Origin of the sequence: Moraxella catarrhalis (genome assembly GCF_001656295.1) — a bacterium.
Taxonomy (GTDB): Bacteria; Pseudomonadota; Gammaproteobacteria; order Pseudomonadales; family Moraxellaceae; genus Moraxella; species Moraxella veridica.
The window spans coordinates 173014-230684 of the sequence record NZ_LXHE01000002.1 but is presented as its reverse complement, the minus strand read 5'-3'; the positions used below and the strand labels follow the sequence as shown (position 1 = coordinate 230684).

Sequence of the window (57671 nt, the reverse complement as noted above, 5' to 3'; positions counted from 1 at the left end):
GCAGTTGAGCAAAGTTTATTATACGCCATCCCCAAAACTGTCATCCGTGCGCTCATCGAAGAAAATGGCGAATTTGGCGCTTACTTTTTTGCCAATATCGCCGATAAGCTCAAAGATCAATCCGGTAATCGCCGCGAAAATGAGTTGGCAGGGCTATTCACCGCCAAAGTGCGTGACGCTTATCGCTCGTATGATGAGCTGTATGATGGCTCGATCAGCTTGATCGACGCTGCCAAAACCATGCAAGCAAACAAATCCAAATCCCTACTCATCCATCATGATGGCAAAATCGGCTTAGTGACCGAGTCGGTATTTCGTGATGCCTTCATTCACTCATCAGACACGTTCAATCCCAATGATGCCACGCATCTGTGGGCGCGCTTTGATTTGATCTGTGCTGATGCCGATGATTTTATGTTCAGTGCACTACTAAAAATGATGAATCATCGCATTCAGCGCGTGGTCGTCACCACTAACGGCGATCCCATTGGCGTGCTTGAACAAATTGATATTTTAGCATTTTTATCCAATCACAGCCATTTGATTGCCGAAAAATTAGAAGTTGCAACCAGTCTAGATGATCTGACCCAAGTGGCATCACAAATGAACCACACCATCTCGGCACTCTACGCCAATGGTATGCAAGCCAAACAATTAGCCCAACTTATGCAAGTGCTCAATAGCCGCCTGTTTGAAAAAGCGTGGCGAATGATTGCGCCTGCGGAGCTTGTGGCAAACTCTTGTTTGGTTGTGATGGGTTCTGAAGGGCGAGGTGAACAAGTTTTAAAGACCGATCAAGACAATGCCCTGATCGTCCGTGATGGCATTGATATGCAGATGGTGCGACCTTATGCCGAGCGCTTTTCTGACATTTTGGCTGCATTTGGATATCCGCCCTGCCCAGGCAAAATTATGGTCAATAACCCATCATGGTGTCAGCCAGTGAGTGAATTTAAGCAGACGGTGGGCAGCTGGTGTAAAAATCCGACGCCTGACCATATGATGAATTTGGCGATTTTTATGGATGCCAAATGTGTCAGTGGTGATGAAACACTGCTTGATGAAGTACGCGCACACCTAAATGTGTATCTAGACAGTGATGTAGGGATGCTAATGAGTTTTGCGCAGGCAGTGAATCAGTTTGACGAAGATGGGCGCGGATTTTTTGCGCAGATTTTGGGTCAAAAAAAGCACAAAATGGACATCAAAAAAATGGGGACATTTCCTGTGGTGCATGGCGCGCGTGCGTTGGCACTCAAGGCAAAAATCAGCGAAACCAACACCTTTGAGCGCATTGCTCGGCTATCACAGATGGGCTTGATCGAAAAACAGCTTAGCCAAGATGTCTCAGAGGCATTGGCATATCTGATGAACACACGCCTAAAAAATGGGCTATCAGCGCTCAAGCATAACCAAGAGCTCACCCCAAACCACATTGATACTGAAAATTTATCCACACTTGAGCGAGATTTATTAAAAGATGCTTTGCAGGTCGTGAAGCGGTTTAAGCACCATGTCAGCAGTCAGTTCAATCTGCAATATTCATAGGGTATTTTATGTTTGACAAGTTAATACATCAATATTATCGCCGTCAGCTCAAGGATAAGCGCTATGAATTTTTGTACGACACGCATCCTGATGAATTGGTCAGCTTTGATTGTGAGACGACCAGTCTCAATGTCTCCGAAGCTCAAATCATCTCCATCGGCGCCGTCAAAATCCGTGGCAATCGCATCTTGACCAGTGAAACCTTTGAAATTTTAATCAAGCCTGAGGGCATGATGCAAGCAACAAATGTGACCATCCACGGGCTAAGACCCAAGGACTTGAGCGGTGGCGTCAAGGTGGACTATGCCATTGAGCAGTTTTTACAATTTGTGGGCGGGCGACCGCTTGTGGGGTATTTTTTGGAATATGATGTGGCGATGGTGAATAAGTTTTTAAAACCCATGCTTGGTATCAAGCTGCCACAGCCACAAATTGAAGTGTCTCGGCTGTTTTATGCCCAAGAAACCAAAAATAAATACTATGACAGCTATGTGGATTTGACCATGGCGGGAATGGTCAAATCCTTGGGGATACCTGATTTACCAAGGCATAATGCTTTAAACGATGCCATCAATGTGGCGATGATGTACCTTGCCCTAAAGCATCGAAAAGTATAGCTAAATCCCATAATATTTAAAATAGCCAAATTAAATTTATACGTTTTAATTCTTTAGGACTGGAGAGTGGTACACTAAAATATCATTAAGCTTTCGGCTTTTTTAAACTATGTTAAATTAAAAACTATACTGGATCACCAAATGGAATGGCAAGAACAATATTAACAACTATCAAGGAGTGATTATGTCAGCTCATACTTTATCTCATTTTTCCAAAGATGTACTTGATCAACGTGCATGGGATGCTACTTTTGATAAGTATGCTATTAACACAGATGTTTGCGGTGCGATAAAAGCCGATGATTATGAGACACTGCTTGATTTTTTCGAAGCGCACTTTACCAATCGCCCTCATGAGCTTGCTTTTAGCCTTGCCAATAAAGATCAAGGACAACACCTTACACTTGCTGATTTGAATGAGTTAAGTTTATCATTAGCCACTCATTTACAGATATTAGGTCAACAGTTGGGGCTTGCTCAGGGCGATAGGATCGCAGTGATGATGCCAAACCTGTTACATTATCCAGTAGCTATGCTCGCAATCATCCGCGCAGGCTATGTACTTGTGAATGTCAATCCACTATACACCCAAAGAGAGCTTCAGCACCAGCTTAATGATTCTGGCGCAAAGATACTTATTACTCACAATCCACAAGCAGATGCTCTAGCCTGCCTACCAGAAACTGGCATTAAAAAACTGATTAGTATTGGCAAGGATCTTGACTTCATTCAAGATAACCAAACCATCGTCACTGACAGCCAAAGATACACCCGACCCAATCTAACCTCACAAGATGTCGCAATGCTGCAATACACAGGCGGTACCACGGGTATTGCCAAAGGCGCCATGCTCTCCCATGGAGGTCTGCTTGCTAATCTTTATCAGTTGGATGCAGTAACAGGTCATTTGCTTGACGACCAAAATGATTATATATTGACCGCACTGCCCTTATACCATATTTTTGCATTTAGTGTTTGTATGCTTTATGGTCTGCATCGACATCTCGCCAATTTATTAGTCGCCAATCCCAGAGATCTGCCTACGCTTATCAATACAATCAAACAATATCGCCCTGTCGTGCTACCAGCGGTCAACACATTGTTTAACGCCATGCTCACGAGTGATGATTTCAAAACGATGGATCATAGTCATGTCAAATTTTGTGTGGGCGGCGGAATGGCAATATTACCAGATACTGCTAAACGCTGGGAGGAAGTGGTCGGGAAACCTATCATCGAAGGCTGCGGCTTGTCTGAGGCAGGAACTGTCATTTCCGTAAACCCACCTGCTGCTGGTTATACTCAAAGCATTGGAATTCCTTTACCGCTTACCGACATCAAGCTCATGAATGACGACGGAGAGCCAGTGGCAGACGGCTCATCAGGTGAAATCTGGGTCAAAGGACCACAGCTCATGCTTGGCTATTGGGGACGGATGGATGACAAAGAAAGCTATATGGTTGACGGTTACTTTAAGACGGGTGATGTCGGCGTCATGGATAAGGCAGGGTTTTTTAAGATTATTGATCGAAAAAAAGATGTGGTCAACGTCTCAGGTTTTAATGTTTTTCCAAGTGAAATTGAGAGCGTTTATAACACTCATCCAGATATCATAGAATGCTGTGCTGTGGGTGTACCCGATGAGCATAGTAACGAAGCAGTCAAGCTGTTTGTCGTTATCCATCCGCATAAAAATATTACCGCCAACGAACTCATTGACTGGGGACGTCAATACCTGACCGCCTATAAAGTACCCAGACACATCGCTTTTATTGATCAAATACCCAAATCAGGTGTTGGTAAAATTTTAAGACGAAAGTTGATTGAGTGATATATTAAAACCAAAACGTATTCAATGGCATCATTTTGTTTATTAAAAACTAAAAGCCGATTTTAAATGGCTATCATATCGCCTCTTAAAATCGGCTTATACTTAGATTTGATCCATGATATTCATAAATCCTAATGATCTGATCAGATAAGTAGTCATCACATCAGGAAGTTATTTACCAAGCAAAATCACCATCTTAGCGGTGTGCTTAACGAGTCTATCAAGCCATCGGCGCGCCACGATCATATCAAGCGCATCAGAGGCGTGATGCTGCGTCTGCGCGGACTGCTCAATGATTGATAAGCGCACATCATTTTTTTGGGCTTTCATATTATCGCCAAACGCCACGAAGCTGTCCACAAATTGGCTTGGCAAGTGTTTTGGCATATTATATAAAAATGCCGTCAGCTCTTCAAACTGATCCACCGCACACACCAAATGATCTTCCAAATCCGTGCGCAACAAATCAATATAAGCACTATTAAGCAAGTCATCGCGAATCACACGAATATAAACCACCAACTGCAAAAGTGCCATCAGCCTTTCTTGATCGGCTTGTGACTGAGGTACGGGCATCTTTTGTAAATACTCGTCCACCCGAGCCAGACTGTCATCGAGCGCGCCGACACTGATTTGAGTGCCTAAGATTTGCCCACGGCAGGCTTGGATAAATTGCTCAAAAGTCTCGGTGGTCGTCTGGCACAGCACATGTTTTGCAGCGCCGATGGCGACAGCGGGCACCGAAAATAAGCTATCATCCAGATAATGCGTGTTACCTGCATCAATTTTTTCAGGAATCAATTTTTCAAGCAGCAGTTGAAATTGATGCGTAAATGGCATAAAAATCAGCGCACCCATCGTACTAAATGCCGTATGAAAAAAGGCAATGACCAAAACATCATCCCAACTTGCCAAAAACGAGTTTTGGGTTAGCCATAAAGTCGCAGGCATCAGCACAAAGAACGCCACCACTGCCGTCCCCAGGTTAAATACCACATGCACCGCTGCCGTACGCTTAGCACTCACTGTCGCACCGATGGCTGCCAATATCGCCGTAGCCACCGTACCAATATTTTGCCCAATCACCAAAATCAGTGCTTGCGGCATGTCAATCGCCCCACCTGCCAGCGCTGCCAAAGTCGCTGTAATCGCTGCACTCGATGACTGAAGCAGGATCGTCATAATAATCCCAACCAGCACCAATAGCAGCTGAGTAAGCAGTGTAACGCCTGAAAATCTGCCCAAGTCCACCTGATTGGCGACGCCTGCCATCGACTCTTGCAAAAAATCAATACCAATAAACAAAAGCCCAAAGCCTGCCAACGCAAGCCCCAACAAGCCCATGGTATTACGCCCCAAAAGCTTCATCAATGCGCCCACGCCCACCATCGGCAGAGCCACCATTGATACCGAAAATTTCAGCCCAAGCAAAGCCACCATCCAGCCTGTGCTGGTCGTACCAATATTGGCGCCGATGATCACGCCGATGGCTTGAGCAAACGATAAAACGCCTGCACTGACAAAACCAATGGTTGCCAAAGTGGTGGCGGTGGATGACTGCACCACCAGTGTAAAACCAATACCTGACAGCATCGCCTTAGTCGGCGAACCAGTAAAACGCCCAAGCCATGCGCGCAAGCTTTCGCCCGCCATCGCCTTTAGGCTGTCCGTCATCAGACTCATACCAAGCAAAAATAGTCCGATCCCACCACACAGCTAAATGATGATTTGTTGCATAATTTTCTTAAGTTTATGGATGAAAACAAAAGGCAGTTGCACTACTTTTCGGTTTAAAATAAAAAGTGTTTTTGATGTATTTATACCAGCCAAGGTACCAATACTGGTGCTAAAAATGCTGTCATAACACCATTTAAAATCAGACCCAATGTCGCATAAGCCACATAACGCCCGCCCAGCTGCATTGAGCATACCGTACCAAGTGCATGAGATGCTGAACCAAGTGATAACCCCATGCCCATTGGCAATCTCATGCCTGATTTATAAAGTATCCAGACACCAAAAATCTGACCTACCACGCCTGCAATCAGCACCGTTGCCGCCGTGATGCCAACAATCCCACCCAAAGCTTGGGTAACCTCGATGGCAATCGGCATCGTCACAGACTTCGCTGCCGTTGCGATCATGCTATCATAACTACCGCCCAACGCCCGTACAATCCACACACCAGAGACGATACCAACAAGACTTGCCACAAATTGAGACACCAAAATCGGCAACCACTGCACACGAATTTTTTGCCATTGAATATACAAAGGCACCGCCAAACACACAACCACAGGCTGAAGCCAAAAGGTGATATAGCTACTGGCTTGTTCAAACGCCTGCCATTTGATATTGGCAAATTTTAAAATCAAGATAACAACAATGGTTGTTACCAAAGTTGGGTTAATCAACGGCTGGTTGAAGCGTGTTCTTGCCCATATTGTCAGCTCAAATACACCCATCAAAAGCATCAGCAGTAAAAATGGACTGGTAGACAGCGTCTGGTACAGTGTTACAAATTTATCCATCTGACTTATCTGCCTTGGTTTTTGGTGGTTTGAGCGTGGGATTTTTGAAGCTTTCTTAGCCAAGTGTATGAGCCTGCCGAAGTTAATAGCACCAAAATCGTGCTGACACTCACACCGATGATTAGCACCCAAAAATCATCTCGAATGATGTCTAGATATTGCATGATAGAAATACAAGCAGGTACGACAAGTAGCACCAAATAATCCATTAATACTTTGGCAAGTTTTTCGATGGTGGCAAGCTTAACCAAGCCTACCTGCAATGCCAAAAATAATAAAATCAGTCCAACGACGCTCGGTGGTAGCAATAAATCAAACAAACCTACGATGAGCTGACTTAGAAATAAGCACCCAAATACAATCATTATCGCCTTTAAGATCATGACATATCCTTATACTGTATCGCTATATGAGCAATGAAAATCAAGACTTAAGTCCCATGGCATAAGCTGCCACCAAAGGCTTAATGCCTGGCACTTTATCAAAACAAATCAAGCCCACATTACGCACAAATCTCATCACAGGATTGGGGTGGCAAAAGCTACCAACGACGGTATCGCAGAATTTGATGACGCGTTTTTGGTCTTTTTGGCGAGCATTTTCATAACGGATCAAGCGATCATATTGCCCCAAATCCACCTGACTGCCTTCTTTGACAACCGCTTTTGCCAGCATATTTGCCAGTGTATACGCATCTCTTAGACACAAATTAAATCCTTGACCTGCCACAGGGTGTAGCGTATGGGCAGCATTGCCCATAATGACAAAACGACCCGAAACCTGACGATGCGCCAGTACTTTGGTCAGTGGATAGGCGCCGCGCTTGCCTGTCGCCACAAATCGCCCCGCCGCCGCCCCAAAGACTGTTTGGAGTGTCTGAAGATAATACTCATCATCACTCAAATACCGCCCTTCTTCGCCTTTTGGGCAAATAAACACCACCGAGCGGCGATAACCTGCCGTCTGCCCTGTACCACCATCGCCCATACCATCTGTTAAAGGCAGCACCGCCAAAGGTCCAGCCGTACTAAAGCGCTCAATCGCTGTATGTTCATGCGCTTTGTCAGTTTGTACCACGCCGACGATGCCCACTTGCTCATAGTCGTGAGTATCGACACCGATATTTAATAGACTGCGCACCGCCGAATGCTGCCCATCACAAGCCACCACAAGCGGCGCTGTTAAGGTTTTGATTTGACCTGTATTAAATTTTACTGTAATACTTGCATGGGCTTCATCTTGAGCGATATCAATCACACTTGTGCCATCATATAAGTCAATCAAGGGGCTATCCTTAACTGCCAATAACAACTGCCTGCCCAAATGTGCGTTTTCCATCACTTGTCCAAAGCTTTCCACACCTTCTTCATCTTTATTTAAGGTGGCATGCCCAAAGCTGCCAAGCTCACTGATTTTCACTTGATCAATATGACAGGCGTGACTCTGAAGACGTGTCCAAAGCCCAATTTCTTGATAAATCTGCACAGTACGGCGTGACAGAGCTGTATTGCGGCTGTCTAAGTACTGCGTGCGTGCGTTATCTTCATCAGGCTCAATGGTCGGATAACGATGATGCTCAACAAGTGTGCTTTTAATGCCATGATGTGCCAACAATAAAGCAAATGATAAGCCGACATGACCACCACCAACAATCAATACCATCTTTTGAATTTGTGCCATATCATTTTTCCTGCTTATCTTAAGGATTAAAAGGCGATATTTTAGCATTTTTGTAGAATAATTTGGCAAAATTGGCTGATTATTTAATCAGGATAACTCTTAGGTAGCTTATCTTAGATCATTTAAGTTCTTAGGTCATTTAAGTCATCAAAAACCCAAAAATAAGCCATTGATGAATGACATAACATGTATTATAAAAATGATCTAAAGTCAAAGCTCAAGCCTCATTTGCCTCATCTGTGCTACAATAGACAAAAATTTCAGCCAAAATCAGACCATGACCACCCTTCGTTCCCGTCTACCAACCTTGAGTGAAAAATTCACCATTGCCATGATTGGGTTTTTTGCATTTTTGCAAGTGTATTCAGTTCAGGCGATTTTACCTGTACTGATGATAGATCTTAAGGCAACTGAAGTTCAAGCAGGAATGGCGGTGGGTGCGACTGTGCTTGCCATTGCACTGATATCGCCATTTATGGGCATGATGTCTGATGCTGTTGGTAGAAAGCCATTCATCGTCGGCTCACTGCTCATGCTCGCTCTGCCAACAGCACTGATTGGCATGGCAAGTAGTATCCATGAAGCAATTTTTTGGCGGTTTTTGCAAGGGGTGAGCGTGCCTGGCATTACGGTGGTCTTGATTGCTTATATCAGTGAAGAATACAGCTCTAAACTTGCAACCATGATGTCACTTTATGTCTCAGGGACGGTGCTTGGTGGTTTTAGTGGGCGGTTTTTTGCCGGACATTTGGAGCATTTTATTGGTTGGCGCTACGGCTATGTGGTGATGGCTATATGCACATTGATTGGTGCGCTGTGGGCATGGAAATCCCTGCCCCGTTCACAAAATTTTATCATTTCTGAGAATTTTCGTACTGCATTTGCCACGCTATTTTCGCATGCCAAGAATCCCCACGTCATTTGTAGTGGTTTTTTGGGAGCGTGTGTGTTGTTTAGCTTGGTGGGCTGTTTTACATTCATCAATCTTCATCTGTCAGAAAGTCCATATCTGCTCACGCCTGCCAACCTTGCCAATATTTTTGCCATTTATTTGATTGGTATGGTCATCACGCCATTATCCGCGCGTGTGGTGACACGATTTGGGATGACTTCTACGATACTTATGGCGGTTTTGATATCCATTAGTGGCATATTGATGACATTATTTACACCTTTGAGCGTGGTGATTGTGGGGCTGACCTTGATGTCCTCTGGCGTGTTCATCACTCAGTCTGCGACCATCAGCTATTTGACCAGTCATGTCAGCGAAGGTCGATCATTGGCGTCAGGGCTATATTATATGGGTTATTATGGCGGCGGCTTCATCGGTGCGTGGGCATGTGCCTTGGCTTATGCTCAAGGCAAATGGCTTTGGACCGTTGGTCTAATCTTGGTGGTTCAGCTGATTGCTTTGGGCGTCGTGACTTTGTTTATGCGAAAGCACGCTTAACACTTGCCTAAAAAAGCCCCAAAGTTGGGGCTTTTACTCAATGTATCACTCAAAGACAGGACGATTGCCCGGTGTTTCACGATTGAGATGCAAAAACGCACGATGGCGCTCGTATCCGTCCAAGATATCGTTGATCACTTGCTCTTTACTATATCCTGACAAATCATTACCCTGCAAACCTTCTAATAGATGCGTCTCAAGTCGATAATAAAACTCTTGACCATCATCAACGGTCGGGCGATTGGGCACAGGATATTTAACCGGATAAATGCCATAGCTAAAATCATACTCATCTTCAAAGCTGATCGTAAAAGTCGCTTGGTACAGTCTGGCGTCATCTTCGCTTGGGGTTTGGATGACCGACGCCTTAAGACCAATGTTTGCAAACTCCGACACCAACGCTTGCATTGCAGGTAGGCAGGACTGATCTAGCATTTGACGCGCCTGATCGGCGTCTGCATAAGCCGTCACCCGCGTTAGACGCTCGCGCCAATTCTCAATATCCGCATTACCTACGATCGGTGCGGCATTTGGCTTATTACTTTCGGCGCGAAAATCTTCTAAGCGCAAGGATTTAAACAGCCCAGTCATCACAAAAAACATCACAAAACTAAACGGTAAGCCCATGATAATCGTAGCTTTTTGGAGCGCACTGATGCCATCAGTCATAAGCATGGCAGCGGTTAGCATACCAATGGCGATCGCCCAAAATAGCCGAATCCATAAAGGCGGTGTCTCGTCGTTATTTTCGCCTTTGAAGCTAAAATTACTAAGCACAATCGTGCCTGAATCCGCAGAAGTCACATAAAATAGCAGCCCCGAAACAAATGCCAAAATCGCTGTCACCGAAAACCAAGGATAATGCGACAACAGCTCATAAAAACCAATTTCAGGACGTGCGATGATTTTTTCGGCAAACGCAATATTCCCCTTAAACACTTCATTCAGCGCACCATTACCCATGGCTGACAGCCACGCTAGGGTAAACATGAACGGTATCGACAGCGTACCGATGACAAACTGACGAATGATGCGACCTTTAGAAATTTTCGCCAAAAACAATCCCACAAATGGCGACCAAGCAATCCACCATGCCCAAAAAAACAGCGTCCAATCTTGAATCCATTGTTTTTGATTAGGGTTTTGACCATAAGCAAAAGTATCCAAAGTCAGCGCAGGAAAGCGGCTGATATAGTCGCTAATATTGAGCACGATGGCATTTAATAAAAACTCAGTATTCCCCAAAAATAAAATGAACAAAATCAAACCAAGCGCAAAATAAATATTGAGCTCTGATAAGATTTTGATGCCCTTTGAGGCGCCAGCCGTCGCCGATACGATGGTGATCGCAACCGCCAAAGAAATCAAAATCACCTGCCACAGCAAATTTTCAGGCAAATCAAAAATCACATGCAAGCCATAATTCAGCTGCACCACCCCGATGCCGCATGTCGTCGCAATCCCAAAAATCGTCCCCAATATGGCAGCCACATCCACCGCATCACCGGCAGGACCGTTAATTTTTTTTGCCAATCATTGGATACAGCGCTGAGCGGATGGTCAGTGGCAGATTATAGCGATACGCAAAATATCCAAGCGCAATCCCCACCAAGGCGTACATACACCATCCCGTCAAGCTATAACGCGAACATGCCAAAATCAGCACAAACATAATATAAGCAGACGCTGCAAAGAAGTAATACCATCCAAAGGTAGTACTTACCCACGCCAATACGCTGTCTAAAATCTCAGAAGCACTGTCATTAAACAGCATCGTATAAATACTAAAAAAGATAATAATCGCGGCAGATAAAAAGAAAACCGTACGGTTCAGACGACTGCCTTGAGCTTGTACATCCAAAAAAATACTCTTGATATTTTATTTATTAAAGTTGAATAAATTTATAAAAAATTACACAAATTATGTTTAAAAACACCTTAAAATTACAGAAAAATAACCAAAAATTGTTATAAAAATCAATAATTTGCGTAATTTTTAGAATTTTGTTATGATATACCATATTTAAAAAGATGACAAGTTAAATTATCTAATCAATTATTAACTTACTGACAAATAATGATAATAATTAGGATAACTCGTTTCTCATCTTTATCGTTTATTAATGACAGACAAGTGAAATGAATTTGGAGCATACCATGTCAGACACCAAACAACTTTATATCAATGGGCGCTATGTCGATGCCACCAGTGGTGAGACCTTTGATACCATCAATCCTGCGACAGGTGAAGTGATCACAAAAGTGCAGTCAGCCAGTAAGCAAGATGTCGATAAAGCAGTCGAAAGTGCCAAAGCTGGTCAAAAGATTTGGGCGGCGATGACTGTGGTTAAGCGTTCGCGCATTTTATTAAAAGCCGTTGAGATTTTGCGTGCACGCAATGATGAGCTTGCCAAACTTGAGACCGCCGACAGCGGCAAAGCCATGAGCGAGACGACGACGGTAGATATCGTCACAGGCGCCGATGTGCTTGAGTATTATGCTGGACTTGCCACAGCGATTGATGGCATACAAGTACCGCTCAGACCAGACAGTTATTTTTATACTCGCCGCGAGCCGCTTGGAGTTGTTGCGGGTATCGGCGCTTGGAATTATCCGATTCAGATTGCGCTGTGAAAATCAGCGCCTGCACTTGCCGCTGGCAATGCCATGATTTTTAAGCCCAGTGAAGTCACCCCTTTAACTGCGCTGAGGCTGGCTGAAATCTACACCGAAGCAGGTCTGCCAGATGGCGTATTTAATGTGGTTCAAGGTGGCGGTGATGTTGGTGCTTATCTAAGCGAGCATCCTGATATTGCCAAAATCTCATTTACAGGCTCGGTCGATACAGGCAAAAAAGTCATGGCAGCGGCTGCCGCCTCATCGCTCAAAGAAGTCACGATGGAGCTTGGTGGCAAGTCTCCGCTCATCATCTGCCCAGATGCCGATATAGATCTGGCAGCAGACATCGAAATGATGGCGAACTTTTATAGTTTAGGTCAGGTCTGCACCAATGGCACGCGCGTGTTTGTGCCTGAGTCATTAAAATCCGACTTTGAATTCGCCATCAAGGCGCGCGTTGATAAAATTCGCTTAGGCGACCCCATCGATGATGCAACCAATATGAGACCTGTCGTCAGCCACAACCACATGAAAAAATGCTTGATTATATCGAAAAGGGCAAATTAGAAGGCGCAACAGTATTATGCGGCGGTGGTCGCGCTGGCGCATCTGACATCAAGATTGGCGACGGCAATGCATTAGAAGTTGGTGCATTTGTCTTACCAACGGTATTTACCGACTGCCAAGATGGCATGAGCATCGTCACAGATGAGATTTTTGGACCAGTCATGAGTATTTTGAGCTACCAAGCTGAAGAATAAGTCATCAGACGCGCCAATGATACTGATTATGGCTTGGCAGCTGGCGTGGTGACACCAAATCTGAATCAAGCTCATCGCATCATTCATCAGCTAGAAGCGGGTATTTGCTGGATCAATACTTGGGGCGAGTCTGACGCTAAGATGCCTGTGGGCGGTTACGCTAAGATGCCTGTGGGCGGTTACGCTAAGATGCCTGTGGGCGGTTACGCTAAGATGCCTGTGGGCGGTTACGCTAAGATGCCTGTGGGCGGTTATAAGCAATCTGGCGCTGGTCGTGAAAATGGGCTAACCACATTAAATCATTATACGCATATCAAATCTGTTCAGGTTGAGATGGGCGAATTTAGCTCAGTGTTTGATCATTGATTAACGATTAAATTTTATATCAAACCCATTCACACCAAGGAAAACACATGACTCAAACTTATGATTATATCATCGTCGGCGCAGGCTCAGCAGGTAACGTCTTGGCGACTCGCCTGACCGAAGATAGCGATGTCTCTGTGCTGTTATTAGAGGCAGGCGGACCTGATTATCGCCTTGATTTTCGTACTCAAATGTCAGCCGCGCTAGCTTATCCTTTACAGGGTCGCCGCTATAATTGGGCATATCTCACCGACCCTGAGCCGCACATGAATAACCGCAAAATGGAATGTGGACGCGGTAAAGGCTTGGACGGCTCATTGCTCATTAATGGGATGTGCTATATCCGCGGCAATGTGATGGATTTGGATAATTGGGCAAAGCTTGGCGGTCTTGAAGGCTGGACTTATGCCGACTGCCTTATTATAAAAAATCTGAAACTCGCGATGTCGGCGAAAATGAGTATCACGGCGGTCAAGGGCCTGTGAGCGTCACCACATCTTATAAAAATAGTAAAATCGGTCGAAATGTGCTGTTCGATGCGATGGTCGAAGCTGGCGTACAAGCTGGCTATCCGCGTACTGATGACTTGAATGGCTATCAGCAAGAAGGCTTCGGTCCGATGGACAGAACCGTCACGCCGAAGGGTCGATGCTCAAGCACCGCGCGTGGCTATTTGGATATGGCAAAACACCGCCCCAACCTGACCATCAAAACCCATGCTGTCACCGATAAAGTGTTATTTTCTGGCAAGCGCGCGATCGGTGTACAGTATCTACAAGGCAATGATAAAAACCCAATCACCGTCCACGCCAATCGCGAAGTCATCATCTCTTCTGGCGTGATCGCATCACCACAGATCTTACAGCGCTCAGGTGTCGGTCCAAAGGCGCTTTTAGATGAATTTGGCATTGGCGCCGTCCAAGACCTACCAGGCGTGGGCGAAAATCTACAAGACCATCTTGAGATGTATCTACAGTATGAATGTAAACGCCCTGTTTCGCTTTATCCTGCCCTAAAATGGTACAACCAGCCCGCCATTGGTGCCGAATGGTTATTTATGGGTACAGGCATCGGCGCAAGTAATCAATTTGAAGCAGGTGGATTCATCAGAAGTCGCCCTGAATTTGAGTGGCCAAATATCCAGTACCATTTTTTACCTGTTGCGCTTAACTATAATGGCACCAAAATGGCACCAACGCCGTCAATGAGCTTGATGAGGTTGTGCGTAATCACGCCGAAACTGCCTATCACCCTTCTTGTAGTTGCAAGATGGGTGATGATGAGATGGCGGTGGTTGATGGACAAGGTCGCGTCCAAGGCTTAGAAGGCTTACGCGTGGTCGATGCGTCGATCATACCGCTGATTATCACAGGTAACCTAAACGCCACCACGAATGATCGCCGAAAAAATCAGTGACACCATTCGTGGTCAAAAGCTACCCAAATCAACTGCCAGCTATTATAAAGCCAATCAAAGCACAGTGCGCGGTGAGCCACTCAGAGCGTTTAGTGATGACATGCTGATCTAAAAATAGGCAGCTCATAAGTAGCTAGCAAAAAAGCTGCATCCATGCGATGCAGCTTTTTTAATTGCCAGTTTTAATCATTACTTTTTCTTGGCGGCAAGCATCGCTTGAATATTTGCCAGATAGTTTTCAGCGACTTTTTTGGAATCTTCTTTTTTGGTAACAGCACCAGATAGATACTCTGCTGGCAACTCATCAAGAAATCTTGAGGGTGTCACCGCCTTAAAATCCGCTCCAGATCGTCGCTGTTTACATAGCAATAAAGTCAGCTCACTTTTGGCTCTGGTGATACCAACATACATTAAGCGACGCTCTTCTTCGATATTAGCACTCATGATTGAATTGACATGCGGCAGCAGTTTTTCTTCACAGCCAATGATGTACACATAATCAAATTCAAGACCTTTGGCGGCATGTAGCGTCATCAGATTAACTTTGTTGGTATTTTCTTCTTCTTGTTGCTGTTCAAGCATATCCAACAAAACCATCTTGCGAATCACCGCATCAATCGTCTTATCATCTTCATCTTCGGCTCGATTAATCAGTGCAGCGATACTTAAGTATAAGGCTTCAATGTTATCTAAGCGTCCCTTTTCTTGTTGGGGATTTTTGGAGCTTTCTTTGACATAATCAATATAGCCTGTCTCAGTGATCATCTGACGCACCAAAGGCATAGGATCGCTGTTATCGTGCAGCTCACGTGTGTAGTGATCGATAAATTCCCCAAAAGATTCAATGGTCGCACCTGCCTTAGCACCCAATGCGTCCTTAACACCTGCACGAGTACACGCACCAAGCAGCGATGTGCCACAGTGCTGTGCAAACAGTCCAAGCTTTTCAAGTGTCACCGAACCGATACCACGCTTTGGTGTATTAATGACTCGCAAAAATGCCGCATCATCATCAGGATTAATAATAATACGAAGATAGCCCATCAAGTCCTTGATTTCGGTACGCGCAAAAAATGAAGTACCACCAGATAATTTATACGGAATCTCAAGCTGCCTTAGCTGAGCTTCCAACGCCCTAGCCTGAAAGTTGCTGCGATACAGCACCGCATATTTATCCCAAGTCTGGTTATTGCGTAGTCGATGCGTCAAAATTTCTTTGGCAACTCGTTCAGCTTCATCAAAATCATTATTACAGGTGATAACACGGATTTTTTCACCATCACCTTTATCAGACCAAAGCGATTTTTCAAACATATGCTCATTGTTGGCGATGACCGCATTAGCAGCACCCAAGATGTGATTGGTTGAGCGATAGTTTTGTTCAAGTTTTACCACCTCAAGATTGGGGAAATCTTGCTTTAAAAGTGCCATATTTTCAGGCTTGGCACCTCGCCATGTATAAATTGACTGGTCATCATCACCCACGACTGTAAATCGCCCAATCCGCCCAACCAACAATTTAATCAGCTCATACTGTGCGGTATTGGTATCTTGATATTCATCCACCAGCAGATAGCGGATACGATTTTGCCATTTATCTTTGACCTCATGATTTTCCCTTAAGATACGCACAGGCATGGCAATCAAATCATCAAAATCTACCGCATTATACGCTCGCAAATTACGCTCATATAATTCATACAAATGCACAAAACCAAGATCTTCAGGGTCGTCTAGCGTTTCAGCGGCATCTTTGGGTGCAATGAGATCATTTTTCCAATCAGAGATTTTCTTGATGGCTTCATGCACCAGTTCACGGCGTTCAGCACCGCTTAAATTATCACGCACCATCAGTTCTGCAAGCAGACGCTGGCAGTCATCTGCATCCAAAATTGAAAAATTGGGTTTTAATGATGTGTGTTTTAATTCATAGCGTAAAAATTGCAGACCAAACTGGTGAAATGTTGAAACAGTCAATCCACGAGATTTTTCATGAGATAAAATCTTTTGGACGCGCGATTTCATCTCACGCGCCGCTTTATTGGTAAAAGTTACTGCAGTGATGCGATCGGCAGGAATACGGCAATTTTCAATCAAATGGGCAATCTTTTGGGTGATGACCGAAGTTTTGCCTGAGCCAGCACCAGCCAGTACAAGTAGCGGACCTTGGGTGTGATTTAATGCTTCTAATTGGCGAGGATTTAGCTTACTCATGGTTGCCTTATATTTGACAATTAAGCGATTGGCGACAATCAGCACTTAATTGCTGTGAGTTAATGATAAAAATAAACCCGTATTATAAAAGATTTTTGGCAGTTTCCCAAATAAATTCAGCCAATTTATCCAAGAGCCGATTTGATTTATCAATTCTTCAAAAAACCACAAACACAATTTGCCCAAGTAAATTTTTTATGCTACAGTGGCAAGCACCAAGCTTTATCAAAATATTCATCTTAAGATACATCTTGCAAGGATTATCATACCAATTTTTGGTCAATCTTATTTATTTTAAGTCATCATTTATGTCGCTGATTCGTCGCCGCAAATTAACCAAACGCCAAACTCGCCAAATTGAACAAAATCAAACCGTCCAAGCCGATGATGCGACATTTGCCGAAGGTGTGATCGTGTCGCACTTTGGTAAGCAGCTTGATGTTCAGATAACAAATCTGCCCACAGTTATGCCAAGCTTGCCTGATACAGATGCTAATAAACCTTTGGTGCAGATTGGCACGATTTGGCGTTGTCATGCTCGCACCAACTTACCCATGCTTGCTACAGGCGATCGTGTCAAATTTAGCCTTGATACTACCGCAGGATTGGGACGCATTGAGCATTTACTTGATCGGCATAAACTCATCACTCGCCCTGATCGCTACCATAAGGTCAAGCCAGTGGCTGCCAATGTAGATATGCTTGTCATCGTATTTGCACCACTGCCCAAGCCTGCCGTTAATCTTATCGATCGATATTTATTAATCGCCAAGCTTAATCATATCACACCGTTATTGGTATTAAATAAAGCCGACTTATTAAATGAGCAAAATTCAAATGATCAAGATGCCATCATGCAAATGATCGATGAGTATCGAGCATTGGGTGATCAATATGGCTTTAGCGTGATCCAGACCTCAACGCACACCAAATCAGGTTTGCAGACACTTTTTAGGCACATTAATGGCAAGCTGTCTATCTTTGCTGGGCAATCAGGTGTGGGCAAATCAAGCCTAATTAATGAGCTTTTACCCAATGCCAATCAATCCACCAACATCATCTCCCAAAACTCACAGCTTGGTCAGCACACCACAACGACCAGCCGACTCATGCCTTATGATGCCCATCATGTGGACAAAGGTGGCATCATAGATACGCCAGGGATTCGTGAATATGGGATTTGGCATCTGTCGGCAGATGATATTTTGCTTGGTTTTGAAGAATTACATGCACTGGCTGACAGTTGCCAATTTCGTGATTGTCATCATACGCCCAATGCCAAAGGATGTGCCTTATGGGCAGCGGCAATGCAAGGTGAGGTATTGCCAAGGCGTATCGAAAGCCTGACATCCTTGATTGATGAAGCCAAGGCGGGTCAAAGTGCGGTTAAGCCTTCTGCCAAATAATACCAATCTGCTCATGATTCATCATGGACATGAAAAACGGTGCAATTAGATACATTTGGCGTTATAATACGAGTTTTATGATTAGACATTGGAGTATACTTTGGAACGTTGGTTTGAATTTATCGGTAATCATCCAGTCTTAGTTGGATTGCTGATTGTATTAATCATTGCATTTTTTGCCATCGAAGGCAAACGCAGTGGTCGTAAAGTTCCGCCAAGCGAATTGGGCTTATTGGTCAATAATCAAAATGCTCGCATTATTGACATTCGCCCAGCTAACAAGTTTGCCAATGGTCATATCACTGGTAGCCAAAACATACCGTTTAACGACCTTAAAAATCGCCTAGCCGAATTACAAGCCATTGAAGTGCCTGTGATTTTGGTTTGTGATATTGGCATGCAAGCAGGTGCTGCTGTACAGCTGATCAATCGACCCAATTTTATGCGTCTTGAAGGTGGTATTCAAGGCTATCAATCAGCGGGCTTGCCTTTGGTTGGTACTAATAAAAAGTAGTTTAAATCATTTTAGCCAAAAATCATGGCTTAGTCTTATCAATAAGCCTTGAAATATTAATGACAAGCCTTATATAAGATATGAACCTATTTTAATGGAAATGACAATGCAAAAAGTAACCATCTATACCACACCGACTTGCCCTTATTGTTTGGCTGCCAAGCAACTTTTGAATAATAAATCTGTCGCTTATGACGAGATTAGCATGTATGATATCAATGCTGAGGATCGTGAAGCACTCTCAGCCAAAACCGATGGCTATCGTACTGTCCCACAAATCTTTATTGGTGATAATTTCATTGGCGGTTTTGATCAGCTTAATAAATTAAATGCCGATGGCAAACTTGATGAGCTTTTGGCATAATCATTTAGCCATTTTTAATATACAAATTAATCTATAAATAACACACATTTAAGGAATTATCATGTCTGAAGAACTTCAGCCACAGCTCGGTTTAGAGCGTATCTACACAAAAGACATTTCGTTTGAAGTGCCAAATACCGAAGTATTTACCAAACAATGGCAACCTGAAACTGATGTCAGCATCAGCACAAGCGATAACGATTTAGATGAAGACTATAAAGAAGTAGTACTCACTGTCAGCGTAACTGCCAAGCTTGGTGAGTCGGTTGCGTTCATCGCTGAAGTTCAGCAAGCAGGTATTTTTTTGATGCGTAATATCCCTGAAGCAGACATGCCACATTTGCTACAAGCGTATTGCCCAAATATTTTATTCCCTTATGCTCGAGAAGCCATCAGCGATATCGTAACGCGTGGTAGCTTCCCGCAGTTATTACTTGCACCTGTGAATTTTGAACAAGCTTTCTTACAAAGTCAGCTAGAAACCCAAAATGACGAAGGCAATGCCTAAGTGACAGATTGATACTTTAAAGCTCGATCATAATCGGGCTTTATTCTTATCATTTCATCAACGATAGGCAAAGGTCTTGACAAAAATTGCATAAAAATTCAATCATGATAGCCTTAAAAACCATCAAATAAGCGGTCCCTATGAAAAGCGTACAAGTCAAAATCCTTAATCCCAAAATTGGCTCTCATCCAGACTTTCCCCTACCAACGCATGCTACCGCAGGCTCAGCAGGGATTGACTTGCGAGCCTGTATTGATGAGCCAATGATTATTGCCGCAGGAGAAACCAAGCTTATTGGCACTGGATTATCCATTTATATCAGCGACCCTAATTTTGCTGGGCTAATTCTCCCTAGGTCTGGACTTGGTCATAAGCACGGCATTGTACTTGGTAATTTGGTTGGCTTGATTGATTCTGACTATCAAGGTGAGCTGATGGTCTCGATATGGAATCGTAGCGATACCGACTTTGAACTTAAGCCTGCCGAAAGAATGGCACAATATGTCATTGTTCCTATAATGCGTCCTGACTTTGAGATTGTTGATACTTTTAGTGATATCAGCACTCGTGGATCAGGTGGTTTTGGGTCTTCTGGTCGCCATTAAGTTATTCATGATATAATCACTTTTAACAACTGTCATCAGGAATCTGTTATGTCTTTGACGCTAGAAGATGCCAAAATCACGGCTGAAGTCATCACCACCGCCCTGCCTTATATCCAAAAATACAAAGATAAGCTGATCGTGGTCAAATATGGTGGCAATGCCATGACCGACCCTATGCTTGAAAGCTCCTTTGCCAGAGACATTGCGCTACTAAAAACTGTGGGCATTCATCCTGTTGTGGTGCATGGCGGCGGTCCGCAGGTGGACAGTTTATTGGCCGAGCTTGGGCGTGAAAGCGAGCGTATCGACGGTATGCGTGTCACTGACAAATCCACCATGGATGTCGTTGAGATGGTGCTTGGCGGTCAAGTGAATAAATCCATCGTAAGTCTGATTAATAAACACGGTGGTAAAGCCATCGGCATGACAGGCAAAGACGCCAATTTGATTTTGGCAAAAAAACTGTATATGCAAAAGCTCAACGATGATGGCAGCTGCCAAGAGGTGGATTTGGGCTTCGTGGGGGAAGTTGAGTCGGTTAATAAAGATGTGATTGACATGCTGATTGCCAGTGACTTTATTCCAGTCATCGCACCGCTTGGGGTAGATGCCAATGGCGATACTTATAATATCAATGCAGATTTGGTTGCTAGCCGTGTTGCTGAGTTCCTAGGGGCTGAGCGCTTACTTTTATTAACTAATATTAAAGGTGTACTGGATAAACAAGGCAATGTACTTACCCATTTATCCACCAAAGATATTGATAACCTGATTGCTGATGGTACCATTTCAGGCGGTATGATTCCCAAGATCGAGGGCGCACTTGAAGCCATCAAATCAGGATTACGCAGCGTGACTATCGTTGATGGTCGTGTGCCGCACGCATGTTTGCTTGAGATATTCACCGAAGAAGGTGTCGGCACGCAGATTTTACGTGATAAATAGTAAAATCCAATGAATCAATCCCATCAGCTCGCCTTGATGGGATTTTATTATGGGTTGAATCAACCAATCACCGCCATGATTTGCCAATGCAGCCAATACCAAATCACCATAAAAAGCGCCACGATGGCTACCATCGCACCATTCAAAACTCGATCGGCGCGCCGACCACGAGACAGAGCACGACTATAAATCACACCAATAATAAAGCCAACAAGCGCACCACCAATATGCCCTGCATTATCAACGCCATCAACAGCAAAACCCATCAATAAGTTAATTGCCATGACAAAGCCCAAGTTTTTGGTATTTAGCTTAAATCCGATGGGCGCACGCAGCAGCGCAAGCGAGAACAAAAAAGCACCCAATCCCATGATACCACCAGATGCCCCAGCGCTGATAGGTGGAGGCGTGCCCAAAAATACAGCCTGCCATGCCAAATAATCCCCCAGCAGGTTACCACCCACCACAGCTAAAATGAACAAAACCCCAAAATACGTCGAGCCGATGACAATCTCAGTCACTTGCCCAAAATAATACATTGCAAAGCTATTAAATAACAAATGCAGTACACCAATGTGCAAGAACCCACTGCTAATTAACCGCCAAGGCTCACTGGTCATCGACAGTGGCATAAAATTGGCACCAAATCGCAGTAAATCGCGCGTGCTTGGCGTATCAATATCCACGCCCATCAAAAACTGCACGATCGCTAAGCCAATAAAGCTAAGTATTAATACAAAGGATAAAGGCGCATTTTGCCAAAATGTTGAAAAATTCATCTGTCACACGTGTAAATCATGACCGCAGCGGTCACAGAACTTGGCATTGGTAGCATGTCCAAATTTACCGCAATTTGGACAAGAAATTGGCTGCAGCTGTGGGCGCATGGTTCGCGTTAGCTCAGCAGTAAAAATGCCTGTCGGTACAGCAATGATGGCGTAACCGGTGATCATCACCATGCTTGCAATCGCCTGTCCTATCGGCGTTTTTGGTGAAATATCACCATAACCCACCGTCGTCAATGTCACAACTGCCCAGTAGATTGATAAAGGAATGCTTGTAAAGCCATTTTCAGGACCTTCAACGACATACAAAACCGAACCAAAGATGGTGACCAGCAAAAGCAGTGATAAGAAAAATACTGTAATTTTATGCTGGCTCGTCTTAAAGGCGGCTGCCAAAAATCCCGCTTGCTGCATATAGGATTTTAGCCGAAAGACGCGAAAAATCCTAAGAATTCTAAGAATCCGAACAACCAGCAAATAATGCGTGCCCGCAAAAAATAGACTCAGATAAGTGGGCAATAACGCCAATAGATCAACTACGCCATAAAAACTGGTCACGTATCGACGACGATTCGGTGATGAATAAAGACGCAGTGCATACTCAATGGTAAATAAGACCGTAAAAAACCACTCAGCAACAAAAAATAAACGCCCATATTGTAAGCGCAAAAACAGCACGCTATCAAACATGACCACTAAAACACTGGTGACGATCGCCACCAAGATCAACACATCAAATAGCTTACCGGCAGGCGTGTCTGTCCCTTCGATGATGATATGGATCTTATTTTTTATTAAGCTGTTATTAATTGGGTTTTTTAAAGGTTTTTTTGCTGGCATACACAAAGCCATGAGACAAAGATTTGTCTATTGTAGCCGAATTTTAAATCAATGGGTAGCTTACTTTGTAAAAGAAAATAACCACCCTAAATTGGGTGGTTATTATTCACTCATCCATCAGTGTGATAACTGATAATCGAAATTAGAACTTTTCGATGAACTCAGCACAAGCATTGATAAAGCCTTCCAAAGTCGCTTTGCCATGCTCAGAAACCAGCTCGCCTTGCTCATTGAACGCGCCAGCGAAGATACCGCCGAAGTATGCACCAAATGGTAGGGTTGGCATATTTAGTGCTGGGCTTGTCGCGATGGTGCGAAGCTGATCTGTTACACGTGAGCTACCGTTAGCATTGACGCTGATTAGGCCTAGTGGCTTGCCAGTCCAAACGCTTTGACCCATTGGGCGTGATGCGATGTCGATGGCGTTTTTGATCATTGCTGAAGGACCGCCATTGTGCTCTGGGCTGATCCATAGGATAGCGTCAGCTGCTTTGATTTCTTCGCGGAAACGGTTATAAGCAGGTACATCTTGCTCATCCAAATCACGGTCATATAGTGGAAGATCTGCGATTTCAACCACTTTGAATTGTAGTGAGGCAGGAGCAACAGACTCAAGATATTTAAACGCCAACTTGTTTACAGAAGTCTTGCTCGTGCTACCGATTAATACTGCAACTTGTTTTGTCATGATGTCATTTCCTTAAATATTTGCTCTCGTTGCGCGAGATGAAATTGGTTGATCGTTTTATCGCAATCAGTATTGATGGTGAATATTATGCCGAGAAAATTCATCTTGAACAAGATTATTGATAAAACATTATTTTCTATTTTTTGCAAAGTTTGATATCAATTTGTCGCTCAATTCGGCTTTAATTAAGTTTAGTTTTCAAAGTTTTATCTTATGGTAGCCGAATTTTATGATACGATAGAATTAACTAACGCACATTACCCTGTATGGCAAAATCTGGTTGAATGTTATGTTTGCTAGCGCATTCTAAAGACAAAATTTTATGAATACCATCGATTTTAAAGAAATAGCAAGCTACACTTTGCCATCTCCACCTTGATAAGTTGTATAGAAATATTATGGTTTAGCCCAGTCTTGATGATATCCGATTGTTTGTGTCCATGGTTCAGGCAGGCAGTTTAAGCTCTGTCTCAGAATTGACTGGTATTGCAGTCTCTAAGCTGAGTCGTAGATTGACTCATCTAGAAAATACGCTTGGTACACAGCTACTAAATTGCGGTAAAAAAGCGTCACTCTCAATGAACTTGGTGAGCGATTTTTTGAGCATGCCCAAAATATGCTCAAAGAAGCAGATAATGCTATCAGCAGCATCCATAAGGAGCTTGAAGAACCCACGGGACTGCTGCGCATCTCTGTGGCTGCTGATATCGGTCATCGCTATCTGATACCGTTACTAGATGGATATTTGGCAGCTTATCCTAGGGTTTCTTTGGATATCAATTTTAGTCAACAAAAAATCAATATGATCCAAGATGGCATTGATATCTCAATCCGTGTGGGGACCATCCAAAACGACAATATCGTTACAAGAACATGGATGATGATGGAGTTTGGCATCTACGCCACTGCGGAATACTTATCGAAATACGGCGTACCAAAGACGCCTAGCGACTTATATAAGCATAAAATCATCGCCCAAACACTTAGTATGCCTTGGCACTTCAGTCAAGATCATAAAACCGTCAAGGTCAGTCCAAACGCGTATATCGGCTGTAATGACTATACCATGGTTGATGACATGATCATAAAAGGATTGGGTGTGGGTAAAATGTGCAAAACCAGTGCAGACAAACATCCTGAACTGGTTGAGCTATTGGGTGATTAGAAAATTGATCCTGTACCCATTTCTTTGATTTATTATAAGAATCGAGACGCATTTGCTGCAGTACGCAGCTTTGTAGATTGGCTGATGACGCATGCAACTCAGATCCTATAATACCTTTGGTGTAAAGTTATTTATTGAGATACTGGAATATCCAGATAATGAATCTCAACCGATCTGTCGTAGATATAATACGGGTTTTCTTTACTCTTAGGATTATTATAGGCATTTAGGCGAACGATTTGACGCAAATTCGGCTGATATTCGTACCCATGAATCTCACCATAAAAAGTACGCCATGCACCAGACCCAGTCTTAATGCCTTGCTCATTATAAGTGACATTGCGAACTTTTAGGCATTGACGCTCTTTACCACTTTCATCAACGCAGTTAATTTTTTCTGGCTCAATTTCCCAAAACAGTAAAACCGGCTCACCAAAACGAACTTCGGGCTTCATATCACCCTGCCAAGACAGCACTTGAGCGCCTTTTTGGAGCAACAATGTGGCTGTGTAATCATCAGGATTGGTTTTAATTTTCAGGGTTGAGTCATTCAAATCCTGCGCAAGCTTTGATTCTATTTGAGCCAGATTGGGTAGATCATCGCTAGAAGAATGACAAGCCATTAAAGTAGAGACTCTTTGACTGACTGATAACCGACCTTCAGATAATTGATAATTTTGGAAATTGTGATTACAACCCACAGTAAAATATGCACCGCGATTTGAGAAAATCAAACTACCCGCTCGATCCTCAATGATCTTTTCATAACTATGGATGGGCGCACCTTGCACCTCAGCCGACACCAATGTCCAGTTATAAGCTTTAAGTAGCTCATCAGTTGCTGTTTGATAGGTTGAATTTTCGTAGGCATTTAATTTAGAAGTTTGCTTAGGAGTTCTGATTGGGTGCTGCTGTGTTGCCTCAGTTGCCGCCTCATTTACTACATCCCCAATCTGATAGCAAGCAGAAAAAGAAAAGACTGCTACGGCTGAAGTCAAAATGAGTAGTGAAGTTGTTAAACTGAGTTTGGACTTTGGCGCTTTCATAATCATCACTTTTGGTTGAGTATATGGGCGACCTTAGATTACTGAAATTCAAAAATTTAGAGTCGATGGTTAAAAATTAGTCAATAAAATATGTCGGTCTCACTATCTGTCATACAAAATCGCATGAACTTTCTAATCGCATGAACTTTCTATGCGATATTTTATGACTGTATTATATCACTTGTCAGAAGATCAATTCCGCAATTTTTGTAATGATATTTATTGGGAGTTGTACCCTTTGTGTAAACAAGGTGTACAACCATTAATTTTTATGATAATGGTTTTTATTAAATTTTTAATAAGAATTTATACTTTGTCAAAAGCTGTCGCCACCTACTGTTTGTCATCAACTGACTTATCCAAGCAGTAAAAGACTATCCAATTTCGGCAGTCTAACTATGCTAATAAAAAACCCCTAAAGTATGACCTTTAGGGGTTTTTAGATAACAAAAAAATTCTTACAATTATTCGTTATCGTCTTCTTCAGCGGTTGGTGCATCTTCTGACAAGATGGTCACAACGATGTCAGCGCTGACATCATGATGCAACTGGATAGTCACTTTATACTCGCCAACTTGACGGAAAGCACCTTCAGGCATCTTAACTTCTGAGCGATCAACTTCCAAGCCAGATTTTGTCAATGCATCAGCGATATCGCGAGCACCGATAGAACCAAATAGCTTGCCTTCGTCACCAGACTTAGCACGCATGATCACATTAACATCAGTCAATGCTTCAGCACGTGCATTAGCCGCTGCCAATTCTTCAGCTTCCAAGGCTTCAAGCTCAGCACGGCGAGCTTCAAACTTAGCCAAATTAGCTTCAGTTGCAGGCAATGCTTTACCTTGTGGGATTAGGTAGTTACGACCGTAACCCGCTTTAACATCAACAGTCTCGCCAAGTTTACCAAGATTAACGACACGCTGTAATAGAATAACTTGCATGATTTTTCTCCGTTAATTACTTGTGGTTGTCGGTATATGGCAATAGTGCCAAATAACGAGCTTGTTTGATAGCAACTGCTAGCTGACGCTGATATTTGTTTGAAGTACCAGTAATACGGCTAGGAACGATTTTGCCATTTTCGCTGATATATTGCTTCAAAAGTTCAACATCTTTATAGTCGATGTGAGTGATGCCTTCAGCGGTGAAACGGCAGAATTTACGACGACGATAGAAACGTGCCATGATGAAATCTCCTTAATTAGTTATCGCTGTCAGCGTCGTTCTCACCTTGCTCGGTGCGAACGTCATTACGGCGGTTAGCTTTACGAGTGCGCTTATCTTCTGCTTCCTTCGCCAATGGTGATTGCTCAGTGATTGCAGAGTCGCGACGGATAACTAGGCTACGGATGATGGCATCGTTATATTTGAACAGCTCTTCAAGCTGAGCCAAAGTTTCTTCGTTACACTCAATGTTTAACAAAACATAGTGTGCTTTGTGAATCTTATTGATTGGATAGGCCAATTGACGACGACCCCAATCTTCTAGACGGTGGTTTGAGCCGCCATTATCTTCTACCAATGTACGGTATTTGGTTACCATGTCGGCAACTTGGTTGCTTTGATCTGGATGAACCAGTAGCACCACTTCATAATGTCTCATAAGGACTCCCTACGGATTAAAACAGCCACCATCTTATGATGATAGCAAGGAGATGTGAGCTTATATAATAGTCACAAGGCGTATATTATACACCAAATTTTAAAACATTCAAGCTAAAATTAAATTTTGAAGCGATGATGGCATCTTTATTAGGCATTAATGTGCTACACCATTAATAAGTATTAATATTAGCTCAGTGCATCAATCATTAAAAATAGCCATAAAAAAAGCCGCCGAAAGCAGCTTTTTGTCATACTTAACTTAGTTTGATCGGTCAGAATCCAGTAAGCGCTTTTGCTGCTGGATGTGCAGCGCCTGCACTTCTTTTTCAGCATTAGCCGCAATCGCACCCCGAGCCATCTGCCAAGCTGCACCCACCACCAATAAAGCGGCGAGCGCCGCAAATATCGGCACCGCTGCCCCAAGCGCAGCACCAAAATCCTTCATCAATATGGCATGAAATACCCCAATCATCGCAGGCGCAATCTCACCTGTATCCCCTGCTGCTTGTCCTGGTGCAAACATGACCGCTGCCAAGACGACCAAACTAATCCCCTTAAAAGGTCGGGGTATTAGGCGCATAATAACTAGCCATAAAAGCAGCACCAATCCACAGCAGACGACATAAACGATGAGCGGTAACTGACCTGCAGGCACACCCTCCGTCAGTCGACCCCAAAAGCTAAAAAAGCCTGCCAGCGCTTCACCGATTTGCTCAAGCGGTAGATTTTTTAACCAATTCATTGATTTTGACCAAAAATAAAATTGATTTATTTTAACACGCTTTTTAATAATTCAAGCATAAAAATGTTGTTAAAATTGGTGATATTTAAAAATCTGATGAAAAATCAAATTGTTAAACTCAATCAAATTTCTTATCTTGAGCTTCTTTAGCCTTCATCAGTGCTTGAGCAGCGAGCATCTCTGATGGCGGCGCTTGTACATAATAGCCCTGCTCATTAAGCTTAGCTTTAACCTGTTCAATGTCTGCTTGAGCCAGTTTTTGTCTTGATGCCAAGTCTAAATGCATCACAAACTGACCCAAGCCAAGCTTAGCGCGCATCACCGTCGGTAAAACACCCAGCCAGTCTTTGAGCTCTTGGGTGTCATTCGGGTAATCAGGACGCGCGATATACACATACCAGCCTTCGTTTTTTGGAAATTTATAAACATCGCAGTGCATTCAAAATTCCTTAATAAAATGTTAATATAGATACAATTAATCAAATGAACTTTTTTATAATATTACTGATTCACATGAATCATTTTGAGTCAGCCCAGTGTATTTTGCCAATTATTTTTAAAAAGCTCAAAATTTCACTTGTAAATTGTAGCATTATTTTCCATAATAAGGGTGTTTTGATTTTCAGGAGAGTGTATTTTGAACAGGACGTTTTCAAAATACCACCGAAGGCGCAAACTGTCGTGCAGCTTGGCACGCATTCCCCATAATCGCTCAGGTCACAGGACTGAAAATCTCGGCAAATACTTGCCAACACAATCTGGAGAATGGTGAAATTCACCTACCGAAGGGAAGAAAATGATGACTGTATGCCAAATCATATCATACAAAATCATTGAAAATCTCAGGTCAAAGGACAGATGGGGTGCTTATTTTAGGTGTTATTCTAAGGATAATACCCCATTATTTTGCACTCAATCAGGCTAAGGAATTGACCATGACCGCTCCACAACGCACCCCTCTTTATGATGCCCATCTTGCCTTTGGTGGCAAATTAATCGACTTTGGCGGTTGGGAGCTGCCTGTCAATTATGGCTCTCAGATCGTCGAACATGAAGCCGTGCGCACCGACGCAGGGATGTTTGATGTCTCACACATGCTGGTAACTGATATCACCGGCGATCAAGCCAAAGCTTTTTTTCAAAAATTACTTGCCAATGATGTTGCTAAGTTAGGTTTTGTGGGCAAAGCACTGTATTCAGCCATGCTAAACGATAACGGCGGCGTCATTGACGATTTGATCGTCTATCTGATGAGCGAAGATGAAACCACTTATCGCATCGTGTCAAATGGCGCAACTCGTGAAAAAGACTCCGCTCAATTTGCCAAAATCGGTGAAGTATTTGGCGTAACCATTACGCCACGCTACGAGCTTGCGATGATTGCTATCCAAGGTCCAAAAGCCATCGAAAAGCTACTGACTGTCAAATCTGAATGGGCGGAGACTGTGGATGGACTCAAGCCATTTGTCGGTGCAGATATGGGTGATGAGTGGTTTGTGGCTCGCACAGGCTATACTGGCGAAGATGGCGTAGAAGTGATCCTACCCGCCGATCAAGCAGAAGCGTTTTTTAAAGCTCTAGCAGATGTCGGGGTGCAGCCTTGCGGCTTGGGCGCTCGAGATACACTGCGCATGGAAGCAGGCATGAACCTATATGGTAATGACATGGACGATGAGACCAGTCCACTAGAAGCAGGCATGGCATGGACAGTGGATCTTAAAAATGGCGAGCGTGAGTTTGTGGGTAAATCTGCCCTAACCACCCTAAAAAATAATGGCGTCACAGTCAAGCAGGTTGGGCTTTTGCAAACAGGCAAAGGTGGCGTGCTGCGTGATGGTATGACCGTCGTTACCGATAAAGGCGATGGCATCACCACAAGCGGTGTCTTTAGCCCAACCCTAAAGCAATCTATCGCCATCGCCCGTGTGCCAGCCGATTTTACAGGCGATACTGCCAAAGTCATCATGCGTGGTAAAGAAGTGGATGTGCGAGTATTAAAACTGCCCTTTGTTAGAAATGGTCAAAAGCAGTTTGATTGATTGTACACCGAAAAACTGACCAAAAGCATCAAAGGTGCTTTTGGGTCTTTATGTTCGTTTTATTATGTTTAGAAATTGATTTAGGAATTGAAATCATATGAAATACCTATGTACAGGTTTGGTTATTTTATTATTGGTAGGCTGTGATGCCAAAGACAGATGCTTAGATGATGGCGGTCGTTATGATGAAGCAAGCAAACAATGCGTCTATCAATAGCTTGACAATCCTTGTACACCGCTTTTAAGTACACCCTTTTAACCCATTAACCCCCATTTAATTCACCAAACTCACAGGAGAGACCCATGAGTAATATCCCCGCTGATTTAAAATATGTTGCCAGCCACGAATGGCTAAAACTTGAAGATGACGGTATCATCACCGTTGGTATCACCGACCATGCTCAAGACGCTTTGGGCGACGTGGTATTCGTTGAGCTGCCTGAAGTGGGCCGTGAAGTGACTGCAGATGAAGAAATCGCAGTGGTTGAATCGGTCAAAGCCGCTTCGGATGTCTACGCGCCCATTTCTGGAGAAATCGTAGAAATCAACGAAGAGCTGGTGGATAACCCAGAGCTTGCTAACGAAGACCCATATGGCAAAGCTTGGTTCTTTAAAATCAAGCCTGCCAATCCTGCTGATTATGATGGCTTGATGACCAGCGATGAGTACGAAAACTCACTATAAGCATTTGCCTTAGTAAACAAGGGCAAAAGTGCATTTTGCCCTTGTTTAAATTGATTAGCCATTGGGTTTTGTTGAACTGTCTAATGGCTAATCAATTTAAACGCTGAGTTTTGGATTTTATCACGAGGAATGACCATGACTTTTAACAATTTTTCTGAATTATTTTATGAAAATGCCTTTGTGCATCGCCATCTTGGCAAAGATGAAAGTGAGCAACAAGATTTATTAAAAACAGTTGGCTTTGATGATCTAGACAGCTTTATTGATGCCGTGGTGCCTAAGGCGGTACGCCTGAATAAGGATTTGGATTTGCCAACGGCGATGAGTGAACACAATGCTTTGGCCAAACTACGCAAAATGGCAGACAAAATCACCGTCGCCAAAAGTTATATCGGTCAAGGTTATTCGCCTGCGCGCCTACCTGCTGTCATTCAGCGCAATGTGCTAGAAAATCCAGGCTGGTACACCGCCTACACGCCGTATCAAGCTGAGATTTCTCAAGGTCGCCTAGAAGCTTTGTTGAACTTTCAGCAAGTATGTATTGATCTGACAGGCATGGACTTGGCAGGCGCAAGCCTACTGGACGAAGCGACGGCTGCTGCTGAGGCGATGGCGATGGCTAAGCGTGTCAGCAAATCAAAATCAAACCAATTCTTTGTGGATGAGCGCACTTATCCGCAAACCTTAGATGTCATTCAAACTCGCGCCAAATATTTTGGCTTTGAGGTTGTGGTAGGTGACTTTGATACTGCGCAAAATGGCGAATTTTTTGGCGCGTTTTTCCAATATGTCGGTAAAGACGGCGACGTGCTTGACCTAAGCTCTATCATCGCATCAGTCAAACAAAAAGGCGCTTATGCGATTGTCGCAAGCGACATCATGAGCTTGGTGCTACTCAAATCCCCTGCTGATATGGGCGCTGACATTGCTTTAGGTAGCACACAGCGTTTTGGTATTCCGATGGGCTTTGGGGGTCCGCACGCGGCTTACTTTGCTTTTAAAGATAAAGACAAACGCTCCGCTCCTGGTCGTATCATCGGCGTCTCTAAAGATGCTCAAGGTAACACCGCGCTTCGTATGGCGCTTCAGACGCGCGAGCAGCATATCCGCCGCGAAAAAGCCAATTCAAACATTTGCACCTCTCAAGTCTTACTTGCCAATTTGACAGGTATGTACGCCGTCTATCACGGACCTGTAGGCCTTAAGCGTATTGCTACGCGCATCCACGCCTTAGCGACTGCCTTTGCTGAGTCAGTTAAGAAAGCTGGTCTGGCAGTTCGTCATGATGTATTTTTTGATACGGTATTGGTTGAGTGCGGCGATCAAGCAGAAGCGATTTATAAAGCTGCCAAAGACAAAGGCTATAACCTATGGCAGCATACCAATGGCGGTATTTCGGTTTCTTTTCATGAGCTTACCGACGAAGTCGAATTTGATGAACTTTGCCAAATCTTTGGCGCCAACGGCAGTCTTGATGCCGTGCAGGTTCAATTAGGTGATCTATTAAGACAAGATGAGATCTTAACCCACCCTGTCTTTAACAGCCATCACACCGAGCATCAGATGCTTCGCTATCTGAAGTCGCTTGAAGATAAAGACCTTGCCATGAATCGCTCAATGATTTCGCTGGGTTCATGCACTATGAAGCTGAACGCTACCAGCGAGATGCTGCCGATTACTTGGAGTGAGTTTGCGGGTGTGCATCCTTTTGCACCCAAAAGCGATACCGAGGGCTATATCGAGATGATCGACAGCCTACAAACTCAGCTCAAAGCCATCACAGGGTTTGATGAAATCTCCATGCAGCCAAATTCAGGCGCTTCTGGCGAATATGCCGGCTTGCTCACCATTCGCCGTTATCATGAAAGCTTGGGTCAAACTGAGCGTGATGTCTGCCTAATCCCTCGTTCGGCACACGGCACTAACCCTGCCACTGCTCAGATGATGGGCATGAAAGTGGTTGTGGTTGCAACTGATGATAATGGTAATGTGGATATTGATGATCTAAAAGCCAAATGCGATGAGCACAGCGATAAACTGGGCGCCTTGATGATCACTTATCCTTCAACGCATGGGGTTTTTGAAGAAGGTATTCGTGATATTTGCGACATGATTCACGCTCACGGCGGACAGGTCTATATGGACGGTGCTAATATGAATGCGCAAGTGGGTATCATGCAGCCAGCTGATGTCGGTGCAGACGTACTACACATGAACCTACACAAAACCTTCTGTATTCCACATGGTGGCGGCGGTCCCGGCATGGGCCCGATTGGACTAAAATCACACTTAGCGCCATTCATCTCAAGCCACAGCGTCGCCCCTGTGTTTAATGCCCAATCTGAGCAATCAGCGGTATCGGCGGCACCTTATGGTTCGGCAAGTATTTTACCAATCTCATGGATGTACATTACTATGATGGGTCGTGATGGTCTGTTAGCAGCAACCAAACAAGCACTACTCAATGCCAACTATATCGCCACCAAGCTTAGCGAAGATTATCCAGTTTTATATACTGGTAACAATGGTCGTGTCGCGCACGAATGCATCATCGACATCCGCCCATTGAAGGCAGAAACAGGCATCTCTGAGACTGACATTGCTAAGCGCTTGATGGATTATGGTTTTCATGCGCCGACCATGTCATTCCCTGTGGCAGGCACGCTGATGATTGAGCCTACCGAATCTGAAAGCAAAGCTGAGCTTGATCGCTTTATCAGTGCATTAAAGCAAATTAAGCAAGAAGCCTTAAAAGTTCAGGCAGGTCAGGACGGTTGGAGTCTGGACAATAATCCACTGGTGAACGCACCACACACCCAAGCCGTCATCACTGGCGAGTGGAATCGTCCGTATAGCCGAGAAGAAGCCGCCTTCCCACTAGACTACATCAAAGCGCACAAATTCTGGCCATCTGTAGGACGCGTCGACGATGTCTATGGCGATAAAAATCTCATTTGTTCATGCCCAAGCATTGAAAACTATGAGTAAATAATCAGCTTATGCACCTTAAAATCCGTCCTTTTTTGGACGGATTTTTTGGGAGCTAATCAGGCTTTTATGTTAAGATTGGCTGTGATTTAAAACTGGTTAAGTAATTGACTTGTGATTTTGGGGTCATTTTATCTTAATGTTTCAGCATTAAAATGGATTTTTATTTATTTTAATTATCTTAATAATCAAACACCTATAATTGATATAGACAAACTCAGATAATATTCTTTACATTTTAATCAATTTTCGTTATTTTATACTAAAACCTTGTGGAGTCTATCAGCGCCAAAGGCTTAAGATGGACGGTTTATACTGGTCAGTTTGGATGATTTTTCATGTTATGGTTCTTTTTTTGTGTCGCCGTTTTGTTGGTCGGCTACTTTATTTACGGTAAAGTTGTCGAAAAAATTTTCGTCATTAACCCAAACAAAAATACCCCCGCCTACACAATGGCAGATGGCGTGGACTATGTACCCATGTCAAAAACCAAAATTTGGTTGATTTAGCTGCTAAATATCGCTGGCACTGGTCCTATTTTAGGCGCATTGTATGGTCCTGTGGCAATGCTTTGGATTGTACTTGGGTGTATTTTTGCAGGTGCAGTGCATGATTATATGTGCGGCATGCTGTCTGTGCGTAACGGCGGTGCTTCCATGCCCTATTTGACAGGCAAATATCTTGGTGCGCCGATCAAAGCATTTATTAATGTCTTAGCGGTCGTTTTGCTTGTACTGGTTGGCGTGGTGTTTGTTGCAAGTCCCGCTCAGCTACTTAGTACGATTACATTGGATGTCTTTGGCAGCGGTAGTACTCAAGCAGCCAGTACGGATACCGCAGCCGCTGCGACTGCCTTTGGGATGGCCAAAGAAGGGATTTTGATTGCGTGGACGACAGTGATTTTTGTGTATTACATCATCGCTACCTTATTACCGATTGACAAAATCATTGGACGCGTTTATCCATTTTTTGGCGGGCTTTTGCTATTCATGTCGCTTGGCATGATGTATGGCTTGGTCAGTAATCATCTGGGCTCAGGCACTGCCAGCTTCTTTGGCTCTATTGATGGATTGTCGGTTGAAAAATTCATGTCAAACTTACAGCCCAAAGGTGATTTACCAATTTGGCCTTTACTGTTTTTAACCATCACTTGCGGCGCACTGTCTGGCTTTCATGCCACACAGACACCGCTGATGGCTCGCTGTGCCATGAATGAATCTGAAGGTCGCTTTATTTTTTATGGCGCTATGATTGCTGAAGGGATTATTGCATTGGTTTGGTGTGCTGTTGGCATGTCATTTTATCCAGATTTGGTATCACTTCAAGAAGCCATTGCGGCAGGCTCGCCATCAAAGGTGGTTTATGACAGCTCAATTTATTTCTTAGGTGCCATTGGTGGTGTATTTGCAGTACTTGGGGTGGTGATCTTACCCATCACTTCAGGCGATACCGCATTTCGTGCCGCGCGCTTGATCATCGCTGAATTTTTCAATATGGAACAGCACACCTTGATGAGACGTCTTTTCATTGCCATTCCATTATTTGTGATCGGCTTTGCCGTCTCAAAAGTGGACTTTCAAATTCTATGGCGCTACTTTAGCTGGGCAAACCAAACCGTCGCCGTCGTCATGCTGTGGACAGCGGCAGGCTATCTGTATCGCTATCGTAAGATGCACTGGATTTGTACCATTCCTGCCATCTTTATGACGGCTGCGTGTTATACTTTCTTGGCGTATAATAAGATCGGCTTTGGTCTGGATTATCAGCTGTCTGTGTATATTGGCATCGGTCTGACTGTGGTGACCACTGCGGCGTTCTTCTTATTTGTCAAGCGTGAGCGTGTGGCTGGCGATCCTGATGCGCTGGTGGTTGAGCCTAAGATTCAGCTTGGCAGTCCGTCTTAATTACTTGATTTATAAATTAAAAAACCTTTGGCAGTCCAAAGGTTTTTTAGTGCAAGCTGATTTATGACGATCACACGCATCATTAAAATCATAAACCACCCAAGAGTGCTATCTTAGGTGGTTTTGGTTAATTGACCCGTTGAATAGCTTAGTTAATCAAAACACATACTCCAAACTCACCTTGAAGTTACGCCTAGGTGCTAAGAAACGATTAATCCCCTTGTCATTTCTTTTATCAATCATGTTGCTGGTACCAAATGGTCGAATTGAGCGCGCCGAATCCCAAGTCATATATTTTTTATTGGTCAGATTATACGCACCCAGTTGCAGCGTCAGGTTTTTGGTGGGTTTATAATAACCTGTTAAATCAACCGTCGTATAACCGCCACTTCTCCATCTAAGCGTACTATCTTTTGCTTGCTCCTCTTTCCAAAATAGATTGTAGGTATCTTCAGCCTTTTTGGCACTGACACGGGTAATGTACAAATTTCCACCAAATTTTTCATTCTTAGCATCATAACCAATGCCAAAAACCGAGGTGTCAGGCTGAATGGCATTCATCGGAATATTACCATCAGCACGACCTTTTTGGCGTGTCATCTTATAGCTGAGCTGTGTTCCATTTATGGCAGGTACCAGCTCACCTAATTTTAGTACAGAATTAATTTCAATACCCTCTGCTTTGGCACTTTGCCGATTCATGCTTTGATAAACTGGCCACTTTCTGGAACTTTTTCTTTCAATATCCTCCAAACCACGGAAAACAAAATCAATAAAATCGGTATATTTGGTTTCAAAAACACTGCCAGAGATAAAGCCATATTGACCATGCACTGTCACTGCCAGCTCTTTGGTTTTGGCAATTTCAGGCTTTAAATCCACATTAGGTTTAATGGTAATATCAGGATGCTGAAAGGTAAAATAAATCTCATCAATTGTTGGCATTCTAAAGCCTTTAGAATACTTGACCTGTAAATTGATATTTTTGGTCACATCAAACGCAGGTGAGATACTGTATGAATGCTGTGAATGGGTTTTGGGTTGCCCAATATAAGCAATATTTTCTGCAGGGTTTTGGGCAAGTTTGGTCTCATACGCCTCTTTTTTGGCATTATAATCCGCCAAATCGGTTCTAAATTTTGGGTCGTTTCTACCACTGTATTTTGAACTCCACCATTTTGGTTCTTCGCCAACATCATTGTTTGGTAGTGGAATGAATAAGCCTTTGACCAAATCATCTGGAATTTTGGCAGTTTGTCCAGGTATATAATTTGGCTGATATTTGATGCGGTTATAGCGATATCCCAATCCCAAACGAACCCGATCACCAATCAAGACAGAGTCATTTAGGTAAACCGAGCCATCTTTAGTTTTTACAGGAATTAAAAATGAAAAAGTATTGTGTCTTGGGCATAACAGACCATTAAATGTTGATGAGTTATCACAGGTACGAAGTTTTTCACTAAAATCCCAGCCTAAGGTTTTATCACTCCACCAAGTCGATGACCAAGCATTGTATCCAGATTTATTGACCATGGATTTTTCGGTTGTTTCATAGTTTGCACCATAAGTTATGTGATGAGATGCACTGCCTTTATCCAGCCACTTTTTAAAGTCAATATTAATCTGCTTGGTATTGGTATTTAAATCACGATCAGAATATAAATTTTCTAAATACCCTTGGCTTGACGGAAATGGCATCAGTATCTTATGAGAATACTGAGAAGTCGTTGCGTAAGTTTTATTGGTATTAGGATCAGTTTTTTTGCGATCCAAGTTTACCTTAGTGGTACGAACAAATCTGCCATAGTTTGCTTCATAAGCATCAACTGGGCTATCACAATCAAAGACATCACAATCAAACCAATACTGATCAACACGCCTGCTATCAAAATCTGAATACACTTTACCATTCGCATGAAGCTCGGCTTTACCATTTTCACCTGCAGCAACCGTTAAAGGATTGCCATTTTTATCCACAACTTTACCATCTTTAAGCTGTAATCCTAATGGGTTGCTCAGTGCTTGACAATGCTCACCATCACAATAATCATCTGTGCGTGCTTTTATGTTAATGTCTTGTTTGGTCAGTTTTATAGAAGCTTCATCCCATAATGGGTTAGGCGTGGTATTGGTGTAAGATGCAACAAAAGCCCTACGATTGGTTTCATCGCCAGTATGACGCAATTCCACCTCATCATACTCAGTTATGGGAGAATATTTTAAAGTATAAGAAAAATCATGACCTCGGGTCAGTCGTTTGGTATCATCCAAACCAATCTCAAAACGGTGGTTATCATGAGCAGTATAGCCCAATTTTAGGAGCGTACTTTTTTGGTTGATATCATAAGGGTCAGGTTTTTCACGAGTTCTACCCTGAGTGGTGGCGTCATAATGGCGATAACCATGGTTCTTAGTTTCGTTTTTGTCTCGGCGTGTGGCAATCAGCAAGGCATCAAACCCACCCAATCGCCCCGCTAAAGTTGCACTACCAAGTTTTTGGTTATCCACATCAGAATAACCCGTTTTTAAACCTACATGCCAATTTTTTTCGGTCAAATAATCCTTGGCTTCTTTGGTTTCAAATATCACCGCACCACCTAAAGCACCGCTGCCTGCTGTGACAGAATCAGCACCTTTTTTGATGGTGGCTTTTTTGACATTTTCAAACTCAACACTGTTTCTGGTATTATTAAAATTACCATACCCCTCAAAAAGCTCTTTAAATCCTTGAGATGCCAAAGTTTCTGCCTGACGCAGCCCATCAATCATCACCGCAACACGGTTCTCATCAACACCACGAATTGCATAACCACTGGTGCCAAATCGCCCTGCTTCCACAACCGTAATGCCTGTTTCGTGCCTAACCAAATCACGACCATCAGAGACCATATTTCGTGAAAGCGTCTCATCATCAACAACCGTTTGACCGATGATTTTAGGTGTAGTAGTTGTAATGACTGTTTCGGCTTCTAATTGAATCTCTGGAAGCTTGTGTTTGGCATCATCGTTGGCATGAGTTTGGGCATTTTGAATCATTAAAAGTGGTACAAGTATCGATAACAGATATTTTTTGAGTTGGTTTTTTTTGTACATTACCAAAGGCTGGCTCATTGTTAAACCTCAAGATGAAAGTATGAGTAAATAATTTGTAAATAAAAGTGATAAAACTGTAACAATTAAAAAATTATAATCCATTATCTTTTTTATGTAAATAAGATTTATTATTTTTTGATAACTATTTTTATTAATTTATTAATTGATAGAGTACTTATATATTACATAAAAAATTTAAAGATTTAGCAAAGATAAATTTGAGATAAACTTAGCCACACAGTAGAAACTTTTTGTAAAAAATTCATACACAGATATTGCAATTGATGAAAGTTGTGCTATGCTATGACCATCTGATTTGTCTAGCTAACTGTCAATCGGCTAGTTTTATCATCACCAAATCAGGTTGTAAAAAGGAAAATTGTAAGCAGGGATTAGCTCACACGTCACATTGATGATAGGCCATACCCTGCTCCTTTGATAAGGAGTGATCTATGTCACAACATGAACATCAAAATCATGATATCAGCGGATATTGGGCAGCCAACGTCCGAATCATTACTATCTGTTTAATTATTTGGGCACTTGTTTCACTTGGCTTTGCCATTTGGCTTAGACCAATGCTTGCAGGCATCCAATTCGGCGGTGCTGACTTGGGTTTTTGGTTCGGGCAACAAGGTTCAATTTTGTGTTTTATTCTTTTAATCTTCTTTTATTCATGGCAAATGAAAAAGCTTGAAGAACGCTTTGGGGTCAAGGAGGACTAACCCATGAGTCAATTTTGGATTAACATCATTTTTGTTGGTTTGTCGTTCGCGCTGTACTTCGGTATTGCGATTTGGGCGCGTGCTGGCTCTACCAAAGAATTTTATGTGGCAGGTGGTGGCGTACACCCTGTTGTTAATGGTATGGCAACGGCTGCTGACTGGATGAGTGCGGCGTCATTCATCTCAATGGCAGGTATGCTTGCCATGGGCGGCTATGCTGCTTCTGCCTACTTGATGGGTTGGACTGGCGGTTTTGTTCTGTTAGCCTTGCTGCTTGCACCCTATTTGCGTAAGTTTGGTAAATTTACCGTTCCTGACTTTATTGGGGATCGTTTCTATAGTAAAGCTGCTCGCTTGGTCGCGGTTGTCTGCTTGATCATGGCGTGTACCACTTATGTTATCGGTCAGATGACAGGTGCAGGCGTTGCTTTTTCTCGCTTCTTAGAAGTTGATAGCAACACAGGTCTTATCATTGCTGCGATTGTTGTTTTGTTTTATGCAGTTCTTGGGGGCATGAAAGGTATTACCTACACCCAGGTTGCTCAGTACTGTGTACTGATGGTTGCTTATATCATTCCTGCCATCTTTATTTCTTTAAACTTAACTGGTAATCCAATTCCTCAGCTGGGTATGTTTGACAATGATGTCAGTACAGGTATGCCAATTCTACAAAAGCTTGATATGCTGGTTTCTGACCTTGGCTTCGCTCAGTACACCGCTGATGTGCCAAATAAGCTTAATATGTTCTTATTGACCTTGTCTTTGATGATTGGTACTGCTGGTTTGCCACATGTCATCATCCGCTTTTTTACCGTACCTAAAGTATCAGATGCACGCATCTCAGCAGGCTGGACATTGATCTTTATTGCACTGTTATACACCACAGCACCTGCAGTGGGTTCTATGGCGCGTCTAAATATTATCAATACTGTTTACCCACAAGGGCTTGATCAGCCAGCATTGGCATACGAAGCACGCCCAGAGTGGATGAAAAACTGGGAAACGACTGGTCTTTTGAAATATGAAGACAAAAACGGCGATGGTCTGATTCAATACTACAATGACAAAAACGAAGAATACGCAGCAGCTGCCACGACCGAAAAAGGTTGGCAAGGTAATGAGCTGACTGTGAACAATGACATCTTGGTACTTGCTAACCCTGAAATTGCCAATCTACCAAGCTGGGTCATCGGTTTGATCGCAGCAGGTGGTTTGGCAGCTGCACTATCTACTGCTGCAGGTCTGTTGTTGGCGATCTCATCAGCCATCTCGCATGACCTTATCAAGAAAACCATTAAGCCTGACATCACCGATAAAGGCGAGCTCATGGCAGCGCGTATCTCGATGACGATTGCGATTGTGGTTGCGACTTATTTGGGTATGAATCCACCAGGATTTGCTGCACAGGTTGTTGCTGTCGCCTTTGGTATCGCTGCATCAAGCTTATTCCCAGCACTGATGATGGGTATCTTCTCAAAACGCATCAACTCAACAGGTGCAACTGCAGGTATGATTGCAGGCTTGAGCGCAACATGTATCTATGTGTTCTTATATATGGGCTGGTTCTTCATTCCAGGCACAAATACCTTTGAAAACGTAGAAGCTAACTGGATCTTGGGCATCTCTCCACTATCATTTGGTGCTATTGGTGCTGTGATTAACTTCATTGTTGCAATCGCTGTATCATCAATGGGTAATCCACCACCTAAAGAAGTTCAAGACTTGGTTGAAAGTGTTCGTTATCCAAAAGGTGCAGGCGGCGCGATTGATCACTAATCCACCCCTCCACAAAAAAATCGCTCAGAGTCCTGGGCGATTTTTTAATTGAGTTAGAAGTACTGGCTATCGTTGTCATATTATGATAATTTTTATGGCATTTTAATTCGTAGTTGTCTATAATACTTATTCATAATATTTTACTACATAAAATTACATATTTTATACAGGCATAAAGGATATACCAACCATGATGTTTTGGGAAATTTTGGCGACCATCTTTAGCGGCTTTTTATTGGCAGGTCTTGTCATGCCTATTCGCTTGTTTTATAAGCGCACACCAAAATGGATCGTGCCTGCGGCTGCAGGATTGGGAATGATCGGCTTTCAGGTATATACCGAATACACTTGGGCAAATGACACCATCGCCAAACTCCCCGACCAAAGCGTCGTCGTCGCCAAAGTAGAAAAAACCACTTGGTTTCGTCCGTGGTCGTATGTCAAACCCCAAGTTTTTCAGTTCGTGGTATTAGATAAGGGCAATACTCGGACAGATGCCAATAATCCAGCCATCAAACACAGTACGCTGTATTTTTTTGAACGCCGTGCAGCAGTGCATCCGCTTGGTATTTCTGTTGATTGTACCAATCCTACTTTGGCGTTTGATGACACCACCAACCAAAACATCATTAACGCCCTTTGCCCATAACTTCACCAATCAAAAAGATGCTTATCACAAGCATCTTTTTGATTGTATTAATAGCCGCCAAGCTCATACTTTGGATTATTTATTAAAAAAACCGCTCACTGGACTTTTTGGTAAATTGTCCTGCGCGCTCGTCAAGCAGCTTGGCGATGTGCTCATAGTGCCGAGAAAAATCAGCGCAAGTCAGCTCATCTGTGTTGCCATCATCCATCGCCGCGCGGATAGCAGCGTCCAGTGGTAATTGCCCAAGCAAAGGCACGCCATAGGCTTTTGCCATTTCATCACCGCCACCTGTCCCAAAAATCGCTTCAGTATGACCACAATTTGAACAAGTGTGCAGCGCCATATTTTCTATAATACCCAAAACGGCAATGTCTGTTTTACGAAACATCTCCACACCCTTTTTGGCATCCAGCAGTGCAATATGCTGCGGCGTTGTCACGATAATTGCCCCTGTTAAAGGAATACGCTGTGCCAGTGTCAGCTGAATATCCCCTGTACCTGGCGGCATATCAATGAGCAAATAATCCAGCTGTGGCCAGTTGGTTTGATTATAAAGCTGCATTAATGCGCCTGTTGCTTTGATACCACGCCATGCAATTGGCGTGTTTTCAGCTTCAATCAAATTACCAATTGACAGCACTGCCATCCCATTTGCATCAATTGGGATAAACTGGTCATTTTCTACGATCGGCTTTTTGGTTGCCACACCCAACATGGTTGGAATGGAAGGCCCATAAATATCAGCATCTAAGATACCGACACGCTTACCCATCTTTTGAAGTGCTAATGCCAAATTCACTGTCGTGGTTGATTTACCGACACCGCCCTTACCCGAAGCCACTGCGATGATATGCTTGATGCGCGGATGGGCGCTCAGCTGCGACTGCTTAGTTGCCGCCTTCGTAGGTGCAGGCTCATCATGGTGAGCAGGGATGGTATCGGCGTTTTTGGTGGGGTGATGGGTTTTTACAGAATTAGGCTGCGCGGTGTGGTCATGGGTGTTAGCCAAGCCGCCTTCCTTTGAGGTGTCCTTTGAGGTGACAGTAACATTGATATTCACCTCCTCGATGCCCAGTGGGTATAGCCGCTTTTGAAGTGTGTGATACTGCCGCTCAAGCTCGGCGGTATCATCAGATTCTGCAATGCGCATTTGTAGATCCAGCACCTTGCCATCGGTCAGATTCATTTTTTCAATATATTTTGTCAAGGGGTGTCCGTAGAGCGTCATCTCATCAATGACCGCTTGCACGGAGCTGGTGGTTGGTTTTTTCTTTTTAAATAATTCAAACATATTTCACCGCCATGCTGGCTTTATTAATTAAATCACTTTTTGATAACTATTATTATCTGATCACTGGGGCATTTTAGCACAGTTATAGTGTGGCATAAAGTCAAGCAGCCATCACGCATGACAAGCTTTATGCTCAATCAACCGCTAGAGAATATGCTCAAAGTTTGTTAAAATGCGCATTGACTAATTATTACCCCCTAAGCCATGACACAACAAACACAGCCCCTTTTGCTCAGCAACTATGATTATCACCTGCCAGAATCTTTGATCGCACGCTATCCTTTAGAAAATCGTACCAGTTCCCGCCTGCTACATGTCAGTGATCGCGGCTGCCAAGATCTGCATTTTGGCGATCTGATTGAGTTATTAAACCCTGGCGATTTGTTGGTGCTCAATGACACCAAGGTCATCAAAGCTCGCCTGCATGGTCAAAAGCAAACAGGCGGCGCAGTTGAGGTGCTGGTTGAGCGTATTTTGCCCGATGAGGCTGGCGCGTCTGCCAATCAAGCTTTGTGCCATGTGCGCTCAAGCCGTTCACCAAAAGCAGGTCAGGTACTGAGTCTTGCCGATGATCAAATGCGCGCCACCGTGATGGGTCGCCAAGACAATTTATTTATCCTAAGCTTTGAGTCGCCCATTTTAGCTGATCTGGATAAATACGGTCAAATGCCCATTCCGCCTTATTTTGAGCGAAAAGCTGACGAAAAAGACGACGAGCGATACCAGACTGTATTCCATGATCCTGCCAAATCTGCCAGTGTCGCAGCCCCTACAGCAAGCTTGCATTTTGATGAGGCGCTGCTCACACAGCTTAGACAAAAAGGCGTTCAAATTGCTTTTGTGACTTTGCATGTCGGTTCTGGCACTTTTGCTCCGGTTAAGGTGGATAACTTAGCCGACCACATTATGCATGCTGAGTACGCCCATCTGCCTGCCCCGACCGCAGCGCTGATTAACGCCACAAAAGCAGCGGGCGGTCGAATCGTCGCCGTGGGGACGACGGTGACACGGACGCTTGAGACAGCGCATCTACATCGAGTAGACGGTGAATTGGTCGAGTTTTCAGGCGATACCCAAATTTTTATTTATCCCCCGTATGAATTTGGCGTGGTGGACTGTTTGATTACCAATTTTCACCTACCCAAATCGACGCTACTCATGCTGGTCTCAGCATTTGCCGGCACTCAAGCCATTAAAGATGCTTATAATCATGCCATCGAACATCAGTATCGATTTTTCAGCTATGGTGATGCGATGTTTCTTGAACGACACACACCATCAAGCTAAGCGAATATACTGACTGCCAAGCCCAACAAATTCATAACAAGTCCATGTTATCAAAGTAAGTTCTATGATAAAATAATCGGTTTTGATCAATAAAGACAGATTTGAGACTTATGAAATTTACCCTACATAATACCGATGGCGGTAACAACCACGCACGCCGCGGCACAGTCAGCTTGGCACATGGCGAGGTACAGACGCCTGCTTTTATGCCTGTAGGCACTTATGGCACGGTCAAAGGCATGCTGCCACGCGACATTGAAGACATCGGTGCAGACATTATCCTTGGAAATACTTTCCATCTGTGGCTGCGCCCTGGCATGGAAGTGGTTCGTGAATTTGGTGGCTTGCATGACTTTATGGGGTGGAATAAGCCCATCTTGACCGACTCAGGCGGCTTTCAGGTCTTTAGTCTGGGTGCGATGCGTAAAATCACCGAAGAAGGCGTGGCTTTTCGCTCACCCGTTGATGGCGCAAAAGTATTTTTATCGCCTGAGACTTCCATGCAAATTCAAAACGATCTAAATTCTGACATCGTCATGCAGTTTGATGAGTGCACACCTTATCCTGCCACGCATGAAGACGCCAAAAAATCACTCGAGCTGTCACTGCGCTGGGGTCAGCGCTGCATCGATGAGCATCAGCGCCTAGGCAATAAAAACGCCCTATTTGGTATTATCCAAGGCAGTATGTATCAAGACTTGCGCATGCAGTCGCTAGATGGTCTGCTTAAGATGCCCTTTGATGGTTATGCCATTGGCGGTCTGTCGGTCGGCGAACCCAAAGAAGAAATGATCAAAGTGCTCAACTATCTACCAAATGCCATGCCTCATGATAAGCCGCGCTATCTGATGGGCGTGGGCAAGCCTGCCGACATCGTCGAAGCGGTGCGCCGCGGTGTGGATATGTTTGACTGCGTGATGCCGACTCGAAACGCCAGAAATGGGCATTATTTTGTCACTGGTAATAGCGACAATAAAGGTGTGATTCGTATCAAAAACAGTCAGTATCGCACCGACACGGCACCACTTGATGAGCATTGCGACTGCTACACTTGCCAAAATTTCAGCCGTGCTTATCTTTATCATCTGCATAAATGTAAAGAAATGTTATCAGCTCAGTTGGCAACCATTCATAATTTACGCTATTATCAACGCTTGATGGCTGATATCCGCCAAGCCATTGAAAATAATCGCTTTGATGAATTTGTGGCGCAGTTTTATGCTAATTGGGGCATGCAGGTGCCAGATTTTGATAAAAACGCTGATTAAGCCACCACTTCAACATTTACCAATCACATCTAAGCAGGCAAAACCTTAGGCGTGATTGGTAAAGCTAAGCCTAATTTAAAGACTTTATAATAACCATGAATTGGCGTCTGATCACTCAAATCAAGCTGACTTTCTGATGAGTCAATGACAGGATAAATGATCAAACACCGTATGTGCTGATCGTCTGATACTTTGGCTATTTGGCGCACTTTATTTAGCCGCGCATAGCCACACACTTGGCGAATATCTTGGTGGATCAGGCTATGATGGTATTTTAATTTATATTTAGCATCAATAATCAGTGAATGCTCGCCATCAGCAATCAAAAAATCCAAGACATTGCCATACGTGCCAAACTGATAAATCAGCTTGGTAGATTGATGATCTTCTAGCAGCTTAGTGTATACATACAGCTCAAATAACTTGGGCATATCAATCCAAGACGGCAGCGTCTTTTGATGTGCCTCATCGATCGATGGCTGATACCCAAAACGCTTTAAAATACATTCACCCAATTCGATCGCTTGCTGATAATCTTTAAAAAAGGCATTTTGCCGACGATGTTTTGGGATCTTGACCTTGGTTTGGTCGCTCACCTGCTCAAAAGCCGCTCGGCAAAAATTCAATAATTGCGCATGTCTTGGCTGCCAGACGCACTGCCGATACCCTCAAGGTAGCGATCACAAAACCTTAAAACATACTTCAAAAACTGATTTTCAGGAATATTGATGTTAAAAGCAGGATATTCGCACAAATTTTTGATCATATGATTTTTGATCACATTGTTTTGGATGTGCTTGGCAACCGAAAGCCTACCTTTCATTTTACCGCTCAGATTTTCTTGGGTTTGATGATAGGATTTTTTTAAGCCTTTTTTGACAATATTTTTGAGCACACCCAAAAACTGCGCGATCAAAAATGGCGTCAAAATGTCTGATTTTTGTTCAAGCTCTATCTGCGGACTACACCAATCAATGAACAATAGCGAATCGATATACTTGACCGTTTGGGGTTCTTCGCAGATCTTTGTCAGCATTTTTATGATATCCACCTCATAAAACATCGCCTGGCTTGATGAATCTTGAGTGGGCGGATCTGCATCATCCAATTGCTCCACCGCTTTTTCAAAGTGGTGAAGGTGCCCAATATTGATCTTAGGCTCAACATAGACAAAGGCGCGATTTTCGACAAGCCAATCTGCACCGATATAATAACCCGCTTGCAGGTGATAAACGCCCTCGTCATCATCCTTAGTCAGGCTAAATGGGCTGACATTTGCAAAAATTCGCCTAGGCTTAGCTGTGCTCAAAGATTCGTAAATCTCTGACGGCAGCGTATAGTCGGTAGATACGATTTTTGAGCCAATTGTTACTAGCTCATGTTCTTTTAGACGAATTTTTATCATATCCAAGTATTTTAAGTTATAGACTTATTAGCAGCGCCATTAAGCGGTTAGCTCATCGATTTTTTGTTTGGCGGATGGCTTTAGCACACCGTCTTTGAGATATTCATATAAAATGGGCTTGATCTCATAATCTAGGCGTGTCTGAATATCCATCTTATCGGTTTTGACCTCCTCCCCTTGCTAAAACAAGGGGATTCCCAATATCGCTACTGGGTGTTTCCTAATTCAACGAGATTGGCTTATGCAGACTAACTACACAAGACTGACATTCTCTCCAAAGGCAAGCCCCGCAAGCCCTGCGGTTAATATATTTTTGGCAGCATTGACATCACGGTCATGGGTAGTCTTGCATTCAGGGCAATCCCAATGGCGAGTATCAAGGCTTAAAAAAGGCAAAGTGTATCCACAATTACAGCAGCGTTTAGAGCTTGGGAAAAACTGGTCTATTTTGACTAAGCTTCTACCTGCCCAATCAGCTTTGTATTCTAATTGTTGGATAAGTCTACCCCAACTTGCATCCGCAATATGCTTGGCAAGCGTGGGATTTTTAATCATGTTTTTTACACGCAGCGTTTCAACACAAATCACTTGGTTATCGTTGATTAATTTGCGAGATAACTTGTGCAAGTTATCTAATCGACAATCTGAGATTTTAGCATGAATACGAGCTACTTTCATTCTTGCTTTGGTGCGATTAGCCGAACCGAGTTTTTTGCGATTCAAGGCTTTTTGAGCCTTAGCAAGTTTGGTAGCATATTTGGCTGTCAGACGAGGATTGTCAATTTTAAGACCACTGTCGGTAACAAACATATGTTTAATGCCAACATCAATACCAACGGCGGTATCAGATTTTGGCAAAATTTGATTATCAAATTCACACAGGCACGACACAAAATATCGTCCTGCACAGTCTTTAGTGATTGTGATGGTACTTGGCTTGCTTGGCAGATGCCTAGACCAACGAACATTAAGCGGTTGTTTGCTTTTGGCAATAAAAAGCTGACCGTCTGTGTATTTAAAAGCACTTTTGGTAAATTCAGCCGATTGCTTGTGAGTTTTCTTTTTGAATGTTGGGTATTTAGCACGACCCTCAAAGAAGTTTTTAAAGGCGGTTTGTTGATGCCTAAGTACTTGTTGGGTGGGAACACACGAAACATCATTCAAAAAAGCAAATTGAGGTTGTTTTTTAAGCCAAGTCAATCTGGCATTGGCTTGAATATAGCCAATTTTAGTTTTGCTTTGGTAGTATTCATCAGTACGCCAACGCAAAATCGTGTTATAGACAAACCGCACACAGCCAAAGGTTTGAGCAAGCAGTTTGGCTTGTTCATCAGTTGGGTAAAAGCGAAATTTGTAGGCACGATGTTTCATAGCTCACATTTTATCATTAAAAATGTGAAATATCAATTTAACAACACAGCGTTTCCTCCATGCCCTAAGTGCATGGTTTCTACGCTAGGAGGATTTGATGAACTAAGCATGCCCAAGCTGCACATCGCGTTTGTCAAAATCCCCTGAAGTCTCTTCATCAAAAATCTTTTGGACTGAGTCATAGCAAGCCTTGGCAAACTCATCACCAAGTTCGCCAGATAAATCGGTAGGTAATACATCCACAAAAGCAAATCGCCGACGGATGGCATAATCAATATGACCCACGCTGCGATCAGCGGTATTCATCGTACCAATCACATACAGATTATGTGGCAGCATGATGGTTCGGCTACCATCGACCTCATACATCGACTCGACCGCCTAACCGCGATACTCAAGCGCATAAATCAGCTCGCCAAGTACGGCAGACAAATTGGCGCGGTTAATTTCATCAATGATTAGGACATGATTTTGACTTGGGTTAGCTGCCGCCATCGCTGCCATCTTCGCCAAAATCTTATCTTGAGCTTGGTACTGAATGCCATTATCATGCGGCACAGCGACAATACCGCGCACAAAATCTTCATAAGTATAACTGGGATGAAACTGGATGATTTGGCAGTTTGGAGAATCTGTCAAATCATCCATAATTAATAAAGATAATAGACTGATTGCCAATGTTTTGGCAAGCCTTGTCTTGCCTGTACCTGGCGGACCTTACAAGATAATCTGATGTTTGTACTTGAGTATCTTTTCTAGGTTTTCAACTTCAAAACAGGTATCATTTTTAGCAGATGCGTTTTGCCACTCATCTTTTATTTGATAACAAAGCAAGGATATGACCAAATTTTTATTGTAAGGATGCTTAACAGGTATATCAATAGCATTAAAATAATCTACAAGATACTCGTTAAATTTAGTTGGATCATACGGTTTTTGAAGCAATGCTTTACAGATTTGCTTTCGATGATTTTCGCTCAATATTGTAAAATTGTTTATCGGATCCAATAAATACCTGATGGCATTATCCACCGATGCAGATGATATACTTTGCTTATCAAGTTTAAATGAAATTAGCTGCTCAACCCAAGAATGCATTCTAACATGGGCTTTGGCAAGCGTACGATTATCATCATATTGATTCAATTTATCCTTATCTCTTGCGTGATAATCACAATAAGAAATGATCTCAAAAATCAGATTTCCAACTTCCTTGTATTTGCTATTGTTCTCAAATTCATGCCTTAACTTTTGATAATCTTTTTTGTGATTGAATAAAAAAGATTCTTCATCTTTGGATAGTGGTAATTCTTGAAACTTAATCAGTGCATCTTAAGCTTTCTGAAAATAAAAATCTTTACTCTTAAGAATTTTTCCTAAATCAACATCTTTATCTAAAGTCTAAAGAAATTTTTAACTGATTTAAAATATGTGCCTGCATATCACTTTCTCAACGACTCAAAATGTCAGTTAGGTTGCTTACTGTATTACCCAAACACCTGCTCATATTCTGCGTCATCAAAGCCAATCACTGACTTCATACCGCCCAAAATAATCGGACGCTTAATCATACTTTGATTTGTTTTGACAATCTCATACATCGCTTCTATATCATCGCCATTTAATATGGCTTTAGCATCATCATCAAGCTTTCGATAGGTCATACCTTGTTTGTTAATGACTTTGTCGCCAAAAATTGTCACAAATTTGCCAAACTCATCCAAAGTCAGTTGCTCATTTTTATAATCAAAAAATTCATATGTTTTGCCAAGCTCGTTTAGTTTATCAAAAGCCTTTTTCATTGTATTACAATTTTTGATGCCATAAATGGTGATTGCCATCAGTTTGTCTCCTTGATGAAGTTTTTTATTTAAAGTAATCAAAGTATAGCAAAGTATCAGTAAATTTGGGTATAATAGCTAAGTTTATTTCTTAACTTTCCACCTTTTTTGGATAGCAATATGAGCCAAATTTCTTTAGAAGATTACAATTTTTCTGCCATCGAAAAACAACTACAAACCCAATGGGAAAGCGACAAACGCTACCACACCAATAACGAAACAACGGATAAGCCCACTCGCTACATGCTCTCGATGTTCCCTTACCCAAGTGGCAAGCTACACATGGGACATGTACGCAACTATGCCATCACCGATGTGCTTAGTCGCTATTATCGCCAAAAAGGCTATGAAGTCATGCAGCCAATGGGGTGGGATGCTTTTGGTCTACCTGCCGAAAATGCCGCCATCGCTAATGCGGTTGCACCTGCCAAATGGACCTTTGATAATATTGCTAATATGCGTGAACAGCTCAAGGCATTGGGGCTTTCGATTGATTGGTCTCGTGAATTTGCAACATGCACACCTGAATATTACCGCTGGGAACAGTGGCTATTTCTACAACTGTATAAAAAAGGCTTGGTATATAAAAAACTTGCCACCGTCAATTGGGACCCTGTGGATAATACCGTTCTTGCCAATGAGCAAGTGGTCGATGGTCGTGGCTGGCGTTCAGGTGCGATTGTTGAAAAGCGTGATATCCCGATGTACTACTTTAAGATCACCGATTATGCCGATGAGCTGTTAGATGACCTAAAGACCTTGGAGGGTCATTGGCCAAAGCAAGTACTATCTATGCAGCAAAATTGGATCGGTCGAAGCCAAGGCATGGAGCTGGATTTTACTTATTCAATCGATGAACATGATGCTGTTTTGCGTGTCTTTACCACACGCCCTGATACCATTATGGGTGTCAGTTACTTAGCGGTCGCAGCCGAACATCCGCTTGCTCAGCATGCCGCTAAACAAAACCCAGCCATCGCTGAATTTTGTGCAGAATGTAAACAAGGCTCGGTCGCTGAAGCTGACATTGCCAAAGCCGAAAAAGTCGGTATCAATACAGGCTTGACTGCAAAGCACCCCATCACAGGTGCCGATGTGCCAGTATGGGTAGCAAACTATGTACTGATGAGCTATGGCTCTGGTGCTGTCATGGCAGTACCTGCACATGATGAGCGTGATTTTGAATTTGCCAATAAGTACAATCTGCCAATTCCCCAAGTCATTGATTTTAAGGACAAGCCAAGTAACTATAGCACCAACCAATGGCAAGACTGGTACAGTGATAAGACAGGGTTTTGTATCAATTCAGGCATTTTGGATGGCTTGTCTTATCATGACGCAGTTGCCAAAGTCAATGAAATCATCACCGAAAAAGGCTTAGGTCAAACCACCACTCAATATCGCCTGCGTGACTGGGGCGTGAGTCGTCAGCGTTATTGGGGCTGCCCAATTCCGATGGTAAACTGCGAATACTGTGGTACAGTGCCTGTCGATGAAGCTGATTTGCCTGTGGTGCTGCCCACCGATGTTATCCCTGATGGGCGTGGCAACCCACTCAAAAATATGCCCGAATTTCTACAGACCACTTGCCCAAAGTGCGGTCAGCCAGCCGAGCGTGAAACCGATACTTTTGATACATTTGTAGAATCAAGCTGGTACGCTCAGCGTTTTGTATCACCACACGATGACAGCCAAATGATTGAGCGTACTGCTGCCGATAAATGGCTGCCTGTCGACCAATATGTCGGTGGTGTTGAACATGCGGTGCTACATTTACTTTATGCAAGATTTTTCCACAAAGTGATGCGTGATGAAGGCTTGGTAAGTAAAGATGAGCCTTTTGCCAATCTGTTGGCTCAAGGGATGGTTTTGGCAGGTACTTATTATCGCTCAAACAGTGATGGTAGCACAACTTACTATTTCCCGCATGAAATTGACTTTGTCATGAATGGTACCGAAATCGAAGGAGCTACCTTAAAAGCCGATGGCAAACCTGTCATCATTGGCAAAATTGAAAAAATGAGTAAGTCCAAAAATAATGGTGTCGACCCTCAAGAGATTATTGAGCAATATGGTGCAGATACTGTGCGTCTTTATACACTATTTACCGCACCAGCCGACCAAACACTTGAATGGTCAGACAGTGCCTTAAAAGGTCCGCATAATTTTGTCAAAAAAGTATGGCGTACCGTTGGCGAGCATTTGTCAGCTATTAAAAATAACCAATCAAATGATTTGACAATTAATAAAGACACGCTTTCAAAAGATGCCAAAAATCTACGCCGAAAAACTCATGAAACCATCGCTAAAATAGATGTCAGCTTAGGCGAGCATTTGGCACTTAATACGCCCGTGTCTAGCCTCATGGAGCTTTGTAATGAAATTGCAAGCTTTAAACCAACTGATAATAATGACATCGCTGCACGCCATGAAGCCATCATTGCGTTATTGACACTGCTATCTTTATATGCCCCACATGTTGGTGAATATTTGTTAGAGGCACTAAAAATCGATGCACGCACCCAAGCTTTCCCAGTCTTGGACAAATCAGCCTTAATCAACGATACCATCACCATGGTGGTGCAAGTCAATGGTAAAGTGCGTGGTAAGATGGAGGTTGCCTCTGGTACAGATCAGGCCGAGCTTATCCGTGAAGCCAAGAATATTGAAGGTGTGACGAAATATTTGACTGGCGAAATCAAAAAAGAGATTGTCGTACCCAATAAACTCATCAGCTTTGTTGTGGTGGGTGCTTAATGCAAATAAAATCTATGATTCAAGCAGGTGCAATGGTATTAACACTATCATTGACCGCCTGCGGATTTGGTCTACGAGGTATCAGTGAGACAGGCGTTCAGTTAGTGCCGACTTATAGTCATATAAATATCATCACCGAAAATAATGCTGTTAGTTATGCACTCAAACACAAACTTGAAACACAGATGGCTCAGCTTGGTGTGGTGAGCGACACCAATGCCGCCCATCAGATCCAAGTCAGTAATTTACGCTATCGTGAATATAAACTACTTGGCGTGTTATCCGAAATTCGCTTGGTGCTAACTGCTGATGTTATCTATCAGATGAACGGTCAAACCATTCGCAGAGTGGTACAAGCTGAGCGTAGCTATCAGTATAATGAAGCTGGCGTATCAACCAAAGATCAGCAAGGTGAAATTGTCAAAGTATGGCTACAAGACAGCCTAGCACATCGCATCGCTGAACAGTACTATGCGCTTGGCAGTCAGATACATACACCTTAGCCATGCAAAAACGATTTTTGGCAGTTGCCGAATCCCTCAAAAATCCTACAATGATGCTAAGCGGCTTATGGCTTTTGCATTCTGATGAGCCATTGATGATTCAATGGCTCATTGATGCGTGCCGTCCAATTTGGCAAGCCAATCATCAAGTGATGAAACGCATTGATCTTACTTCCCCCAAAAGCTGGCACGAGGTTACTCAAGAACTTGCATCGCTATCGCTGTTTGAAGAATCTACCGCCATCATTCTAAGTGGTAAGCATAAGCCTGATGATGCCATCTTAAGCCAATTGATAGATTTTGCCAATGACGCCAAAGCAGGTACTAGCACACATCATCTGATTTGGCTTTTACCCAAACAAGATAAGAAATCTCAAAATACCAAAGCGTTTAAGCTGTTTGATCAGCATGGGCTGATTATCCATGGCACTATCCAAAATGAATCTGAGCGGCGTGCCCTTTTAATGGCCAAAGCCCAAGATTTTAAGCTTTCGCTCACCCCTGATGCGTGGCAGATGCTGATGAGCCATACCCAGCATGATTTATTAACCGCTTATCAGACACTATGGCGTCTGTCCTATGCTCACACTCTGCCTAGTCAGTCACAGCTTGCGGTAATTGATGTGCCTGATCTTAGCACACTCTTATCCGAAGGTGGCGTGTTCAGCGTTTTTGATCTATCCGATGCACTAATCCAAAGACAGCCCAATCAATGCCTAAAAATCATTAACTATCTTTATCAGACAAATACCGCACCCAGCATTATTTTATGGGCAATATCAAAAGATATTCATCTGATTGCCGCCCTAAGAAATGGTCAAGACCCCCAAAAACTTGGCATTTGGCGTAATAAAGTTTTGAATTATCAAAATCTTGCAAATAACATCTCTGATGGCATAATATCGCATTGGCTTACTCAGGTTTATGAAATTGATAAAGCCATCAAGGGCTTAAGCCAAGATAATGCTTGGCGATTGATTCGCAGGCTGGTATTATCAATTTGTGGTGTCGGTGTGATGACTGTTTAGTGATCGAATCACATCCAAAATCCGTCAACGCCTTAGCATGCATACAAATAACAACATTATTTGATTTTTTATAAACAAAATCTTGTTATCATAACTTTATGTTTGGATAAAATTCAAAGCGCTTTTGCTGGTTTTTGTTGGATTTACACATGTCATCGTTCATACCTTCTTCAAAAAGATCTTTTAAATTACGCTCACCCATCAAATGGCTGGTGATCGCGGTGCTGACAGTGCTTTTGATTGTTTTTATATATCAAAAACTCAATCCAGTACCCACTCCACCCGAATATCTCACCACTGAAGTCCGCTTAGGCGATATTGAAAATACTGTGATGGCTTCTGGCAAAATCAAAGCCATCCAAACGGTTGAGGTTGGTGCTCAGGTGTCAGGAGAGATTGTGCGACTGCGTGTGGATATCGGCGACTTTGTCAAACAAGGCGACATCATCGCACAGATCAGCCAAGTTGAGCAAAAAAATGTTCTGTCTAACGCCGAAGCAACCCTTGGTCAAGCCACAGCAAGCCTAAACCAAGCTCATGGAGATCTACGCAGTCGCCAAGGTGAAGTCGTGAGCGCTCAAGCTAATGTTGATACCAAGCAAGCCGAATTAAATCGCGCCAAACAAAGTTTTGAGCGGCTGCAAAATCTCATTGACATAGACGCTGTCAGCCGTGAAGAATACGATGAAGCTCACGCCAAAGTCTTGGCAGCCCAAGGCGCGCTTGCCACCGCCCAAGCCAATTATCAAAACGCACTCACCGCAGTCAATAATGCAAAGCTTGCCATTAATAGCCAAGAAGCTGCCATCACCAAAGCACGAAATGATGTCGCAACCGCAGAAGAAGACCTAAGCTACACCACCATTCGCGCCCCAATGGATGGCACTGTGGTCTCGGTGAGCCAAAAACAAGGTACCACAGTCAATGCCAATCAGTCAGCCCCCACCATAGTGACGCTTGCTGACCTAAGCCGTGTGCGTATCAATGCCCAAATCTCTGAAGCTGATGTGGTCAATATTCATCCCCAAATGCCAGCACGATTTAATATCATTGGCAATCCCAATCAGCAGTACGATGCCATTTTGGCAGGTATTGAGCCTGCCCCAGAAACGATGAGTAGCTCAAGCAGCACCGATGGTGCGGTGTATTATATTGGCTATTTGGATGTAGATAATGCTGAAGGCAAATTTCGCATTGACATGACCGCTCAAGTCAATATTATCATTGACCAAGCAAAAAATGTCCTCATCATACCCGCCTCCGCCATCGAAGAGAGCGACGGCAAAACCACCGTGCGTATCATTGATCAAGATGGCTTTGCTACGCCAGTCGAAGTGGTCATCGGCATGAATAATCGTGTGAATGCTCAAGTGATATCAGGGCTTAGTGAAGGCGATGTCATCGTCATCGGCGAAGCATCAGGCGAGCCAAACTCTGGCAGATCGATGATGCGATAAGGACAACCGATGACAATACCAGCATCACCGCCCAAGACACCGCTGATTGAGATCAAGGATCTGGTTCGTGATTTTCCGGCAGGGGAGACCTCGATACGCATTTTGCATGGCATCACCTTGACACTTTATAAAGGTGAGATGGTCGCTATCATTGGACAATCTGGCTCAGGCAAATCCACTTTGATGAATATTTTGGGCTGCCTAGATCAAGCAAGTGGGGGCGAATATTTTATTTATGGTCGCTCGGTAAACGATTTAGACTCTGAAGCGCTTGCCAAATTACGCCGCGAACACTTTGGCTTTATTTTTCAGCGCTATCATCTGCTTGGCGATATCAGCGCTCAAGATAATGTCACCGTGCCTGCCGTCTATGCTGGCATGGAGACCGCCAAGCGTCGGCAGCGAGCCTTAGAGCTACTGACCGCTTTAGGCTTGGGCGATAAAGCACATCATCGACCCAGCCAGCTGTCAGGCGGTCAGCAGCAGCGCGTGTCAATCGCTCGAGCGCTCATGAATGGCGGTGATATCATCTTAGCTGATGAGCCGACAGGCGCGCTAGACAGCGCCTCAGGCATTGATGTGATGACTATCTTGCACAGGCTCAAAGAAGCAGGTCATACCATCATCATGGTAACGCACGACCCAAGCTTAGCCCAGCAAGCCGACCGCGTCATCGAGCTTAAAGATGGTCAAGTGATCAATGATCACTACACATCCAATGCCGATCGCCAACGAGCCTTACATAGCAGCGCCTCTGAGCATCCCCAAACTTCTGGCGCATTACTAGGCGTTTTTGATCGCCTAAAAGAAGCGTTCAAAATGTCCATAAACGCATTAAAAGCCCATAAAATGCGCACCTTATTGACCATGCTTGGGATCATCATTGGCATCGCCTCTGTCGTCTCGATCGTTGGATTGGGTCAAGGATCACAGCAAAAAATCCTAGCTGATATCAATCAACTGGGTACAAATACCATCACGGTCAATGACGGCTACCCGTTTGGGGATCCAAGGCGGCGTTTTGGGTATGATAATCTCACCACCGCCGATGCAGATGCTGTCGCCGCACAGCCCTACACCAAAAGTGTCAGCCCTCAGGTTGACAGCTCGGTCATCGCTCGATATAAAGACATCGAGACCAATGCAAGCATCAATGGCGTCGGTCAAAATTATCTTGAAGTCACAGGTGAAAAACTGATGCTTGGGCAAGGTTTTGGTGATCATCATGTCCAAAATCTTACCCAAGACATTATTTTGGATCACAACGCCTATCAAGCGTTTTTTAATGGCGAAGGCAATCCCATCGGTGAAGTCATCTTGGTGGGTAATGTGCCCGGTCAAGTCATTGGCGTC

49 protein-coding genes, 4 pseudogenes and 2 riboswitches (2 of these 55 only partly in view) are annotated in these 57671 nt (G+C 43.4%); of the genes and pseudogenes, 29 read left to right on the top strand and 24 right to left on the bottom strand.

What is annotated here, in order from left to right; all coding sequences use genetic code 11:
* From AO382_RS01145 to AO382_RS01135, 3 genes are all read left to right on the top strand, one after another.
* Positions 1-1548, top strand: the 3' portion of a protein-coding gene (locus tag AO382_RS01145; RefSeq protein WP_064617437.1) for a DUF294 nucleotidyltransferase-like domain-containing protein. It extends 267 nt beyond the left edge of the window; only the last 1548 of its 1815 coding nucleotides appear in the window; the start codon falls outside the window, past its left edge; its stop codon occupies positions 1546-1548.
* Positions 1549-1556: 8 nt separating this feature from the next.
* Positions 1557-2165, top strand: coding sequence for a 3'-5' exonuclease (locus AO382_RS01140; protein ID WP_064617434.1), 609 nt, complete (start codon positions 1557-1559; stop codon positions 2163-2165).
* Positions 2166-2349: 184 nt separating this feature from the next.
* Positions 2350-3996, top strand: coding sequence for an AMP-binding protein (locus AO382_RS01135; protein ID WP_064617432.1), 1647 nt, complete (start codon positions 2350-2352; stop codon positions 3994-3996).
* Positions 3997-4167: 171 nt separating this feature from the next.
* Here AO382_RS01135 and AO382_RS01130 read toward each other — a convergent pair whose 3' ends face one another.
* From AO382_RS01130 to AO382_RS01115, 4 genes are all read right to left on the bottom strand, one after another.
* Positions 4168-5712 (bottom strand): Na/Pi cotransporter family protein, encoded by a 1545-nt coding sequence (locus AO382_RS01130; RefSeq protein WP_258865273.1) that lies wholly within the window; start codon positions 5710-5712, stop codon positions 4168-4170.
* A 101-nt stretch (positions 5713-5813) separates the two neighbouring features.
* Complete coding sequence (locus AO382_RS01125; protein ID WP_064617426.1) at positions 5814-6527, bottom strand: LrgB family protein; 714 nt, start codon at positions 6525-6527, stop codon at positions 5814-5816.
* A 5-nt stretch (positions 6528-6532) separates the two neighbouring features.
* A complete protein-coding gene (locus AO382_RS01120) occupies positions 6533-6910 on the bottom strand; it encodes a CidA/LrgA family protein (protein ID WP_064617423.1) in 378 nt (125 codons plus the stop codon).
* 40 nt (positions 6911-6950) lie between these two features.
* Positions 6951-8207 carry an FAD-dependent monooxygenase gene (locus tag AO382_RS01115; RefSeq protein WP_081261324.1) on the bottom strand — a complete coding sequence of 419 codons (1257 nt, stop codon included), beginning with the start codon at positions 8205-8207 and terminating at the stop codon, positions 6951-6953.
* Positions 8208-8484: 277 nt separating this feature from the next.
* Here AO382_RS01115 and AO382_RS01110 point away from each other — a divergent pair, with 277 nt between their 5' ends.
* Positions 8485-9657, top strand: a complete 1173-nt coding sequence (locus tag AO382_RS01110; RefSeq protein WP_064617420.1) for an MFS transporter — start codon at positions 8485-8487, stop codon at positions 9655-9657.
* 45 nt (positions 9658-9702) lie between these two features.
* On the opposite strand, the pseudogene betT reads toward AO382_RS01110, so the two are convergent.
* Positions 9703-11533 (bottom strand): annotated as a pseudogene (betT, locus tag AO382_RS01105) (choline BCCT transporter BetT).
* A 281-nt stretch (positions 11534-11814) separates the two neighbouring features.
* On the opposite strand from betT, the pseudogene betB reads away from it, so the two are divergent.
* Together betB and AO382_RS01095 are read left to right on the top strand one after the other, a co-directional pair.
* Positions 11815-13403 (top strand): annotated as a pseudogene (gene betB / locus AO382_RS01100) (betaine-aldehyde dehydrogenase).
* A gap of 47 nt (positions 13404-13450) precedes the next feature.
* A pseudogene (locus AO382_RS01095) lies at positions 13451-14931 on the top strand (choline dehydrogenase).
* Between the two features lie 77 nt (positions 14932-15008).
* Here the strand turns inward: AO382_RS01095 and AO382_RS01090 are convergent.
* On the bottom strand, positions 15009-17033 hold the full coding sequence (locus AO382_RS01090; protein WP_064617892.1) for a UvrD-helicase domain-containing protein: 2025 nt from the start codon (positions 17031-17033) through the stop codon (positions 15009-15011).
* A gap of 308 nt (positions 17034-17341) precedes the next feature.
* Here AO382_RS01090 and rsgA point away from each other — a divergent pair, with 308 nt between their 5' ends.
* The 6 genes from rsgA to argB all read left to right on the top strand — a co-directional run bounded on the left by rsgA (position 17342) and on the right by argB (position 21375).
* Positions 17342-18439, top strand: coding sequence for a ribosome small subunit-dependent GTPase A (gene rsgA / locus AO382_RS01085; protein WP_064617890.1), 1098 nt, complete (start codon positions 17342-17344; stop codon positions 18437-18439).
* A 100-nt stretch (positions 18440-18539) separates the two neighbouring features.
* Entirely contained in the window at positions 18540-18953 is a 414-nt protein-coding gene (locus AO382_RS01080; RefSeq protein WP_064608061.1) for a rhodanese-like domain-containing protein, read from the top strand.
* Positions 18954-19059: 106 nt separating this feature from the next.
* Entirely contained in the window at positions 19060-19317 is a 258-nt protein-coding gene (gene grxC, locus AO382_RS01075) for a glutaredoxin 3 (protein ID WP_064611961.1), read from the top strand.
* A gap of 61 nt (positions 19318-19378) precedes the next feature.
* On the top strand, positions 19379-19825 hold the full coding sequence (secB, locus tag AO382_RS01070; protein ID WP_003657482.1) for a protein-export chaperone SecB: 447 nt from the start codon (positions 19379-19381) through the stop codon (positions 19823-19825).
* A gap of 140 nt (positions 19826-19965) precedes the next feature.
* On the top strand, positions 19966-20430 hold the full coding sequence (gene dut, locus AO382_RS01065) for a dUTP diphosphatase (protein WP_064617417.1): 465 nt from the start codon (positions 19966-19968) through the stop codon (positions 20428-20430).
* 48 nt (positions 20431-20478) lie between these two features.
* Entirely contained in the window at positions 20479-21375 is an 897-nt protein-coding gene (gene argB / locus AO382_RS01060; RefSeq protein WP_064617414.1) for an acetylglutamate kinase, read from the top strand.
* A 59-nt stretch (positions 21376-21434) separates the two neighbouring features.
* Here the strand turns inward: argB and AO382_RS01055 are convergent, their stop codons facing one another.
* From AO382_RS01055 to AO382_RS01045, 3 genes are all read right to left on the bottom strand, one after another.
* Entirely contained in the window at positions 21435-22154 is a 720-nt protein-coding gene (locus AO382_RS01055) for a rhomboid family intramembrane serine protease (protein ID WP_064611965.1), read from the bottom strand.
* Between the two features lie 3 nt (positions 22155-22157).
* Positions 22158-23000: an ion transporter gene (locus AO382_RS01050; protein WP_064611966.1), complete on the bottom strand. Its 843-nt coding sequence runs from the start codon at positions 22998-23000 to the stop codon at positions 22158-22160.
* 142 nt (positions 23001-23142) lie between these two features.
* A complete protein-coding gene (locus tag AO382_RS01045) occupies positions 23143-23688 on the bottom strand; it encodes an NADPH-dependent FMN reductase (protein WP_064617410.1) in 546 nt (181 codons plus the stop codon).
* 422 nt (positions 23689-24110) lie between these two features.
* On the opposite strand from AO382_RS01045, the gene AO382_RS11400 reads away from it, so the two are divergent.
* Positions 24111-24413, top strand: a complete 303-nt coding sequence (locus tag AO382_RS11400; RefSeq protein ID WP_404933104.1) for a LysR family transcriptional regulator — start codon at positions 24111-24113, stop codon at positions 24411-24413.
* A complete protein-coding gene (locus tag AO382_RS10840; protein WP_201030203.1) occupies positions 24305-24853 on the top strand; it encodes a substrate binding domain-containing protein in 549 nt (182 codons plus the stop codon). The genes AO382_RS11400 and AO382_RS10840 overlap by 109 nt, the downstream gene beginning before the upstream one ends.
* Before the next feature lie 131 nt (positions 24854-24984).
* Here the strand turns inward: AO382_RS10840 and AO382_RS01035 are convergent, their stop codons facing one another.
* The 6 genes from AO382_RS01035 to AO382_RS01010 all read right to left on the bottom strand — a co-directional run bounded on the left by AO382_RS01035 (position 24985) and on the right by AO382_RS01010 (position 28688).
* On the bottom strand, positions 24985-25899 hold the full coding sequence (locus AO382_RS01035) for an META domain-containing protein (protein ID WP_064617407.1): 915 nt from the start codon (positions 25897-25899) through the stop codon (positions 24985-24987).
* 464 nt (positions 25900-26363) lie between these two features.
* Entirely contained in the window at positions 26364-26843 is a 480-nt protein-coding gene (rplI, locus tag AO382_RS01030) for a 50S ribosomal protein L9 (protein ID WP_049235697.1), read from the bottom strand.
* Positions 26844-26859: 16 nt separating this feature from the next.
* Positions 26860-27087, bottom strand: a complete 228-nt coding sequence (rpsR, locus tag AO382_RS01025) for a 30S ribosomal protein S18 (RefSeq protein WP_049235696.1) — start codon at positions 27085-27087, stop codon at positions 26860-26862.
* Between the two features lie 16 nt (positions 27088-27103).
* Positions 27104-27505, bottom strand: coding sequence for a 30S ribosomal protein S6 (gene rpsF, locus AO382_RS01020; protein ID WP_049235695.1), 402 nt, complete (start codon positions 27503-27505; stop codon positions 27104-27106).
* Positions 27506-27766: 261 nt separating this feature from the next.
* Positions 27767-28249, bottom strand: coding sequence for a hypothetical protein (locus AO382_RS01015; RefSeq protein ID WP_064617404.1), 483 nt, complete (start codon positions 28247-28249; stop codon positions 27767-27769).
* Positions 28250-28367: 118 nt separating this feature from the next.
* Positions 28368-28688, bottom strand: coding sequence for a YcgL domain-containing protein (locus tag AO382_RS01010; protein ID WP_064617402.1), 321 nt, complete (start codon positions 28686-28688; stop codon positions 28368-28370).
* A 174-nt stretch (positions 28689-28862) separates the two neighbouring features.
* Positions 28863-28987, top strand: a riboswitch (glycine riboswitch).
* 10 nt (positions 28988-28997) lie between these two features.
* Positions 28998-29117: riboswitch (glycine riboswitch) on the top strand.
* Between the two features lie 67 nt (positions 29118-29184).
* On the opposite strand from AO382_RS01010, the gene gcvT reads away from it, so the two are divergent.
* The 5 genes and pseudogenes from gcvT (at position 29185) to AO382_RS00990 (ending at position 35864) form a co-directional block, all read left to right on the top strand.
* Positions 29185-30288 carry a glycine cleavage system aminomethyltransferase GcvT gene (gene gcvT / locus AO382_RS01005; RefSeq protein ID WP_064617400.1) on the top strand — a complete coding sequence of 368 codons (1104 nt, stop codon included), beginning with the start codon at positions 29185-29187 and terminating at the stop codon, positions 30286-30288.
* 303 nt (positions 30289-30591) lie between these two features.
* On the top strand, positions 30592-30972 hold the full coding sequence (gene gcvH, locus AO382_RS01000) for a glycine cleavage system protein GcvH (RefSeq protein WP_064611980.1): 381 nt from the start codon (positions 30592-30594) through the stop codon (positions 30970-30972).
* 135 nt (positions 30973-31107) lie between these two features.
* Positions 31108-33960: an aminomethyl-transferring glycine dehydrogenase gene (gene gcvP, locus AO382_RS00995; RefSeq protein ID WP_064617889.1), complete on the top strand. Its 2853-nt coding sequence runs from the start codon at positions 31108-31110 to the stop codon at positions 33958-33960.
* A 338-nt stretch (positions 33961-34298) separates the two neighbouring features.
* A pseudogene (locus tag AO382_RS11215) lies at positions 34299-34733 on the top strand (carbon starvation CstA family protein); the annotation flags it as partial.
* Between the two features lie 87 nt (positions 34734-34820).
* Positions 34821-35864 carry a carbon starvation CstA family protein gene (locus AO382_RS00990; protein WP_264753395.1) on the top strand — a complete coding sequence of 348 codons (1044 nt, stop codon included), beginning with the start codon at positions 34821-34823 and terminating at the stop codon, positions 35862-35864.
* Between the two features lie 156 nt (positions 35865-36020).
* On the opposite strand, the gene AO382_RS00985 is transcribed toward AO382_RS00990, so the two are convergent.
* A complete protein-coding gene (locus AO382_RS00985; RefSeq protein WP_064617398.1) occupies positions 36021-38978 on the bottom strand; it encodes a TonB-dependent hemoglobin/transferrin/lactoferrin family receptor in 2958 nt (985 codons plus the stop codon).
* A gap of 434 nt (positions 38979-39412) precedes the next feature.
* Here AO382_RS00985 and AO382_RS00980 point away from each other — a divergent pair, with 434 nt between their 5' ends.
* From AO382_RS00980 to AO382_RS00970, 3 genes are all read left to right on the top strand, one after another.
* Positions 39413-39685, top strand: coding sequence for a DUF4212 domain-containing protein (locus AO382_RS00980; protein ID WP_064611984.1), 273 nt, complete (start codon positions 39413-39415; stop codon positions 39683-39685).
* Positions 39686-39688: 3 nt separating this feature from the next.
* On the top strand, positions 39689-41461 hold the full coding sequence (locus AO382_RS00975; protein WP_064617395.1) for a sodium:solute symporter family protein: 1773 nt from the start codon (positions 39689-39691) through the stop codon (positions 41459-41461).
* A 190-nt stretch (positions 41462-41651) separates the two neighbouring features.
* Positions 41652-42110: a hypothetical protein gene (locus tag AO382_RS00970; RefSeq protein WP_064617392.1), complete on the top strand. Its 459-nt coding sequence runs from the start codon at positions 41652-41654 to the stop codon at positions 42108-42110.
* Positions 42111-42192: 82 nt separating this feature from the next.
* Here the strand turns inward: AO382_RS00970 and AO382_RS00965 are convergent, their stop codons facing one another.
* Entirely contained in the window at positions 42193-43401 is a 1209-nt protein-coding gene (locus tag AO382_RS00965; protein ID WP_064617389.1) for an Mrp/NBP35 family ATP-binding protein, read from the bottom strand.
* Positions 43402-43605: 204 nt separating this feature from the next.
* On the opposite strand from AO382_RS00965, the gene queA reads away from it, so the two are divergent.
* Both queA and tgt read left to right on the top strand, forming a co-directional pair.
* Positions 43606-44688, top strand: a complete 1083-nt coding sequence (queA, locus tag AO382_RS00960; protein WP_064617386.1) for a tRNA preQ1(34) S-adenosylmethionine ribosyltransferase-isomerase QueA — start codon at positions 43606-43608, stop codon at positions 44686-44688.
* A gap of 110 nt (positions 44689-44798) precedes the next feature.
* Entirely contained in the window at positions 44799-45956 is a 1158-nt protein-coding gene (gene tgt / locus AO382_RS00955; protein WP_064617383.1) for a tRNA guanosine(34) transglycosylase Tgt, read from the top strand.
* Between the two features lie 29 nt (positions 45957-45985).
* On the opposite strand, the gene AO382_RS11210 is transcribed toward tgt, so the two are convergent.
* From AO382_RS11210 to AO382_RS00925, 7 genes are all read right to left on the bottom strand, one after another.
* A complete protein-coding gene (locus AO382_RS11210; protein WP_162270566.1) occupies positions 45986-46552 on the bottom strand; it encodes a 5-methylcytosine restriction system specificity protein McrC in 567 nt (188 codons plus the stop codon).
* Positions 46553-46578: 26 nt separating this feature from the next.
* Positions 46579-47361: a 5-methylcytosine restriction system specificity protein McrC gene (locus AO382_RS11205; protein ID WP_081261321.1), complete on the bottom strand. Its 783-nt coding sequence runs from the start codon at positions 47359-47361 to the stop codon at positions 46579-46581.
* Positions 47362-47613: 252 nt separating this feature from the next.
* Positions 47614-48732, bottom strand: coding sequence for an RNA-guided endonuclease InsQ/TnpB family protein (locus AO382_RS00945; RefSeq protein ID WP_064617380.1), 1119 nt, complete (start codon positions 48730-48732; stop codon positions 47614-47616).
* A gap of 102 nt (positions 48733-48834) precedes the next feature.
* A complete protein-coding gene (locus tag AO382_RS11200; protein ID WP_064617377.1) occupies positions 48835-49101 on the bottom strand; it encodes a hypothetical protein in 267 nt (88 codons plus the stop codon).
* 12 nt (positions 49102-49113) lie between these two features.
* Positions 49114-49410: an AAA family ATPase gene (locus AO382_RS11195; RefSeq protein ID WP_201030202.1), complete on the bottom strand. Its 297-nt coding sequence runs from the start codon at positions 49408-49410 to the stop codon at positions 49114-49116.
* 39 nt (positions 49411-49449) lie between these two features.
* On the bottom strand, positions 49450-49878 hold the full coding sequence (locus tag AO382_RS11190) for a hypothetical protein (protein ID WP_064617371.1): 429 nt from the start codon (positions 49876-49878) through the stop codon (positions 49450-49452).
* A gap of 341 nt (positions 49879-50219) precedes the next feature.
* Positions 50220-50573, bottom strand: coding sequence for an arsenate reductase family protein (locus AO382_RS00925; protein ID WP_064617368.1), 354 nt, complete (start codon positions 50571-50573; stop codon positions 50220-50222).
* Positions 50574-50693: 120 nt separating this feature from the next.
* On the opposite strand from AO382_RS00925, the gene leuS reads away from it, so the two are divergent.
* The 5 genes from leuS to AO382_RS00900 all read left to right on the top strand — a co-directional run.
* Positions 50694-53330 (top strand): leucine--tRNA ligase, encoded by a 2637-nt coding sequence (leuS, locus tag AO382_RS00920; RefSeq protein ID WP_064617362.1) that lies wholly within the window; start codon positions 50694-50696, stop codon positions 53328-53330.
* A complete protein-coding gene (locus AO382_RS00915; RefSeq protein WP_064617359.1) occupies positions 53330-53833 on the top strand; it encodes a hypothetical protein in 504 nt (167 codons plus the stop codon). The genes leuS and AO382_RS00915 overlap by 1 nt, the downstream gene beginning before the upstream one ends.
* Positions 53834-53835: 2 nt before the next feature.
* Entirely contained in the window at positions 53836-54861 is a 1026-nt protein-coding gene (gene holA, locus AO382_RS00910; RefSeq protein WP_064617357.1) for a DNA polymerase III subunit delta, read from the top strand.
* Between the two features lie 149 nt (positions 54862-55010).
* Positions 55011-56318, top strand: coding sequence for an efflux RND transporter periplasmic adaptor subunit (locus AO382_RS00905; protein WP_064617355.1), 1308 nt, complete (start codon positions 55011-55013; stop codon positions 56316-56318).
* A gap of 9 nt (positions 56319-56327) precedes the next feature.
* Positions 56328-57671, top strand: the 5' portion of a protein-coding gene (locus AO382_RS00900) for a MacB family efflux pump subunit (protein ID WP_064617353.1). 648 nt of this gene lie beyond the right edge of the window; the window shows 1344 of its 1992 coding nt (coding positions 1-1344); its start codon is at positions 56328-56330; its stop codon lies beyond the right edge, outside the window.

Excerpts from the sequence above, each read along its gene's own strand:
- grxC (WP_064611961.1), top strand. The coding sequence starts at position 19,060 with ATGCAAAAAGTAACCATCTATACCACACCGACTTGCCCTTATTGTTTG.
- tgt (WP_064617383.1), top strand. The coding sequence starts at position 44,799 with ATGAAATTTACCCTACATAATACCGATGGCGGTAACAACCACGCACGC.
- AO382_RS01010 (WP_064617402.1), bottom strand. The coding sequence starts at position 28,688 with ATGCACTGCGATGTTTATAAATTTCCAAAAAACGAAGGCTGGTATGTG.
- AO382_RS00980 (WP_064611984.1), top strand. The coding sequence starts at position 39,413 with ATGTCACAACATGAACATCAAAATCATGATATCAGCGGATATTGGGCA.
- AO382_RS01140 (WP_064617434.1), top strand. The coding sequence starts at position 1,557 with ATGTTTGACAAGTTAATACATCAATATTATCGCCGTCAGCTCAAGGAT.
- AO382_RS00945 (WP_064617380.1), bottom strand. The coding sequence starts at position 48,732 with ATGAAACATCGTGCCTACAAATTTCGCTTTTACCCAACTGATGAACAA.
- AO382_RS01125 (WP_064617426.1), bottom strand. The coding sequence starts at position 6,527 with ATGGATAAATTTGTAACACTGTACCAGACGCTGTCTACCAGTCCATTT.
- AO382_RS01135 (WP_064617432.1), top strand. The coding sequence starts at position 2,350 with ATGTCAGCTCATACTTTATCTCATTTTTCCAAAGATGTACTTGATCAA.
- AO382_RS01055 (WP_064611965.1), bottom strand. The coding sequence starts at position 22,154 with ATGAATTTTTCAACATTTTGGCAAAATGCGCCTTTATCCTTTGTATTA.
- AO382_RS00970 (WP_064617392.1), top strand. The coding sequence starts at position 41,652 with ATGATGTTTTGGGAAATTTTGGCGACCATCTTTAGCGGCTTTTTATTG.
- AO382_RS01090 (WP_064617892.1), bottom strand. The coding sequence starts at position 17,033 with ATGAGTAAGCTAAATCCTCGCCAATTAGAAGCATTAAATCACACCCAA.
- AO382_RS01035 (WP_064617407.1), bottom strand. The coding sequence starts at position 25,899 with ATGAAAGCGCCAAAGTCCAAACTCAGTTTAACAACTTCACTACTCATT.
- AO382_RS00925 (WP_064617368.1), bottom strand. The coding sequence starts at position 50,573 with ATGGCAATCACCATTTATGGCATCAAAAATTGTAATACAATGAAAAAG.
- holA (WP_064617357.1), top strand. The coding sequence starts at position 53,836 with ATGCAAAAACGATTTTTGGCAGTTGCCGAATCCCTCAAAAATCCTACA.
- gcvH (WP_064611980.1), top strand. The coding sequence starts at position 30,592 with ATGAGTAATATCCCCGCTGATTTAAAATATGTTGCCAGCCACGAATGG.
- dut (WP_064617417.1), top strand. The coding sequence starts at position 19,966 with ATGAAAAGCGTACAAGTCAAAATCCTTAATCCCAAAATTGGCTCTCAT.
- AO382_RS11200 (WP_064617377.1), bottom strand. The coding sequence starts at position 49,101 with ATGTATGAGGTCGATGGTAGCCGAACCATCATGCTGCCACATAATCTG.
- leuS (WP_064617362.1), top strand. The coding sequence starts at position 50,694 with ATGAGCCAAATTTCTTTAGAAGATTACAATTTTTCTGCCATCGAAAAA.
- AO382_RS00905 (WP_064617355.1), top strand. The coding sequence starts at position 55,011 with ATGTCATCGTTCATACCTTCTTCAAAAAGATCTTTTAAATTACGCTCA.
- AO382_RS00965 (WP_064617389.1), bottom strand. The coding sequence starts at position 43,401 with ATGTTTGAATTATTTAAAAAGAAAAAACCAACCACCAGCTCCGTGCAA.
- AO382_RS01015 (WP_064617404.1), bottom strand. The coding sequence starts at position 28,249 with ATGAATTGGTTAAAAAATCTACCGCTTGAGCAAATCGGTGAAGCGCTG.
- rpsF (WP_049235695.1), bottom strand. The coding sequence starts at position 27,505 with ATGAGACATTATGAAGTGGTGCTACTGGTTCATCCAGATCAAAGCAAC.
- AO382_RS00990 (WP_264753395.1), top strand. The coding sequence starts at position 34,821 with ATGGCCAAAGAAGGGATTTTGATTGCGTGGACGACAGTGATTTTTGTG.
- rsgA (WP_064617890.1), top strand. The coding sequence starts at position 17,342 with ATGTCGCTGATTCGTCGCCGCAAATTAACCAAACGCCAAACTCGCCAA.
- AO382_RS01120 (WP_064617423.1), bottom strand. The coding sequence starts at position 6,910 with ATGATCTTAAAGGCGATAATGATTGTATTTGGGTGCTTATTTCTAAGT.
- AO382_RS01115 (WP_081261324.1), bottom strand. The coding sequence starts at position 8,207 with ATGGCACAAATTCAAAAGATGGTATTGATTGTTGGTGGTGGTCATGTC.
- secB (WP_003657482.1), top strand. The coding sequence starts at position 19,379 with ATGTCTGAAGAACTTCAGCCACAGCTCGGTTTAGAGCGTATCTACACA.
- AO382_RS11205 (WP_081261321.1), bottom strand. The coding sequence starts at position 47,361 with ATGATAAAAATTCGTCTAAAAGAACATGAGCTAGTAACAATTGGCTCA.
- AO382_RS01050 (WP_064611966.1), bottom strand. The coding sequence starts at position 23,000 with ATGCCAGCAAAAAAACCTTTAAAAAACCCAATTAATAACAGCTTAATA.
- AO382_RS00985 (WP_064617398.1), bottom strand. The coding sequence starts at position 38,978 with ATGAGCCAGCCTTTGGTAATGTACAAAAAAAACCAACTCAAAAAATAT.
- AO382_RS10840 (WP_201030203.1), top strand. The coding sequence starts at position 24,305 with ATGCTCAAAGAAGCAGATAATGCTATCAGCAGCATCCATAAGGAGCTT.
- AO382_RS00975 (WP_064617395.1), top strand. The coding sequence starts at position 39,689 with ATGAGTCAATTTTGGATTAACATCATTTTTGTTGGTTTGTCGTTCGCG.
- queA (WP_064617386.1), top strand. The coding sequence starts at position 43,606 with ATGACACAACAAACACAGCCCCTTTTGCTCAGCAACTATGATTATCAC.
- AO382_RS01110 (WP_064617420.1), top strand. The coding sequence starts at position 8,485 with ATGACCACCCTTCGTTCCCGTCTACCAACCTTGAGTGAAAAATTCACC.
- gcvP (WP_064617889.1), top strand. The coding sequence starts at position 31,108 with ATGACTTTTAACAATTTTTCTGAATTATTTTATGAAAATGCCTTTGTG.
- rpsR (WP_049235696.1), bottom strand. The coding sequence starts at position 27,087 with ATGGCACGTTTCTATCGTCGTCGTAAATTCTGCCGTTTCACCGCTGAA.
- AO382_RS01045 (WP_064617410.1), bottom strand. The coding sequence starts at position 23,688 with ATGACAAAACAAGTTGCAGTATTAATCGGTAGCACGAGCAAGACTTCT.
- rplI (WP_049235697.1), bottom strand. The coding sequence starts at position 26,843 with ATGCAAGTTATTCTATTACAGCGTGTCGTTAATCTTGGTAAACTTGGC.
- argB (WP_064617414.1), top strand. The coding sequence starts at position 20,479 with ATGTCTTTGACGCTAGAAGATGCCAAAATCACGGCTGAAGTCATCACC.
- gcvT (WP_064617400.1), top strand. The coding sequence starts at position 29,185 with ATGACCGCTCCACAACGCACCCCTCTTTATGATGCCCATCTTGCCTTT.
- AO382_RS00915 (WP_064617359.1), top strand. The coding sequence starts at position 53,330 with ATGCAAATAAAATCTATGATTCAAGCAGGTGCAATGGTATTAACACTA.